The sequence below is a fragment of the Peptoniphilus catoniae genome (genome assembly GCF_901447155.2).
GTDB lineage: Bacteria > Bacillota > Clostridia > Tissierellales > Peptoniphilaceae > Peptoniphilus_E > Peptoniphilus_E catoniae.
The window spans coordinates 1-57671 of sequence record NZ_LR588416.1; the positions used below are offsets into that span (position 1 = coordinate 1).

The 57671-nt window shown below is 34.4% G+C and carries 55 protein-coding genes and 1 riboswitch (1 of these 56 running past the window's edge); of the genes, 18 read left to right on the plus strand and 37 right to left on the minus strand.

The features are described from left to right. The first annotated feature begins 290 nt into the window (after positions 1–290). Positions 291–743, plus strand: coding sequence for a VOC family protein (locus tag PEPCATONIAE_RS06205; RefSeq protein WP_138160265.1), 453 nt, complete (start codon positions 291–293; stop codon positions 741–743). Between the two features lie 23 nt (positions 744–766). After that, the gene (locus tag PEPCATONIAE_RS06210) at positions 767–970 is read left to right on the plus strand and encodes a DUF4177 domain-containing protein (protein WP_138160267.1); all 204 of its coding nucleotides are present in this window, start codon (positions 767–769) and stop codon (positions 968–970) included. A 2-nt stretch (positions 971–972) separates the two neighbouring features. Here the strand turns inward: PEPCATONIAE_RS06210 and PEPCATONIAE_RS06215 are convergent, their stop codons facing one another. Beyond that, positions 973–1494 (minus strand): hypothetical protein, encoded by a 522-nt coding sequence (locus tag PEPCATONIAE_RS06215; RefSeq protein ID WP_138160268.1) that lies wholly within the window; start codon positions 1492–1494, stop codon positions 973–975. A gap of 67 nt (positions 1495–1561) precedes the next feature. Further along, the gene (gene trmB / locus PEPCATONIAE_RS06220; protein WP_138160269.1) at positions 1562–2188 is read right to left on the minus strand and encodes a tRNA (guanosine(46)-N7)-methyltransferase TrmB; all 627 of its coding nucleotides are present in this window, start codon (positions 2186–2188) and stop codon (positions 1562–1564) included. Positions 2189–2607: 419 nt separating this feature from the next. Here trmB and PEPCATONIAE_RS06225 point away from each other — a divergent pair, with 419 nt between their 5' ends. After that, positions 2608–3315, plus strand: coding sequence for a hypothetical protein (locus tag PEPCATONIAE_RS06225; protein ID WP_138160270.1), 708 nt, complete (start codon positions 2608–2610; stop codon positions 3313–3315). A gap of 117 nt (positions 3316–3432) precedes the next feature. Here the strand turns inward: PEPCATONIAE_RS06225 and PEPCATONIAE_RS06230 are convergent, their stop codons facing one another. Together PEPCATONIAE_RS06230 and PEPCATONIAE_RS06235 are read right to left on the minus strand one after the other, a co-directional pair. Beyond that, positions 3433–4173 carry a nitroreductase family protein gene (locus tag PEPCATONIAE_RS06230; RefSeq protein WP_138160271.1) on the minus strand — a complete coding sequence of 247 codons (741 nt, stop codon included), beginning with the start codon at positions 4171–4173 and terminating at the stop codon, positions 3433–3435. A gap of 11 nt (positions 4174–4184) precedes the next feature. Then, on the minus strand, positions 4185–5078 hold the full coding sequence (locus PEPCATONIAE_RS06235) for a diacylglycerol/lipid kinase family protein (protein ID WP_138160272.1): 894 nt from the start codon (positions 5076–5078) through the stop codon (positions 4185–4187). A gap of 131 nt (positions 5079–5209) precedes the next feature. Between PEPCATONIAE_RS06235 and hisC the strand changes: the two genes are divergently transcribed. Continuing rightward, positions 5210–6301 (plus strand): histidinol-phosphate transaminase, encoded by a 1092-nt coding sequence (gene hisC / locus PEPCATONIAE_RS06240; protein ID WP_138160273.1) that lies wholly within the window; start codon positions 5210–5212, stop codon positions 6299–6301. Between the two features lie 161 nt (positions 6302–6462). On the opposite strand, the gene hisS is transcribed toward hisC, so the two are convergent. From hisS to murI, 3 genes are all read right to left on the minus strand, one after another. Then, positions 6463–7773: a histidine--tRNA ligase gene (gene hisS, locus PEPCATONIAE_RS06245; protein ID WP_138160274.1), complete on the minus strand. Its 1311-nt coding sequence runs from the start codon at positions 7771–7773 to the stop codon at positions 6463–6465. 69 nt (positions 7774–7842) lie between these two features. Beyond that, complete coding sequence (locus tag PEPCATONIAE_RS06250) at positions 7843–9156, minus strand: Na+/H+ antiporter NhaC family protein (RefSeq protein WP_138160275.1); 1314 nt, start codon at positions 9154–9156, stop codon at positions 7843–7845. 20 nt (positions 9157–9176) lie between these two features. Continuing rightward, positions 9177–10001: a glutamate racemase gene (murI, locus tag PEPCATONIAE_RS06255; protein ID WP_138160276.1), complete on the minus strand. Its 825-nt coding sequence runs from the start codon at positions 9999–10001 to the stop codon at positions 9177–9179. Positions 10002–10150: 149 nt separating this feature from the next. Between murI and PEPCATONIAE_RS06260 the strand changes: the two genes are divergently transcribed. After that, entirely contained in the window at positions 10151–10699 is a 549-nt protein-coding gene (locus PEPCATONIAE_RS06260) for a guanylate kinase (protein WP_138160277.1), read from the plus strand. 10 nt (positions 10700–10709) lie between these two features. On the opposite strand, the gene PEPCATONIAE_RS06265 is transcribed toward PEPCATONIAE_RS06260, so the two are convergent. Genes PEPCATONIAE_RS06265 through PEPCATONIAE_RS06290 form a run of 6 tightly spaced genes read right to left on the minus strand, consistent with a single transcriptional unit; the run spans position 10710 to position 17512 of the window. After that, a complete protein-coding gene (locus PEPCATONIAE_RS06265; RefSeq protein WP_138160278.1) occupies positions 10710–11486 on the minus strand; it encodes an alpha/beta hydrolase family protein in 777 nt (258 codons plus the stop codon). Positions 11487–11495: 9 nt separating this feature from the next. Beyond that, entirely contained in the window at positions 11496–12161 is a 666-nt protein-coding gene (locus tag PEPCATONIAE_RS06270) for a uracil-DNA glycosylase (protein WP_138160279.1), read from the minus strand. Between the two features lie 7 nt (positions 12162–12168). Beyond that, positions 12169–13539, minus strand: a complete 1371-nt coding sequence (gene trkA / locus PEPCATONIAE_RS06275) for a Trk system potassium transporter TrkA (RefSeq protein ID WP_138160280.1) — start codon at positions 13537–13539, stop codon at positions 12169–12171. 7 nt (positions 13540–13546) lie between these two features. Beyond that, complete coding sequence (locus tag PEPCATONIAE_RS06280; protein WP_138160281.1) at positions 13547–14995, minus strand: TrkH family potassium uptake protein; 1449 nt, start codon at positions 14993–14995, stop codon at positions 13547–13549. After that, positions 14973–16358 (minus strand): Trk system potassium transporter TrkA, encoded by a 1386-nt coding sequence (trkA, locus tag PEPCATONIAE_RS06285; RefSeq protein WP_138160282.1) that lies wholly within the window; start codon positions 16356–16358, stop codon positions 14973–14975. Before trkA (PEPCATONIAE_RS06285) ends, PEPCATONIAE_RS06280 begins: the two co-directional genes overlap by 23 nt. An 8-nt stretch (positions 16359–16366) precedes the next feature. Further along, entirely contained in the window at positions 16367–17512 is a 1146-nt protein-coding gene (locus PEPCATONIAE_RS06290) for a cation diffusion facilitator family transporter (protein ID WP_138160283.1), read from the minus strand. 118 nt (positions 17513–17630) lie between these two features. Here PEPCATONIAE_RS06290 and PEPCATONIAE_RS06295 point away from each other — a divergent pair, with 118 nt between their 5' ends. From PEPCATONIAE_RS06295 to PEPCATONIAE_RS06305, 3 genes are all read left to right on the plus strand, one after another. After that, positions 17631–18146 (plus strand): LURP-one-related/scramblase family protein, encoded by a 516-nt coding sequence (locus PEPCATONIAE_RS06295; RefSeq protein ID WP_138160284.1) that lies wholly within the window; start codon positions 17631–17633, stop codon positions 18144–18146. A 94-nt stretch (positions 18147–18240) separates the two neighbouring features. Then, positions 18241–18741 (plus strand): DUF4825 domain-containing protein, encoded by a 501-nt coding sequence (locus PEPCATONIAE_RS06300; RefSeq protein ID WP_138160285.1) that lies wholly within the window; start codon positions 18241–18243, stop codon positions 18739–18741. A 20-nt stretch (positions 18742–18761) separates the two neighbouring features. Next, positions 18762–19922, plus strand: a complete 1161-nt coding sequence (locus tag PEPCATONIAE_RS06305) for an AI-2E family transporter (protein ID WP_138160286.1) — start codon at positions 18762–18764, stop codon at positions 19920–19922. A 13-nt stretch (positions 19923–19935) separates the two neighbouring features. On the opposite strand, the gene PEPCATONIAE_RS06310 is transcribed toward PEPCATONIAE_RS06305, so the two are convergent. Continuing rightward, on the minus strand, positions 19936–20865 hold the full coding sequence (locus PEPCATONIAE_RS06310) for a hypothetical protein (RefSeq protein ID WP_138160287.1): 930 nt from the start codon (positions 20863–20865) through the stop codon (positions 19936–19938). 168 nt (positions 20866–21033) lie between these two features. Between PEPCATONIAE_RS06310 and PEPCATONIAE_RS06315 the strand changes: the two genes are divergently transcribed. Next, a complete protein-coding gene (locus PEPCATONIAE_RS06315) occupies positions 21034–22431 on the plus strand; it encodes a phospholipase D-like domain-containing protein (RefSeq protein ID WP_246060448.1) in 1398 nt (465 codons plus the stop codon). A gap of 79 nt (positions 22432–22510) precedes the next feature. Here PEPCATONIAE_RS06315 and PEPCATONIAE_RS06320 read toward each other — a convergent pair whose 3' ends face one another. The 8 genes from PEPCATONIAE_RS06320 to PEPCATONIAE_RS06355 form a co-directional block, all read right to left on the minus strand. Next, positions 22511–23413: a histidine racemase CntK family protein gene (locus PEPCATONIAE_RS06320; protein WP_138160289.1), complete on the minus strand. Its 903-nt coding sequence runs from the start codon at positions 23411–23413 to the stop codon at positions 22511–22513. A gap of 1 nt (position 23414) precedes the next feature. Beyond that, complete coding sequence (glmL, locus tag PEPCATONIAE_RS06325) at positions 23415–24791, minus strand: methylaspartate mutase accessory protein GlmL (RefSeq protein WP_138160290.1); 1377 nt, start codon at positions 24789–24791, stop codon at positions 23415–23417. Positions 24792–24849: 58 nt separating this feature from the next. Continuing rightward, complete coding sequence (locus PEPCATONIAE_RS06330; RefSeq protein WP_138160291.1) at positions 24850–25476, minus strand: cyclodeaminase/cyclohydrolase family protein; 627 nt, start codon at positions 25474–25476, stop codon at positions 24850–24852. 9 nt (positions 25477–25485) lie between these two features. Further along, positions 25486–27165: a formate--tetrahydrofolate ligase gene (locus PEPCATONIAE_RS06335; RefSeq protein WP_138160292.1), complete on the minus strand. Its 1680-nt coding sequence runs from the start codon at positions 27163–27165 to the stop codon at positions 25486–25488. Positions 27166–27223: 58 nt separating this feature from the next. Further along, a complete protein-coding gene (gene ftcD, locus PEPCATONIAE_RS06340; RefSeq protein ID WP_138160293.1) occupies positions 27224–28117 on the minus strand; it encodes a glutamate formimidoyltransferase in 894 nt (297 codons plus the stop codon). Between the two features lie 226 nt (positions 28118–28343). Next, entirely contained in the window at positions 28344–28871 is a 528-nt protein-coding gene (locus tag PEPCATONIAE_RS06345) for a hypothetical protein (RefSeq protein WP_138160294.1), read from the minus strand. A gap of 109 nt (positions 28872–28980) precedes the next feature. Beyond that, on the minus strand, positions 28981–30312 hold the full coding sequence (locus tag PEPCATONIAE_RS06350; protein ID WP_138160295.1) for a D-alanyl-D-alanine carboxypeptidase family protein: 1332 nt from the start codon (positions 30310–30312) through the stop codon (positions 28981–28983). 50 nt (positions 30313–30362) lie between these two features. Then, the gene (locus PEPCATONIAE_RS06355) at positions 30363–31181 is read right to left on the minus strand and encodes a tRNA 2-thiocytidine biosynthesis TtcA family protein (RefSeq protein WP_138160296.1); all 819 of its coding nucleotides are present in this window, start codon (positions 31179–31181) and stop codon (positions 30363–30365) included. A 123-nt stretch (positions 31182–31304) separates the two neighbouring features. Between PEPCATONIAE_RS06355 and PEPCATONIAE_RS06360 the strand changes: the two genes are divergently transcribed. Continuing rightward, positions 31305–31874, plus strand: a complete 570-nt coding sequence (locus tag PEPCATONIAE_RS06360; protein ID WP_180339363.1) for a zinc ribbon domain-containing protein — start codon at positions 31305–31307, stop codon at positions 31872–31874. A gap of 35 nt (positions 31875–31909) precedes the next feature. Here PEPCATONIAE_RS06360 and PEPCATONIAE_RS06365 read toward each other — a convergent pair whose 3' ends face one another. The 6 genes from PEPCATONIAE_RS06365 to PEPCATONIAE_RS06390 all read right to left on the minus strand — a co-directional run bounded on the left by PEPCATONIAE_RS06365 (position 31910) and on the right by PEPCATONIAE_RS06390 (position 38693). Next, positions 31910–32656 carry an SDR family NAD(P)-dependent oxidoreductase gene (locus PEPCATONIAE_RS06365; protein WP_138160298.1) on the minus strand — a complete coding sequence of 249 codons (747 nt, stop codon included), beginning with the start codon at positions 32654–32656 and terminating at the stop codon, positions 31910–31912. A 162-nt stretch (positions 32657–32818) separates the two neighbouring features. Then, complete coding sequence (locus PEPCATONIAE_RS06370; RefSeq protein WP_138160299.1) at positions 32819–33928, minus strand: site-2 protease family protein; 1110 nt, start codon at positions 33926–33928, stop codon at positions 32819–32821. A 184-nt stretch (positions 33929–34112) separates the two neighbouring features. Further along, positions 34113–35414: a type IV secretory system conjugative DNA transfer family protein gene (locus tag PEPCATONIAE_RS06375; RefSeq protein ID WP_138160300.1), complete on the minus strand. Its 1302-nt coding sequence runs from the start codon at positions 35412–35414 to the stop codon at positions 34113–34115. A gap of 20 nt (positions 35415–35434) precedes the next feature. Further along, a complete protein-coding gene (locus PEPCATONIAE_RS06380) occupies positions 35435–36439 on the minus strand; it encodes a hypothetical protein (RefSeq protein WP_138160301.1) in 1005 nt (334 codons plus the stop codon). Continuing rightward, positions 36424–37584 (minus strand): hypothetical protein, encoded by a 1161-nt coding sequence (locus PEPCATONIAE_RS06385; RefSeq protein WP_138160302.1) that lies wholly within the window; start codon positions 37582–37584, stop codon positions 36424–36426. The genes PEPCATONIAE_RS06380 and PEPCATONIAE_RS06385 overlap by 16 nt, the downstream gene beginning before the upstream one ends. 17 nt (positions 37585–37601) lie before the next feature. Next, positions 37602–38693 carry a zinc-ribbon domain-containing protein gene (locus tag PEPCATONIAE_RS06390; protein WP_138160303.1) on the minus strand — a complete coding sequence of 364 codons (1092 nt, stop codon included), beginning with the start codon at positions 38691–38693 and terminating at the stop codon, positions 37602–37604. A gap of 132 nt (positions 38694–38825) precedes the next feature. Continuing rightward, a riboswitch (FMN riboswitch) is annotated at positions 38826–38937 on the plus strand. Positions 38938–39023: 86 nt separating this feature from the next. Between PEPCATONIAE_RS06390 and ribD the strand changes: the two genes are divergently transcribed. Genes ribD through PEPCATONIAE_RS06415 form a run of 5 tightly spaced genes read left to right on the plus strand, consistent with a single transcriptional unit; the run spans position 39024 to position 43103 of the window. Next, positions 39024–40109 (plus strand): bifunctional diaminohydroxyphosphoribosylaminopyrimidine deaminase/5-amino-6-(5-phosphoribosylamino)uracil reductase RibD, encoded by a 1086-nt coding sequence (ribD, locus tag PEPCATONIAE_RS06395; RefSeq protein WP_138160304.1) that lies wholly within the window; start codon positions 39024–39026, stop codon positions 40107–40109. After that, positions 40109–40756, plus strand: coding sequence for a riboflavin synthase (gene ribE, locus PEPCATONIAE_RS06400; RefSeq protein WP_138160305.1), 648 nt, complete (start codon positions 40109–40111; stop codon positions 40754–40756). Before ribD ends, ribE begins: the two co-directional genes overlap by 1 nt. Positions 40757–40767: 11 nt before the next feature. After that, positions 40768–41967, plus strand: a complete 1200-nt coding sequence (locus PEPCATONIAE_RS06405; protein ID WP_138160306.1) for a bifunctional 3,4-dihydroxy-2-butanone-4-phosphate synthase/GTP cyclohydrolase II — start codon at positions 40768–40770, stop codon at positions 41965–41967. 16 nt (positions 41968–41983) lie between these two features. Continuing rightward, positions 41984–42454: a 6,7-dimethyl-8-ribityllumazine synthase gene (ribH, locus tag PEPCATONIAE_RS06410; protein ID WP_138160375.1), complete on the plus strand. Its 471-nt coding sequence runs from the start codon at positions 41984–41986 to the stop codon at positions 42452–42454. After that, positions 42447–43103 carry an HAD family hydrolase gene (locus tag PEPCATONIAE_RS06415; RefSeq protein WP_138160307.1) on the plus strand — a complete coding sequence of 219 codons (657 nt, stop codon included), beginning with the start codon at positions 42447–42449 and terminating at the stop codon, positions 43101–43103. Before ribH ends, PEPCATONIAE_RS06415 begins: the two co-directional genes overlap by 8 nt. A 42-nt stretch (positions 43104–43145) precedes the next feature. Here the strand turns inward: PEPCATONIAE_RS06415 and PEPCATONIAE_RS06420 are convergent, their stop codons facing one another. The 5 genes from PEPCATONIAE_RS06420 to PEPCATONIAE_RS06440 form a co-directional block, all read right to left on the minus strand. Further along, entirely contained in the window at positions 43146–44585 is a 1440-nt protein-coding gene (locus PEPCATONIAE_RS06420; RefSeq protein ID WP_218975527.1) for an alanine/glycine:cation symporter family protein, read from the minus strand. A gap of 14 nt (positions 44586–44599) precedes the next feature. Beyond that, entirely contained in the window at positions 44600–45862 is a 1263-nt protein-coding gene (locus PEPCATONIAE_RS06425; RefSeq protein WP_138160308.1) for a serine hydroxymethyltransferase, read from the minus strand. 73 nt (positions 45863–45935) lie between these two features. Continuing rightward, entirely contained in the window at positions 45936–46616 is a 681-nt protein-coding gene (locus PEPCATONIAE_RS06430) for an AraC family transcriptional regulator (RefSeq protein WP_138160309.1), read from the minus strand. Further along, positions 46597–47982: a cupin domain-containing protein gene (locus PEPCATONIAE_RS06435; RefSeq protein WP_138160310.1), complete on the minus strand. Its 1386-nt coding sequence runs from the start codon at positions 47980–47982 to the stop codon at positions 46597–46599. Before PEPCATONIAE_RS06435 ends, PEPCATONIAE_RS06430 begins: the two co-directional genes overlap by 20 nt. Before the next feature lie 102 nt (positions 47983–48084). Next, complete coding sequence (locus tag PEPCATONIAE_RS06440; protein WP_138160311.1) at positions 48085–49314, minus strand: S1C family serine protease; 1230 nt, start codon at positions 49312–49314, stop codon at positions 48085–48087. Between the two features lie 131 nt (positions 49315–49445). Between PEPCATONIAE_RS06440 and PEPCATONIAE_RS06445 the strand changes: the two genes are divergently transcribed. Beyond that, entirely contained in the window at positions 49446–50111 is a 666-nt protein-coding gene (locus tag PEPCATONIAE_RS06445; protein ID WP_138160312.1) for an MBL fold metallo-hydrolase, read from the plus strand. Between the two features lie 69 nt (positions 50112–50180). Here the strand turns inward: PEPCATONIAE_RS06445 and PEPCATONIAE_RS06450 are convergent, their stop codons facing one another. Then, on the minus strand, positions 50181–51611 hold the full coding sequence (locus tag PEPCATONIAE_RS06450; protein ID WP_138160313.1) for an aminoacyl-histidine dipeptidase: 1431 nt from the start codon (positions 51609–51611) through the stop codon (positions 50181–50183). Positions 51612–51726: 115 nt separating this feature from the next. On the opposite strand from PEPCATONIAE_RS06450, the gene PEPCATONIAE_RS06455 reads away from it, so the two are divergent. Continuing rightward, positions 51727–52086, plus strand: a complete 360-nt coding sequence (locus PEPCATONIAE_RS06455; RefSeq protein ID WP_138160314.1) for a hypothetical protein — start codon at positions 51727–51729, stop codon at positions 52084–52086. A gap of 49 nt (positions 52087–52135) precedes the next feature. Then, positions 52136–53497: a magnesium transporter gene (gene mgtE, locus PEPCATONIAE_RS06460; protein ID WP_138160315.1), complete on the plus strand. Its 1362-nt coding sequence runs from the start codon at positions 52136–52138 to the stop codon at positions 53495–53497. 83 nt (positions 53498–53580) lie between these two features. Here mgtE and PEPCATONIAE_RS06465 read toward each other — a convergent pair whose 3' ends face one another. The 3 genes in view from PEPCATONIAE_RS06465 to uvrB are tightly spaced (at most 13 nt apart) and all read right to left on the minus strand, a layout consistent with a single transcriptional unit that may run on beyond the window. After that, positions 53581–54333: a L,D-transpeptidase gene (locus tag PEPCATONIAE_RS06465; protein ID WP_138160316.1), complete on the minus strand. Its 753-nt coding sequence runs from the start codon at positions 54331–54333 to the stop codon at positions 53581–53583. Between the two features lie 13 nt (positions 54334–54346). Beyond that, complete coding sequence (uvrA, locus tag PEPCATONIAE_RS06470) at positions 54347–57169, minus strand: excinuclease ABC subunit UvrA (RefSeq protein ID WP_138160317.1); 2823 nt, start codon at positions 57167–57169, stop codon at positions 54347–54349. A gap of 8 nt (positions 57170–57177) precedes the next feature. Beyond that, positions 57178–57671 carry the end of an excinuclease ABC subunit UvrB gene (uvrB, locus tag PEPCATONIAE_RS06475; protein ID WP_138160318.1) on the minus strand. 1489 nt of this gene lie beyond the right edge of the window, so 494 of the gene's 1983 nt are visible here — the last part of the coding sequence; its start codon lies off the right edge, out of view — the gene reads right to left on this strand; the stop codon is at positions 57178–57180.

The window sequence follows — 57671 nt, forward strand, 5'->3', positions numbered from 1 at the left end:
GAGCCAGGATCAAACTCTCGATTGTAATTTGTCCTTAGCTTCAGTTCTTTTTACTGACTTTTTCCGCTAAGCTTCTTTGCTTATGATTTCTTACACTATTTAATTATCTTGGTTCTTGCTGCCTTTTGTAAGACAGCTTATTCAGTATATATCCTATGTGGATATTTTGTCAAGTCTTTTTTAAAAAATTTTTACATTTATTGACTTGACTTTTAAATAATAGCAAAGTTAAACTCTTAAATCAAGTTTTTGCTTAATAAATTTGGGTATTTACTTTACTAGGTGATTTAATGATAAAAAATGTAATTCATATTGGAATAACAGTATGTGATTTAGAAAAAGCTAAAGATTTTTACGGTAGGGTTTTAGGACTTAAACCTGTTGGAAATTTGATAATGGAGGGACCTGAAACCGATCTTTTATTCGGTAAGCAAAACACCATTGCTAAAATTGCTTATTTTAACGGTTCTGATAATTTGTACTCTCCTCCTATTGAACTTATTGAATTTAATCATCCTATAAGTAAAGAAAAGGGTAATTTTTTTAAAAGCTCTGTTTCTGAAATTTGTTTTTCTTGTAATAATTTAGATGAGGTTTATGGAGATTTGCGTAAAAAGGGTGTAAAATTTATATCTAAGCCTCAATATTTTGAATACGAGGATTCAAATCAAGAAAGCTTTAAGGCAGTTTATTTTTATGATATGGATGAAAACATAATGGAACTTGTTGAGTATATTAAATAAATTTTTGGAGGATATGAAGATATATGGTTGAATATAAATTTGTAGAAGTAAATCTTAGGGGTGCTATTAATAAAAGATATGAGAGCGAAGATGGGCAATCTCCTCAAGAAATTATAGAAGAATATGCAAAAAGATCTTATAGGTTTATAAATATACTTCCTAAGTCTTATGTAGGCTATGGAACTTTAAAAACTTATGATTTAGTTTTTGAAAAAATAAAGGACTGAAATTAATCAGTCCTTTTATTGTTCTTGTTTATTTTTAAGTTTGCATTTTCTAAAAATTTTTGCAAGTCTTTTAAATTTATGTAGTCTATTTTTCTTTTGCCGTCTTCTTTTTTCACTCTTATATCTGTTTTTATTTTCTCATTTGTTCCTGAAATATAGACAGTTAAGTTTGTCCTATATTTGCCCTTTGATAATTTTTTTATATCATCAATTTCATATGAAAAGTCATCAAGTTTATATAGGTTAAGTTCTGGAATATTTCTCTTTTTTGTAAGCTGGTCTAAGCAGTTCTTGGTCAAGTATTCTGCAAAATTTTTTTCTTCTATGTAGTCTTCTATACTCTCTGGCAAATTATATAAAATCTCGTCTACTTGGTCCTCTTTTAAATCTTTTTGACTAAAGTATAAATCATAAAAAGAATTTATCAATTTCTTATCAAAACTAAGGCTATAAGCAAGATATGCAGCTATTATTACTACAATACAAAGAAATAAGACAAGTATATTTTTATAAAATTTTTCCAAAAAATCACCTGTAGTTTCAAAATAAGTTACAAACAAGCTTTGTTTTACTTTAAATCTATTAATAAATTTAAAATTTAAACTTTGCAAATTTTATGGGTATATTTCTTTCTCTCCACTTACTTTCATATTCAGTTACTATATAATCTTCTCCCTCAATTTTTTTATCATAGTCTACTTCTAATTTCTCAAAGCCTGAATCTTCAAAATACTTTAAGCTGTCATTAAAAAAATCTAAATCATCTGTTTTTAATTGAATTATTGAATCTTTTTTTAAGATTTTTTTATATATTTCTAAAAATCTCGGATGGGTAAGTCTTCTTTTGTGCTGTCTGTTTTTTGGCCAAGGATTACAAAAATTTATATATATTTTTGATATTTCATTATCAAATATTTCTGAAAGCTTTTCTGCATTTATGGGAAGGAGCCTTGCGTTTTCTACTTCCAAGTCTTTTAATTTTCTTCCGGCATATACTAGGGCATTTGTTTCAAAATCTATTCCGACAAAATTAATGTCTTTATTATTTTCAGCCATTTGAGATATAAATCCACCCTTGCCTGATCCTATTTCTAAGTATATGTCACTTTTATTGTTAAATATTTCTTGCCAATGTCCCTTATTTTCCTTTGCTTCAAAGTCTACTTTGGGATTTTCTTTAAGCTCTGGGATGGCAAAATGTTTTTTTCTAAGTCTCATAAGTCCTCCAATTAATGAATAGCCTTATTTTACCATACTTAACTATTAAAAGCTTAGATTTTTACACACAAAAACCAACCCTAAAAGGTTGGTTTGTGAATTCATATATTAATTTGTAAATAAATCATAGTTATAAAATAAACATAAGTGTTTAAACCTTTAGCATTTAGCTACAATACAAAATATACTATGATTTGTACTTAGCCCCTTTTCTTATGAAAAGGGAAAAAATCTCACTTTTCATCGGAATCACCTCTCCAAAGTATCGACCTTCATCTTTTCATTATCTAGATACCCAGACTTTTTACTTTTAAACTTATTTTTTAAATTTTTTTATTTCCATGCTAAATAAAAGTTTAAAACTTATTTATTTCTATTATTTATGTTAAAATAGTATGACTATGTAAATGGAGGTTTCTATGGAAAAGAAAAAATTTAAAATGGGGCTTTTAATTTTTGCCGCTTTTCTACCTATAGTGGTACAGGCCTTGTTTAATTTAAAACCTGTGGTTGAGAAAAATTCTTTTTATCTTATGTTTTGGATGCTGGCAAATTATCTTTTTATTGGAGCACTTATAGATATGCTTGTGGGCTATTTAGCTATATTAAGTTTAAGGGGACTTAAAATTAACAGAAGTATATATTATTTGAACCTTTTTATTTATACAGTGTTTTTGATTTTCGTAAATACTTATTTTATACAATTTATCTATGTAAGGGATAATGCCATAATTAACTCTATAGCTTCAGTGCCTACTGCTCTTATTATTTTAACCTGCTTTGTTGTTAATTTATTAAGTGCAGCCTTTCCTACTAAAAAAGACTTGGATTCATCTATAGTTTATAAGATTTCCAAGTCCAATCCTATTAAGTTCGGCAAGGACAAATTTTCCACTGCTATAGGAAGCTTCGATGAGGGTATGGTTTTTGGAAATATTATAGTTTTTTATAAGGACCTTAAAAGCATTTATACTGATAAGGATAAGGAACTGGTTATAAAGGGAAAGGGATTTTCTAAAAACTATCTTATATCAATTGATACTCCTAAAAGTAGAGCAAAGGCTATAGAAATAATAAAAATGGCAAGAGACTTAGGAAAAATTGAAAAGAAAAAGGTAAACCTATAAGACTCGGCTTTCGAGTCTTTTTTTATAATAGCTTAATAGTATGCTGTGCCTTAAACTTAATTTATTTAAAAAAACAAAAGGGGCAAGATTTTAAACCTGCCCCATATAAATATAATTTTAAATTTTATAGCCCTGCCTTTTAAGAATGTCTACAGCCTTACTATCAACCTTTGTAAGTAAATCATAAAGCTTTGTAGCATGTCCGGTAAAGGATTCAGACCTTCTTCCCTTATCCCTTGTGTCATAATAGTTTAACATCTGAGCATCATAGTCCTTAAGTAATTTTCCGTAGTTGTCAAATATTTCATATCGGTTTTCAAAGCATCTTTTTTCTATATCCATTCTCGGTTTAAGCTGAGGGTCATCATCAGGATATCCTATGCCCATTCCTACTACAGGTAATGTATACTTAGGCAGCTTTAAAAGATCTATAAGCTTGTCTGTCCCCTTTAAAATAGATCCCAGATAGACAACACCAAGACCCATACTTTCAGCAGCAATATTTACACTTTGAGCCCCTATTATGGAATCGGTAAGGCCCTGAATTAACATTTCAATTGTGGGAGGGTCTTCATGGCATCCATTTTCCATAGCTATTCTATAATTTCTATAATTGTCTGCAACAAATACCATTAGCTCCGGTACCCTTGCTATATAATCCTGCTCTCCTATAGCCGCAAGAGCATCTTTAAGCTTTTGATCCCTTATGCGAATAATTGTGCTTTCTTGCAATCCCATAGAGTTGGGAGATCGTCTAAAGGCCTCCATAAGTGCTTCAAGCTTTTCCTTCTCAACCTTTCTTTCCTTAAAAAACCTTATTGTTCTGTGGTTGTCAAATAACTTTAAAGTTTCATTCAATTTTTTTCACCTCATTTTTTTACAGGTAGATAGACCTCAAGCCTTTTTTGTAAAATTTCTATCTCTACAGGCAAGTCCGGTCCCTTATCTCCGTCAATATCGGTTTCAACAGAGCCGTTTAATGACTCAATTTTAATTTTTTTAGAAACAAAATGTTCTACATTTTCATTTTTTTCTATTTCTCCTACAATAAGGTCTTTAGCTCCTGAAATAACATTAAGTAGATCCTTTTCTTTTAAAATTAGTACATTTGCCTTGCCGGTTGACATACCTTTATTTTCATCAGTGAATTTAATGTAGCCTATTCTGTTTGAAAGCGCTACTAAAAGATGATCTACAGGTCCTTGGTAGGTTCCTTCATCTGTTGTTATTTTTAAATTGAATTTTTCATTTTCCACAAGTTTTTCAATGGACTTTTTAAAGTAAGTGAGCATACCGAATTTGGACTTTTCCTCCGGTGACACTTCATGAATGGCTTCAGGTATTGAGCCTATACTTACAAAAAGGCTGAAACATTTCCCGTTGCATACTCCAAGGTCTATTTTTTCAGTCTTTTTAAAATCAAATTCCTCTATAGCCCCCTTCATATCCTGAGATATTTCTAAATGTTTAGATAATAAATTACCTGTGCCTCCCGGAATTATAGCAAGCTTAGGGATGTAATCCTTGTTATAGAGTCCTTGAAGTATTTCGTTAACTGTCCCGTCTCCCCCTACTGAGCATATAGCTTCATACTTTTTCATCGAAGCTTCTTCAGCAAAGTTTTTTGCATCCTCAGGTCCCTTAGTGACTCTTAAATCAACTTCATCAAAATAAGCTTCAAGCTTTTCTTTAATTGTGTCCTTAAAATTCTCAGGAGTTCCCTTGCCTGAGTTAGGATTTACTATTAACATTATTTTTTTCATAAATATCCCTTTCTACAAATAAGATCTTGTATTATTATATACCCAAGAAGACTTTATCCGATATAAAAAACAATTTTATTGCAGATTTTTAACAAGTTATTATTAAATTATTATAAAAAGGAGGATGTTTTATGCTTAAACCACGTGATGAAATTTTAAAGGTGGCAGCCTATGTGCCGGGAAAGCCTATTGAATATGTAAAAAGGGAGTTTAACCTTGACTATGTTGTTAAGCTTGCTTCTAATGAGAATCCCCTTGGAACAAGCCCAAAGGTTATAAAGGCTCTTACGGATTATATTAAAAACGGAGTTAATTTTTATCCTGACGGAAGCTCTTTAAATATCAGAACTAAGCTTGCAGAAAAATATAAAATTGGCGTAGAAAATATTTTAATTACCAACGGAGCAGATGATGCTTTAGGAATAATCGCTCAAGCCTATCTAAACGAAGGCGATGAAGTTTTAGTTTCAGAATATTCTTTTCAAAGGTACACGGACAACTCTTCAATTATGGGCGCCAAGGTTAAACTTGTACCTATGGATAATTTCCACTTTGACCTTGATAAAATGTTTGAAGGTGTAAATGAAAAAACTAAAATAATTTGGCTTTGCAATCCTAACAATCCTACAGGAACCATGTTGGAGGAGGACAAGGTAATAGAATTTATAGAGAAGGTGCCTAAGGATACCTTAATAGTTTATGACGAGGCTTACAGAGAATACGTATCCTCAGATAAATATCCTAAAGACACTGTTCACTTCTTCCAAAAATATGAAAATGTTCTTACAGTAAAAACTTTTTCAAAAATATATGGTCTTGCCGGCCTAAGGATAGGCTATGTTATTGGAAACAAGGATATAATTTCAGCTCTCGATAAAACAAGACAGCCCTTTAATGCCAACGCCCTTGCTCAGGTGGCAGCTATTGCAGCCCTGGATGATGAGGACTTTATAAAAAAGGTTTATGAAACAAATCTTGAGGGCAAGGAATATCTCTACAAGGTTTTTGAAAAATTGAACCTACCCTATATTAAAAGTGAAGCCAACCATATTTTCTTTGAAAGCCCAGGCATAGATTCCAAAGTTTTATTTGAAGCCTTGGAAAAAGAAGGAGTTATAGTAAGACCTCAAAAGGGTTCTTACACAAGATTAACTGTGGGTACCATGGAGGAAAACAAATTCTTTGCTGAAAAATTGGAAAAAGTCTTAAAAGAATTAAAATAAAAAATTTCTAAAGGACTAGTGCTATAAAACTTATTAATTAAAAAGGAGGTCCATTTATTTGAACTCCCTTTTTATAAAACTTTTAAAATTTTTATAAGTAATTAAATATACCCTCTTTATCGATTAAATGATAAGGAGGGTATATTTTTAAATCTTAATTTTTATCTATTAACTTTATTAATTATTTCCTCAAGGGTAAATAAATCCTGTTCTCCACTTGCCATGTTTTTAAGAGTGTACTTTTCTGTTTTAACCTCTTCTTCTCCAATTACTATGGTATAAGGAATATCAAGGGCATTTGAATATTTGAATTTTTTGCCGAGTTTAGCTTTCTCGGTATAAATCATACATTTTACTCCGCCTTCTCTTAGCTTTGAAACAAGCTTTACGCCATAATCAATATACTCATCCATAGGTATAACAATAAGGTCTATAAGGCTTTGTTTTTTAGCTTCAATAATCTTCGCTTCGTTAAGCTGATAGAAAAGTCTTGAAAGTCCTATGGATAAACCTACTCCCGGAAGTTTTTTGTCTGTATAGTAGCTAGCAAGATTATCGTATCTTCCTCCCGAACAAACTGAGCCGACTTGAGGGTAATTGTCTAAAATTGTCTCATATACTGTGCCTGTGTAATAGTCAAGTCCCCTTGCAATTTTTAAATCTACTGAATAATTTTCTTCAGGCACATTAAAGTCCGCTACATATTTAATTACGGTTTTAAGCTCATCTAAGCCTTCTTTGAAGGTTTCATTTTCAATGTTAAGGTCTTCAAGTTGTTTAAATATTTCTTCGTTGTTTCCGCTAATTGATATAAAGTCCAAGATCTTATAGGTTGTTTCTTTGGAAATTCCGTTTTCCATAAGCTCTTCAATTACATTTTCTTTTCCGATTTTATCAAGTTTGTCTACAGTTCTTAAAACATTAGCTGAGTCTTCTATATTAAGAGAGGAGAAAAATCCTGTAAGTAAACGTCTGTTATTTATTTTAATAGTAAATTCGTTAAAGCCCAAATCCTTAAAGGTGTGATAAATAACTACAGGAAATTCCGCATCATTTAAAATATCAAGCTTCTCATTTCCTATAGTGTCAATATCGCATTGATAGAACTCTCTGAATCTTCCTTTTTGAGCCTTTTCTCCTCTATATACCTTTCCTATGTGATATCTTCTGAAAGGGAAGGACAAGTCGTTAAAATGCTCTACTGTATATCTGGCAAGAGGAACTGTCAGGTCAAATCTAAGTGACATATCTGTATCGCCTTTTGTAAATCTGTAAATTTGTTTTTCCGTTTCGCCGCCGCCTTTTGCAAGGAGCACTTCACTTTTTTCAATTACAGGTGTATCAATTGGCAAAAACCCATGATTCTCAAAGTTCTTCCTTATAGTGTCCATCATCTCGTTAAATAGAATTTGATCTTTAGGCAACAACTCCATAAAGCCCGGAAGTGTTGACGGCTTAACAATGTTACTCATTTTTACCTCCTGTTTTGTAAATCTTACATTATTGCTATTTTTTATATAATTGCTATTTTATGTACTTTATCACTTTATCTTATACTTGTCCATACCCGGTCTAAGTATTTGCATCAACAAGGTATAAACCGGCAGTATATAGGCATAGCAAATATAGGGCAGGACTCTATGGTCCAGGCTTAGGGTGCTTAATGGTACTGCCAGGGCTATAGACCAGGGAACTAAAGATGCCATAACTATAGTTGTATTTTCAATGTGGATGGCAAGGGTCTGATCGTCATCTATTCCCTTACATAGCTGATAGGTAAGTATCGTTGCAAGGGATTGATTGCAGGCTATAAGATTGGTGATTATCCCAACTACAAAGGTTGCAAAGAAGGATCCGGTTCTGTCGGCAAGATTCTTAATTTTGTCCTTAATTTTAATTAAAAGTCCCGTGCCTTCAAATATGCCTGAATAGGTTGCCGATATAATAATTATTATACTTACATTAATCATGGAGACTATTCCTCCACCATGAAAAAGCTTATCTATTTGGTAATTATCAGACCTGTATCCTAAAAGTCCATAGGTTAAAATATCCGCCACACTTTCTCCTTGATAGATATAGGCCAAAAGACCTGCGGTTATTATAGATATAAGCATGGTTTTTTTAACATTTACTCTAAATAAGGACAAGGCTATTATAATAGCTGCAGGCATTATTAAAAGAGGGTTAAGGTTAAAATTTCCCCTTATTGCATTTATTATTTCAAAATCAACATCTCCTGAAAGGTTACCCCTACCCAGCAAATAGTATATAAGGCAGGTGATAATAGTTGGCACCATACCTGTTCTAAACATATATTTTATATTGTTAAATATATTTGTACCTGTTATCTCGCTTACTAAAAGGGCGGAGGTTGACATGGGAGAGCACCTGTCTCCGTAAAATATGCCGCTTATTATAGCTCCTCCTGTTATAAGCTCATTTATCCCCATAGCCCTCGCCATAGAAATACATATTACTCCCATAGTAGCCGCTGTTCCGAAGGATGTGCCTATAAGTATGGAAAGCAAAGAGCACAAAATAAAGGTAACCAGAATAAAAAGATCCGGCGTTATAAAATTAGATCCCTTACTTATTATGTAGGCTATAGTTCCTGAAGCCTTCCAAAGGGCTGTAATCATTCCTATAAGCATAAAAACAAGAAGAATATTTTTCATTTGCTTTATACCGGTAATGCACATTTTTAAAAGGCTTTTGAAGCTATGTCCCTTTATTCTTCCGTAGGCTAAAAACAAAACAAATCCGAAAACCAGGGCATTAATAATTGCAAAATCCTTTATCACACAAAAAACCAAGGACAGGGCAAATAATAAGAGTATTAAAATTTCAAACATAAAAATCTCCTAAAGCTTAACTAATCTTCAAAATCCATTTTAAATATATGGAGATCCTTATAATCCTCTCCCATAAGCTTCATACTAACAGTTTTAAAGTCGTCTACATCTCCTGTAACGTAACAGCTTATTTTTTGTCCCTTTTTGTCTGATAGAATTTTAAGTCCACTTAGCATTCTGTTTAAGTCTCCTGATATTGACTTTGCAGGATTAACAATTTTAGCATTTTTATCCTGGTCTTTTAAAATTTTTTGGATATTATTTTGTGCAAAAAGGAAATAGGTGCATCCTAAAAGCAAAATATCATAGTCAAAATCACTATACTTGTCCATTTCACCTTTAGCTGCTAAATAGCCCTGTCTTTCTTCTCCAAGTCCATCCTTAACTGCGCTGATTAAATCGGGACAACCGGTAACTCTTGTATCTACTCTTGAATCTATTTTTGCCATAGCTTTTTGAAAAATATCGGTTCTTGCAGTTGCATCTCCTGCCAGTATAAGAACCTTTCTATTATTAGTAATCATAGCTGAGTCCACAATGCCTGATCCCATTACTGCCAAGGTTGGAAAATTAAATTCTTTTTTTATTTCATCAATACAATAGGGTACTGAAATATTACAAGCCATAATAGCCAGCTTTACATCCATGGTCTCAAGCTTTTTAAAGCATTCCATGGTATATTTGGAAATGTCCTGACTTCCCTCTGCCCCATAGGCAGCTCTACCTGTATCTGCAATATATATAAAATCCTCATTAGGAAAGTCTTCCTTTAATTCCTTAAGTATACTTAATCCGCCAATACCACTATCAAAAATTCCAATAGGTCTGTCGTTTAAAAAGTTCATTTTTCACCTCTTCTATTTCAGGTAAACATCTTTCTTATATAATTGTATCAAAGTGTAAAATAAAAAAACAGTCTTGAAAATTTAAGACTTGTTTATAGATTTTAATTTCACATATAGTGTATACTGTTATAAAGTCAGGAGGGCTCATTATGATATACCTTATAGCCGGATGTTCAGGCAGCGGAAAAACTACCCAGGGAAATATTTTAAAGAAAAAGAAAAATTTTCATAGGATAATTACCTACACTACAAGGCCTAAAAGAGAGGGAGAGGTTGACGGTATAGATTACCATTTTATAACGAGAGAAGACTTTAGGTCTAAATCAGGCAAAAAATTTTTTATTGCTGAAACATCCTATGCCGGAAACCTTTACGGCATATCTAAAAAAGAACTTGAAAAATATAACGAGAGCAGGAAAAATATAATTTTAATTTTAGAGCTTAAAGGGGTTGCGGAAATAAAAAAGACTTTTAAAAATTCTATTTGTATCTACCTTAGACTTAGTGAGGAGGAAATGATAAGAAGAATGAAAAAAAGAGGAGACAGCCCTGAAAAGGTAGCAAACAGGCTCAAGAGCAAGCAAGATTTCCTGCCCTATGCTGATTATGTAATTGACGCCTCCAAATCCATTGATGAAGTGGCTAAAAATATTGAAGCTATAGTAGAAGAGCAAAATAAAAATAATCCCACCTTTTAGGTGGGACCTTTTATTTAAAGCCTAATTCATTTCTCATAAACATTAAAGAGTCAAAAATCATAAAGGTTGTCATTTGATGTGATGTCGCTTCATATCTCTTGTAGCGAATCAAATCCTTATTCTTATAATCTTTAACTATATCATTGTAAAAGTCCTTCATGGAATCGGGATCCACCAGGTGATCTTCATCTCCGTTGCAAAGTATTATAGGTCTGTCGACTATGTCCTCCTTGTGTTTAGACGGACTCATTTGAAGTAAAAATTCAAAGGCTCTTTGTCTTTCGTAAGGAATCTCATCGTCACCTTCGCTTAACTCATCTACAAGCCAGCTCCAATCCATAATACCGTTGTAAAGAAGTCCCACTGCAAGACTCTTTTTAAAGGTGAAAAGTCCACCTGCTGTAAAAGCGCCCATGGAGTGGCCTCCGACTCCTATGTTTTCTTCAGCTATACCAAGTTCATTTACAACATAATCGTGAATCATAGGAAACTCTTCAATATGCTTCATAATTACTCTAGGCATATATTCCTTAAGGACTTCATTGCTGTCATAGTCCAGTCTGCCCCTTCTTCCGTGATAGAGCCCTTCAGGAAGAATTACCTGATAGCCGTAGGCTGCAAATATATTTGCTCTTAAAATTTGATTAAAGGCATTACTTGCCCAACCGTGATAAAAAATAATAGCCTTTTGATTTTCTTTCTTATCTCTGGGAGTGACAACATAAAGAGGGTTTTCTCCAACCTTTACATCTTTTATTGTCGCATATTCAGACATTAAATAATCCACAGTTACCTCCTATAATTTCCAACTTGGCGGTTCAATATTGTTCTCTTTTAAAAATTCATTAGCTCTTGAAAAAGGTCTTGAACCGAAAAAACCTCTGTGAGCTGACAAGGGTGATGGATGAGGCCCCTTAATAATTAAGTGCCTGTCATTTGTTATAAACTTTTCCTTTGACTGGGCGTGTCTTCCCCACAGTATAAATACCATAGGATCAGGCTTTTCATTCAGCAATTTTATAACCTCATCTGTAAAAATTTCCCAACCTATTTTAGAGTGACTCATGGGAAAGTGGGCTCTTACTGTAAGAGTTGTATTAAGAAGCATAATGCCCTGTCCCGTCCACTTAACTAAAGATCCGCTTTGAGGAATTTCTATTTTAAGATCGTCATGAAGTTCCTTGTAAATATTCATAAGGGAGGGAGGGATCTTTACTCCATCTCTAACGGAAAAAGACAAGCCCTGGGCCTGAGAATAATTGTGGTAGGGATCTTGTCCCAGGATTAACACCTTTACATCCTTATAGGGCGTATATTTAAAGGCGTTAAATATATCTTCAGCCGGAGGAAATATTTTAAAGTTTTTATACTCATTAATTAAAAGCTCTCTTAAATTCAAATAATAGGGTTTTTTAAATTCATCCTTTAAAAGATCGTCCCAATCATTATTAAACCTATACATAACTACCTCATCTAATTAAATTTAAAAAGAAATTGTCTCCCTTTTCCTTAATAAAATATTCAAGATCCTTTTTGTTTTCCTTTTTGCAAAAGACAACTATAGAGTCCCCCTTCTTAAATTCAGAATTTCCTCTAGGCACAATTACAGTGCCGTCTTCTCTTACTATGCCTCCTATAAGAACACCCGGTGGTATCTTGGCGTCTTTAAGCTTGTGACCTATTAAGCTTGTGTCATCGGGTAATTTTAATTCCAAAACCTCCGCTAAACCGTCAAAGGTCATATAGGTTGATATACCCTTATCCTTACTTATAGTTTTTATAATTGCATTTGATGCTATATTTATAGGATTTAGGACTCCTGTAAACTCAAGTTCATCTAAAATTTTAAGATAGTTCCTTGATAATATTTGCAAAAATATATCCTCTATATTTAATTTTTTAGCCATAAGAGATAGGGCAAGATTAAGCTCCTCATTGTCAGTTAAGGCTATAAATACATCGCTTTTATCTATATTGTTTAAATCGAAAAACTCCGCTCCTTTAAGATTTGAATTAATAACAAAGGCATTGGGATAGTTCTTTCTGAAAGATCTACATTTATCCGGATCACTATCCACTACAGTTAAGTCTTCATCCTTAAATATTATTGCAAGTTGATTGCTGATTTCGTTAATACCTGCTATGGCAATTTTCTTTCTCATTTGCTTTTCGGCAATTCTAAAATACTTCATTTTAAAATTCATAATATCTTTAGAAAGTCCCATAAGGTAAAGGTAATCCTTATCCCTTAATACAAAGTCGCCATTAGGTATAATAAGCTCTCCGTCTCTAATTACTCCTATAACCAGTATAACTGAAAGAGCACCTATATCTTTTATTTTTTTACCTTCCAGGTCCTTATCCATTTTTATACCGTGACCTATTACTTCAATTTTACCCTTCCCGAACTTATCTGACTGGTATCTTATGTTGCTGCTAACTATATCTCCCACAGACAAAGCTGTTTCAAGATTAGGATTTACGATTTTATCTATCCCCAAATAATTTCTTAAATAATAAATTTGTTCCATGGATTCAGCTTGATTAACTCTACAAATAGTATATTTGGCTCCCATATTCTTTGCTAAAACGCTGGATAGTATGTTGGTTTTATCAGAGTTAGTTGCAGAAATAACAAAATCATAAGTTTCGACTTTGAATTTTTTAAATAATTCAGGAGTTAAATTATCATTGAGAATGCTTTCAACATTATCAGATTCGCGAATTTCTGACAAAGCTTTTCTGCTCCTGTCCACTATTGTAATTTCATTTTTTCCTACTGCAACGGTGGATAAAATATTTTGTCCTACCTTACCTGCACCTATTATAAGTAATTTCATGCTACACCTACACAATCTTCTTTTTTCTAACTGTTGGTATCAGTGCCAAAAGGGTAAAAAATTCAAGTCTGCCCAATAACATTAAAAAGCAAAATAAAAGTTTAAAGAAAGGATTGTAAAAGGCGAAGTTTCTCGTTGGTCCTACTGCACCAAAGCCCGGTCCAACATTTGAAAGCATAGTTACAGTAGTGGAAAGGGAACTTAGAAAATCAACTCCGCTAAGACTTATAATAGTTGATGACAGAAGAGTTATTAAGAGATAAACTCCCATAAATCCGTGGATACCGGCTATAACTTCATCATTTAAAATTCTTCCGTTAACCTTAACGGGAATTATAGCATGGGGATGAAGAACCTTTATTACCTCTCTTTTTATAAGCTTTCCAAGTACAACTACTCTTATAACCTTCATACCTCCGGCAGTTGAACCAGCACTTGCGCCCATAAACATAAGCATAATTAATATATACTTTGAAAATGTAGGCCAAAGATCATAGTCAGCATTACTGAAACCTGTAGTTGATGAAATGGAGGAAGCTTGAAAAAATGAGTCTAAGAGAGATTTACCGAAGCTTGCGTAATTATTTATAAAAAGATCTATTGCTATTAGAGTTACAGCAAAAAATATTAGTAAATAATAAGTCCTGAATTCTTCATCTTCTAAGATATTTTTAATCTTCCCTTTATAAAGGTAGTTATACATGGAAAAGTTAGTTCCGCAAAAAAGCATGAAAAATGATAATACAATAGGAATGTAAGCTCCTTGAAAATAGCCTACTGAGTTTGCCTTTGAAGAAAATCCTCCGGTTCCTACAACTCCAAGAGTATGAACTATAGCATCAAAAGGTGTCATACCTCCTAAAAGCAAAAGTAGAAAAAGAACTACTGTTATTATCATATAAATAATATATAGTTTTTTGGCAGTATCTGCCATTTTAGGTGCAATTTTTCCTGCAACTGGCCCCGGGCTCTCAGCCTTAAAAATTTGATAGGCCCCTATACCGAGTTTAGGTAGAAGTATAAGAGTAAAGACCAGTATACCCATTCCACCTATCCAGTGAGTCATGCTCCTCCAAAGAATAACAGACTTTGCAACTACCTCCGGATTTTCCATAACACTTGCCCCTGTAGTTGTAAAGCCTGAAACTATTTCAAAAAAGCTGTCTATATATCCCGGCAAGGATCCTGAAATGTAAAGGGGTAAGGCCCCGAAGGCTGAGGCAAAAATCCAAGATACTGACACTATAAGTAAACCGTCCTTGGGGGTTATTCTAAGACTTTTTGCAGAAAAGATTCTCGTTATTACTGAAGCCGCAAAAAGTAGGGCTATAGTTACTAAAAATGCTTTAGTGGCACCGTCTTCTATTGCAAAGCTTAAAAGTAGAGGTGGAATCATAAATAGGGCTTCAATTGTAAAAATTATTCCCAATATTCTAAATATGATCGCGTAGTTCACTAAAGAATCCTCCTCTTTTATTATCTGAATAAAAATATTTCTTTAAAACAGATATGCCTCCGTGGCGACAAAAAACTATTATTCTGTCCCCTGCCTTTAGCTCGGTACTTCCATTAGGTATAATAACCCTGTTATTTCTTACAATTGATGTTATTAAAACCTCTTTAGGCAGGCCCAAATCCTTAACGGGTTTTCCCAGTATATCAAGATTATTCGTTAGAAGAATTTCAGTAAATTCAGTTTCTCCATCAAGCATAAGGTTAACATTTAATGAGCCTTGTCCTCTTACAAACTTAAGTATAGTTGATGCTGTAATTATTGATGTGTTAAAGGCCGCATCAAGTCCAAGTTTGTCAACTATCATATCATAATTTGACCTTGAAAGCTTAGCAACTGACTTATATACACCAAGTTGTTTTGCAGTAAGAGCCATAAGAAGGTTCGCCTCGTCTATGCCTGTAGCTGCAACAAGGGCATCATAGGACTCAATCATTTCTTCATTTAAAATGTTAAAATCCGTTCCGTCTCCGTTTATTATCATGGCATTGGGCAACCTTTCCATAAGTTGATTGCACCTTTCAGTATTTATTTCTATAATTGTAGTTTCAATTCCGTCCATATCAAGTAAAAGTCCTAGATAAAGGCCTAATTTTCCTCCACCTAAAATAATTACTCTTTTAACGGATTTATGCTTATTTATACCGGAATGATTTTTGTCAAAGTCTTCTATATCATCTCTTGCCCCTACAATAAGTATAGAGTCATTTTCTCTTAGTATTGTTGATCCATTGGGGATTATAGTTTTTCCTTCTCTTGATATTGAAGTAATAAGCATACCGTTAAAGCCCACAAGATCCATAACTTTTTTATTTATAAAATCAGGGTCCGACCCTATGTGGAAATCTACAAGCTTTACCCTGCCATTGGCAAATTCGTCACTTACAAGTAAATATTTTTTAAGCAGATACTTTTCTATTGATAGAGCCGTTGCATGATCCGGGTTGATTATCTCATCTATTCCAAGCTCATTCATAATAAATCTTATTTGGTTATGATATTCAGGATTTCTTACTCTGGCTATTACTCTATCGACACCAAGTCTTTTAGATAGAGTTGAGATTAGTACATTTGCCTCATCTGATGTTGTCGTTGCAAGTAAAAGATTATAGCTTCCAAGATCCAGCTCCTCTAATATCTCAAAATCCAAGGCATTTGCATTAACTGTTAAAACATCAAGAGAGTTGTTTACATTTTCTATAATCTTTTCATCATTGTCCAATATTGTAACATCACAATTTTCAGCAACTAAAGCCTTTGCCAATCTAAAGCCTAGCTTACCTGCACCTGCTATTAAAACTTTCATAAATTCTCCTATTTAAAATACCTATCTACAGTTATTTCACTTTTCTTTCCAAGCTCTTTTTCTATAGTATCTTCTACATAGTTTTTAAAATCTTGAACACTTTCCGCCTTTTCTATCTTTTGTGCATCAACTACAACATCTATATGAACTAAGTCATCTTCAAGGTAAATATCATGAAAGGAAATAAGCTTGTCGCTTTCTCTTACGACTTTTTTCATAAGATTCACAACTTCTCTTTCTTCCTTATTATAAGACCCTACAGGATCTACGTGAATTGAAACATTTAAGTCGTGCTCAGTTTCTATATCTTTCTCTATTTTATCAACAAGGTTGTGAGCTTCTACTAAACTCATATTATAAGGCACCTCAACATCCATGTTAATATAAGCCTTATCAGGTCCGAAATTCACTGCTATAATATCATGTACTCCAAGTATATTATCATAATTTAAAACTTTTTTCTCAATATCTCCTATTAACTCATCAGGAACCTTTCCAATCAGCTCAGCAAAGGTATCTCTAATAAGTTCATAGCCTGAATGAATAACAACAAGACTCACTAAAAAACCTACATATCCGTCAATGTGAACATTAAACATATTATAGACAATCATTGAAGCAACTACCACAGAGGTAATAACGACGTCTGAAAGAGAGTCCTTAGACTGAGCGTCAATAGGCATTGAGTTGATTTTTTTTGATACCCTGGAGTAGAAAAAGGTCATATAAAGTTTTGCTAAAATTGAAACTGTCATTATAATTATTGATACTAAATCAAACTCTATTGGTACCGGATTTCTGATTCTGTCAAAGGATACCTTCATAAATTGAAGGCCTATAAACAAAACCGATACAGAAACAAAAAGTGCTGATATATATTCTATTCTTCCGTGCCCATAAGGGTGTTCCTTATCCGGTGGCATGTGAGAAAGCTTAGCTCCCACAAAGGTAACAACTGATGACAGGCAATCTGTAATGTTGTTAATGGCATCTCCCAAAATAGAAACTGAGTTAGTGATAATAGATAATACCACCTTAAAGGCTGCCAACAAAATATTAAACATTAAGCCGTAAATTGCACTTAACATGGTTATTTTCGTTCTGTTCTCGTCTTTAGTGTTATACTTTCCTGCTTTTAATATTAGTTTTTCCATAAAATCCCCTTTTTTCCTTTAATGCTTGAACAATTATTATATCACTAGCAAAGTTAATAATAAACTTGTTTGTTGAAAAATTCACACCGGTGCTGTAAAATTAAGATAGGTGATATAGTTGAATAAACTGTTAATACAGTGTGATTACACAATACTTGACAATTATAAATATAAAATTTTAAAAGATAATCAGCCTTATTTAAATGCGGAAGTGGATTTTTATTCACCTGTAGTAAGCTTCTTAAAGGGCAACAAGATTTACTATTCCAAAATTTCAGTTAAAGACCTTGAAGAAAAAGAAGTTGTAGAAATCTACAAGCATCACCAAGGTCCTATTAGGGATACGCTTTTTTCTATTATTTTAGATAATATCACCTATAACGTAAGAGAGGGACGTAATTTTAAAATCCCGGATCTTTACATAAGAACGAATTTAGGTAAGCTTGTGATATGGGGAAAGATTAATTCTCAAGAATTTGAAATTTTTTTAAATGGTGAGCCTGTAGCTTCTATTAAAGGAAGTGTCAAATCAACTAAAACATACATACTTAACTATCTTGAGGACTACTCTTCTCTTGAAAAGCTTTTTCTTTCAATAGCTCTTATCTTAGATAATCTTTACCACGACTATTAATTGATAATAAAGCCTTGCTTAAATTTTTATAGCAAGGCTGTTTTGTAAACTCTATTTAAGTTAAAGAGATTTTTAGTGAAATTCGGAGGTTATTATGTTTAAAATAAGAAAATTTTCTATTCTTCTTCTTTTAACTATTATTCTTACATCTTGCACAAAAACGGCTGATAAATCCCTCTATGAATATAAGCACGAATATATGGCTGACGTTTCAAAAACAAGTGCTATTATTAATAAATTAGACTTTGGCAAATTCCTTAAATGGGACCACATGGCCTTTGAATATCCTGAAGATAAAAATATGCTGGTCCTTTATTATACAAGTAATGAGGATAAAATAGCCCAGGGTCAAGCTCAAAACATATTTAACAACTGCGTCAAGCTCTTCGCTCTTATCCATAACCTTGACGAAATTAAGGTTATCATTAACGATAAGGAAGCTTTCTACACAAATAAGCTTTCCATTGAAGAAGAAAAAATATTTTCCAAAAAATTTGAAGATTATTATACAAGTGAAGAATATTTTTATGAACTGGAAAATCAAATTAAAGATTTGGATAAGACCATGTTTGTATATGAAAATTTTGATATTTAACACATCTATAGGGGAAAAGAATGAAGGAAATAATGGAAAAAGAAGAAAACTCGAACTTTTATAAAAAATTACTCAAAATCAGTCTAATATCAATCGCTTTTTATTTTGCTCTTTACTATATAGATGGAGTAAGTAAAGCCTTGTCTAAACTTTTAGCTATTATGTCTCCATTTATTGTAGGCGGAGCAATTGCTTTTATACTTAAAATCCCTATGAACTTTTTTGAAAATAAAGTTTTCTCTTCAATTAAGTCACCTAAGTTTAAAAAGTTTAAAAGACCTTTGGCGGTACTTCTATCTCTTATAATTCTGCTGCTTATTATAAGCTTTTTAAGTGCTTTGGTTATACCTCAACTAATTAAGTCAATAATAACATTAAAGGAAAAGCTTCCTGTTTTTGTAAAGGAACTGGCAAATCTTATGAGAAGGGTTCCCTTTTTAGTTAAGTATGCAGACGCTATTGAAAACCTATATAGCAATCTATCTGTAGATGCCTTCCTTAAAAGTTTTGAAGATTTTATTTTTTCAAAAAATTCCAAACTTTTGTCAAAGGGTTTCAACTTTACAGCCTACTTGGCAAATTGGATTACAAATTCTCTCTTATCCCTAGTCTTTGCCCTTTATATTCTCTTTGATAAGGAGAAGCTTGCAAGGCAATCGAAAAAATTGCTTTATGCTCTTCTGTCAAAGGAAAAAGCAAACTATGCCCTACGCGCTTTTAGTCTTGCTCACGATTACTTTAACGCCTTTGTATCGGGACAAATTTTGGATGGACTTGTAATAGGTCTTATGACCTTTATTGGTATGATAGTAATGTCTATGCCTAATGCTGCTATGATTTCAGTAGTAGTTGCTTTCTCTGATCTAATTCCTATTATCGGGCCTATTATAGGCGCAGCTATAGGGGTCCTTTTTATTCTAATAGAGTCTCCTGCTAAATCTCTGATGTTTTTGATAATGATGCTGATTTTTCAACAGATTCAGGGAAATATTATCTATCCTAAAATTATGGGAGATAAGCTTAATCTTCCATCAATGTGGACCCTCTTTAGCGTAATAGTAGGGGGCTCCCTTATGGGTATTGTAGGTATGTGGATTTTTATACCAGCCTTTGCGGTAATTTACACTCTTTTATCCGAATACATCAATAAGCGATTAAATCAAAAAAAATATCAAATATAAAACAGGGTGGACTTTAATCACCCTGTTTTTCTTCTCTCATCATGTTAACTAAATTAATAAATTTGTCACTTACTTTTGAAACTTCGTTATTGTAATTATAAATAGTTTCGGAAATGTCTTGTGTCTTCTCTCCCTTAAGGGCTCTAGTTGCTTCAACTACCTTGTCAAACTCTTCATTTTGTATCTTAAAACTTTCTACAAAATCATCAAAATTTCTTTTTATTCGTATGTCGCTTTTTATAAATCTTGAGTCTGAGAGCTTTAGGTAGTAATCATAGTGGCTGTTTAGAGAGTTTTGTAGGGAGGTTAAATCTGAACTGTTAGATCCCTTTTCCATAAGGTCTGATATTACTTTCATCTGTACCTCATAAAGATCAAAGAAAGATTTGGTAAAGATTTCCATAAATTCTTCTGAACTTTCTATATCCTTATAATCAGGAGCTCTAAGATAATCATTTCCACTGGACCTATATTCAACAGCTGTATTTATAAGCAGGACTTGAGTAAATCTGTTTTCGCTAATTGAAAAGTCAAATATAGATGCCAAATCTCTTAACCTGTAATAATTATATCCTCCAATATTTATTCCCGGTATTACCAACTCTCTATTCTCTATGTAAATTTTCGACTTGGCGGGATAGCCTGTGGCAAATCTGTTGTATATGGAGCTTTCTTGTCCTGTATAATTTTTTCTTCTTATTATTCTTATTAAATCATTTTCTTCTTCATATATAATATCGAATCTTTTTGAAGTGTTTTTCAAAGCCTTGGCAAGGTCTCTTAGCCTATAGTAATTATATCCATCAACATTATAGGAATAAAAAGGTCTGGACTCCTCATTTACCTTTAGCTTATATGGACTTATGACTAAACCTTCCTCCATAGCATAGGATTTTTTTGCAAATATAATTACAAATAACAAGACCAGGTATATCTTTTTCATATCATACTCCTAAACTTTAGATCCTATTGAAATCAGCATTTTTATAATATCATAAATAGTCAATAAATAAAACATAGACCTATGGAGCTTTATTAACTTAAAGGTTATAATATTGATGGTGATAATGTGAATAAAAATAAGAAAAATAAAAAAAAGAGGCGAGCTAAATTGTTACTATTACTTATATTTTTAATTCCTCTTATATACAGTTTGTTTACTAAAAATCCTAAGGGAACAAATTTAGCCGGTGATTTTACAAATCCAATTGAGGTTAAATATATAGAAGATTTAAGCTACAGTAAAGATAATAAAACTGTCCATGAGCTTAATATATTTAAGGAAGAAATGGATTTAATAGAAAAGGCTGAGGACTTTTTAATTATAGATTTATTTCTATATAATGACGACTATACAAAATCATCTATTCAATATCCAACTTCCGTATCTGATATGACAGATGCCATTATAGCTAAAAAAAATAGAAATCCTTCCATGCCCATAGTCTTTATAACAGATCCCATTAACAACTTCTATGGTGCCTATGAGCAGACCCATCTTAAAAGATTAAAGGATGCCGGAATAAATGTAGTCGTTACAGATCATAACAAAATGAGAGACAGCAATCCTATTTTTTCGGGCTACTACAGATTCTTTATTAAATGGTTTGGCATAGGAGAAAAGGGATTTATAAGAAACTTCTTTGATGCTAATGGTCCTAAGGTTACTATAAGATCAATTTTAAAGCTTGCAAACTTTAAAGGCAATCACAGAAAAGTTTTTATAAGTGAAAATGAAGCCATGATTGCATCGGCAAACCCTCACGATCCAAGCTCCTTCCACTCAAATGTAGCCCTAAGATTTAAGGGAGAGGCTATTAAAGATCTTATAGAATCTGAAAAGTCTGTTGTTGAATTTTCAGGAGGAGACTTCCCGGATATAAAGGTGTCTGATAATTTTAAGGGCAAAGACGAAAATATAAAATTGAGAATTTTAACTGAATCTGAAATTTTAAAGGCCCTTCTTGAAAACATTAATAGGGCTGAATCTGAAGATGAAATTTATATAGGTATCTTCTACCTATCCGACTTTAAGGTCCTTAAATCTCTTGCTAGTGCTTCTGATAGAGGTGTTAAAATAAAAATAGTTGCCGATCCTAATAAGGACGCCTTCGGTATAGAAAAAAACGGCAATCCCAACAGGTCAGCTCTTTGTACTTTGGCAGAGAAAAACGAAAACATAGACCTTAGGTGGTATGACACAAGGGGTGAACAGTACCATACTAAAATGGCATTTTTTAAATATAATAAATCCAAGCTTGCCCATGTAATTTTAGGATCTGCAAACTTTACCAAAAGAAACCTTGAAAATTATAATCTTGAAACAGATGTTGAACTGGTAACTGACCTGTCAGGTGAAATTCCCCTTCAAATTTCAAATTACTTTAAAAGAGTTTGGAACAATGAGGACGGCAACTACACCCTTCCTATGGAGACCTACTATGAAGATTCTCCTTTAATGAATATTTTATGGAGATTTCAAGAATTTACCGGTTTATGCACCTGGTAGGATGTAAAATTTTAAAAATTTTATATAAACCAAAAAGAGTCTTAAGCATATAGCTTAGGACTCTTTCTTAGATTATTATTTACTCTTCTTCATCATCTTTAACTTCTTCATGCTTGGAAGCTTCTTCTTCAAGTTTTTTCTTGGCAAGGTATTCTGCCTTAACCTTTTCTTCTACTTCTTTTGATATATCTATTTTAACCTTTTTGGTTTCTGAAATTTCTACAGGGCCTCCTATAGTAAATACAAGCTTGCCTTCTTCATTTATTCTGCAAGTCAATTCAAGCTCGCCATTGGGTTGGTGGATAGTTGCCTTAAAATTTTCGTCCCTTTTATCATTATTAAGATAATAGCCAAGGGCCACTGTTCCTGATGCACAAGATGATTCTCTAACAAGAGTGTCTGCTTCTACTACCTCTACATAAGGTACCATTGATGAGTCTTCCTTGTTATAAAACAAAACTCCATAGGCCTTTGATTCAATTTTATTCTTAGCCGCATCAATTACTTTTTTTACAAAATCCTTGTCTTCTTTCCTATCATCTATAATAACGTGAGTTATTCCTGAAAGTTCAACTATTTTATAAGACTTGCCTTCCACTTCAAGCTCTCCGACTGAAATAGCTTCAGGAAGTTCTATATAGGCGGTGTTGTTTATAGTGTTTGCCAAAACATATATAGGGTGGTCTATACCGCTTACATATACTTCCATGTTATATTCGCCCTTTTCTTCTAAAAAGGTTGCTGAATATAAACCGTAGGCTCTCGTTGCATTGCCGCAAAATTCTCCTCCCGCCATGTCAAGTCTTAGTGGAGGTCCATCATAGCTTGGACTTATAAAGCCCACCTGCTCAACGGAGCTGTCTATCTGTTCCATAATAGCCTTGGTATAGGCAGGTCTAAAACCCGGATATACCGGCCAAACTACAAAACCTGTAATATTTCCTGCAGGGTTTGCTACAAAAAAATCAAAACTTTGTATCATATTAATTCACTTCCCTTAAATCTTTTTTCATAATCCTTATAGCAACATCGGGATATTCCATGCTTAAAAGGCCCATGGCACTTAATATATAATCCTTATCTATAAAGTATTCAGGATCCTTAGGGTTTAAGGTTTCAGGATCGTTATTTATTAAAGAGCTTAAAATTTTAACAGGCTTTTTGGCGTGGACCAAAACTCCTCCGGTACCTATCACATTTTTAAGATTAGTAAGGTCCTTACCTGTTTGATAGTAAACGTACCTGGTTTTTGTAAATCTCCTTGTAAGAACACCTACATGGCGGTTAACTGCGTGTTGAGTTGCAACACTTGCCATTGCTGCATCAAATTCAAAATCCCTTTGGGTCTTGGGAACAAATTTTATATCCCCGACTCTTTTCTTTATGCCTTCAAGTATATTTTGACGGCTTGGCAAAAATCTTGAAATTTCTTCATCTCCTGATGCTTCATAAAGACTTAGAGCGGAGTACCTCATTCCCAAATCTCCCTCTACAGTTCTTTTTGCAAGAGGCTCCAAAAGGCCTTCATATATAACTGTATTGTCCGTAGGGTGTCCGTAACCTATAGAGTGAACATCTGTAGTTGCTCCCCCTATATCAACAACCATAAGATCCCCTATTCCCTTTTCTTTTTCAGTGCCTAAAGATAGGGCCTGTGCAGCCTTAATAACTGCTTGTGGTGTCGGCATTAAAATCCCGTCAATTTCATCTTCCACATTATTCATACCCTTTGCCTTTACAATCCTATCCATAAATATTTTTCTTATGGTTTCTCTGGCACTTTCTGCATTTAAAATATTTACAGCAGGCATTACATTTTCAGTAACATAATAGTTCATGTTCGCCTCTTTAAATATTTTTTCAACTTCTTCCAGGGCATCTGAGTTAACTGCAACAACTACAGGTATCTTAAGTCCTATTGTCGCCAAACTCTTTGCATTGTTTATAACGTTAATTCTATTTCCGTGTTCAGTTCCTCCGGAAAAAAGAATTATATCACAGGGGGAATTTTTAATTTCTTCCAAATCTTTTTCAGGAAGCTCATAATAGTAGGTCTTTAAAATTCTTGCTCCGGCACCAAGAGCTGATCTTTTTGCAGCTTCAGCTGTAAGGTTTTTAGTAAGGCCTATGGCTATCATTTTAAGGCCTCCTGCAGCTGATGAACAGGCCAGTACTCTATCAGGCTTAGGATCTTCTCCCAAATCTTCTTTCATTTTTTTATAGGCTTCGTCATAGCCTATTCTAACATCTTTTTCAACTGTAGTTATAGCGGAACTTCTTGCTATTATTTCTTCCTTATCCATATCGACTAAGGTCAACTTTGTATATGTTGATCCGAAGTCTACTAATAATATTCTCATGCTATCACCTAATATAAAAGTCAATATAAAAACGGGACTTCAGAGGTCCCGTTTGTTTTTAGTTAATTTCAGCTTCAACCTTTTCAAGAATAGGTGCAATTCTCTTATCAAGATCTTCAAGAGATTTTGCCATTTTATCCTTTAAGTCCTTTACATAAGCTTCATCTTTAATTGAGCCAAGATTTATTTTTACGTTATAAAAAGCTCCTGTAACTGCTAATTTTATATTTAATACTCCAACGCCGACATCTGTTATTGCATTTTTGTTTCCAATTTCAAGAAGCTTTTCAGCATAAGGAATAAGTTCTATTGTCTTTAATCCAACTGTTAGAGGTATATTTGCCGCATTTTTATATTCTTCCTGAATCTTTGCACTTCTTGCAGCTTTTTCCTCTTCTGTTTCCTTAGGAAGTTTAAAGGCTTTCATAACTCCATTAAATGAATTTGCGTCTTTATCTATAAAATCTACAAATTCTTTTTCAAAAGCTTCCAACTCTCCAATAAGAGGTTTTACTTCTTCATGAACACTTTCATAATTCTTACTTTTTACAGTAAGATTAGCAACCATTGCTAAAAGTGCCGCAGCTTGTGCAGCTGCAAGAGCTGAAACTGATCCGCCACCTGGAGCCGGTGAATCTGAAGCTGTTTCGGCTACAAAGTCTTTAACTGATAAATCTTTTAACATTTTTCCTCCTTAGAATAATCCTGTCATTGTTCCGTCTGCTGATACATCCATTTTGTCAGCTGCAGGTACTTTTGGAAGTCCCGGCATAACCATAATGTTTCCTGTTTCGCAAACTATAAATCCTGCACCTGCAGAAACTCTTACTGTTTGAACGTTAATTTCAAATCCTTCAGGAGCTCCTACTGCCTTAGGATCATCTGTGAAGGAGTATTGAGTCTTTGCCATACAAATAGGCATTTTATCTAATCCGAGTTCTTCAAGAGTCTTAATTTCTTTTTTAGCTGCAGGGCTTAAAACAACTTTTCCGCCATGATAGATTTCTTTAACAATTTTATTAAGTTTTTCTTCAATTGTTAGGTTTACATCGTAAAGAGGCTTATAGTCTGCTTTTTCTTCGTCAGTTACCTTAACTACTATTTCAGCAAGTTCTTTAACGCCTTCGCCGCCTTTTGCCCAACCTTCGCAAAGTGCAACCTTTACTCCGTATTCTTCACATTTTTCCATTAAAGCTTGGATTTCAGCTTCTGTATCGTCTGCAAATCTGTTTACTGCTACTATTGCAGGTATACCGAATTTTCTAATGTTTTCAATGTGACGTCCAAGGTTAGCAAAACCGTCTTTAAGTGCTTGTACGTTTTCTTCTTTAAGTTGATCCTTTGCTACTCCACCATGCATTTTTAGAGCTCTTATTGTAGCAACTATTACTGCTGCTGATGGTTTTAATCCGCCGAATCTACATTTTATATCAAGGAATTTTTCTGCTCCAAGGTCAGCACCGAATCCTGCCTCTGTAACAAGATAATCTCCCATTTTTAAGCCAAGTTTTGTTGCTATTAATGAGTTACATCCGTGTGCAATGTTTGCAAATGGTCCACCGTGAATTAGTGCTGGTGTGTTTTCAAGAGTTTGAACAAGGTTAGGTTTAATTGCATCTTTTAGAAGCATTGCCATTGCACCTTGTGCATTTAGATCTCCTGCTGTTACCGGCTTTCCTTCAAGGTTATAAGCAACAATCATCTTAGATAGTCTTTCCTTTAGGTCGGGTAGGTCGCTTGCCAAGCAAAGTGCAGCCATAATTTCTGATGCTACAGTTATCATAAAGTGATCTTCTCTTGTAAATCCACAGGCTTTTCCGCCCAAACCTATTACTATGTTTCTAAGAGATCTGTCGTTCATATCAAGAACTCTCTTCCAAGTAATTCTTCTTGAGTCTATGCCAAGCTTGTTGCCTTGGTGGATATGATTGTCAATTAAAGCAGCTAAAAGGTTGTTTGCTGCAGTCATGGCATGTAGGTCCCCTGTAAAGTGAAGGTTAATATCTTCCATAGGTACTACTTGTGAATATCCGCCGCCTGCTGCTCCGCCCTTAATTCCGAAGACAGGTCCTAGAGATGGTTCTCTAAGTGCTACTATGGCATTTTTACCTATTTTGTTAAGTCCTTGAGCAAGTCCGATTGATACTGTTGATTTGCCTTCTCCTGCAGGTGTAGGAGTGATTGCTGTAACAAGAACAAGCTTTCCATCTTTATTTGATTTTAATCTTTCAATAGCATCAAAGGAAATCTTAGCCTTGTATTTACCGTAATTTTCAATTTCTTCTTCTTTAATTCCGCATTTTTTAGCTACTTCAACAATTGGAAGCATCTTAGCTTCATCAGCTATTTGTATATCTGTTTTAAATTCTGCCATAAAATCCTCCTTTATTTTTTATAAAATTATCTCAAAACTCCAGCTTATTATATTACAATTATTCTTCAATTAAAAGTGTTTCAAGTACTTGCTCAGGTTTAAAGTCTTCAATTTGCATGTAGTATGCTGCTGAATCAATTAGAGCTTGTAGAGGAATCAATCCTATAAGTTCTGTGTTTGCTACGGTTACTCCATAACGCTTAGCTTCAGACTTAATCATTTCAAGTGCTTGATATACTCTTGTCTTTTCAAAGTTTACAAGGTTCATTGATACTTGAACTTGTCCCTTTTCTTCAAGAGCAAGACCTATACCTTTAACATATCTAAGTCCTCCACCAATATGACGAACTTTTCTTGCTATAGCATCTGCTATTTCCAATTTATCAGTATTTAAGTTTACGTTAAAAGCAATTAAGTGGAACCTTGCAGCAACACCTGTTACACCGCTTTTAGCATTCATTTCTTGAGGTCCGAAATCAGGTTTCCATTCAGGTTGTTTAATTTTTTCAAAGAAAGCTTCATATTGTCCCTTACGAACTTTTGCCAAGTTTTGTCTTTCAGGAGTGGTAGCAGCGTCTTCATATAGATAAACAGGAATTCCCATTTCTCCTATTGCTTTACCGGTTCTTCTTGCATATTCTATACAGTCTTCAGTTGTTACTTCTGTTACAGGAACGAAAGGTACAACGTCAACTGCTCCCATTCTAGGATGACCGCCTGTATGTTTTGTCATATCTATAACTTCTATTGCAACTTTTACAGATTCAAGAACAGCTTTAATAACTGCTTCAGGCTCTCCTATGACCTCTACAACAAGTCTGTTGTGGTCCTTATCTGGTTGATAATCTATTAGCTTTACATTTTCCTTAGCTCTGAAACATTCAACTATTTTATCGATCTTTTCAGCGTCTCTTCCTTCTGAATAGTTGGGAATACACATTACTCTCTTCATTAATATACCTCCTAAATTAATATCTCATTAACTCTCTTGTTGAGAGTAACAGATCTCAATCTACAAATCGTCTAATAAATAACATAGTTTACAAAGCTTAGAGGATATTTTTACAACTCTTATAAGTGGCTTTATAGCCTTGTTTAAAAAGGTTTATTATAAGTGATTTATAGACTTTTTTCTTCATAAAAATAGAAGGAGCCTTGGCCCCTTCACTATTTTTTAATTATTTTTGATCCTTATATCCTTCTCTTATAACCTTGTATTCTCCTGTTTCGGTATTAAGATCATAAATGTTGAAGTTAGTCTTAATATCAAAGCCTTCATAATGAGTTGCAAGGTTAATTGAACGAGATCCGTCTTCACCGCTTCTTACTCTATGAAATACATTTACAGGCCAAACTAATACTGCTCCACCATCTACTACTCTCTTGCCGTTGTGCTCAATATATTCTGGAGTTACAACAAAGCTTTCAACCTTTCCATGTTCTACACTGTAAAGGTCAACGTGTCTTTCACCTGCGAGTACAAATAGGTTGTCATCTTGATGTGTATGCATATACCAAGGTCTTTCCACTCCTTCTACAGATCCCGGGGATATAGCGGCACCCTTATGAATAACTCTGTCTATGGCATCTACCTTCATTACATTTGATTTTCCTATTACATCAAATACAACACCTTCTGTTTTTCTAAATTCTTTTAATTTTAAAATTCGATATAATCCCTTTACTTCTTCTATAATATTGTCCATAAAAAACCTCCTAGTTCATTAAATATATTATTTTTATAATCGACACTACTAATATACCCTTTATTTTTAATTTATATCTTTTTGCTATATGTTTTTTATGGCAATAAATTTAGGCCGCTTCTCTTATATTTATAAAGATATTTTCATACATGTCCTTTATCTTAAAAAGTATTCCCTTTTGAGTAACCCTGTCCTTATTTATTAAGTCAAGTTTTAAAATTTCTTCCCCATTCATTGTGTATTTTACACTGCCAAGAGTTTCTCCAACATCTATAGGAGGTTTAAGGTCCTCCTTAAAAATAAATTCTCTTTTAATTTCACTTTTACCATCCCAAAGAATTGAACCTTGTGATTTCTCATAAAGATCAATTTTATCTTGAGCAGCATTTTCAATTTTTATGCTTGTTATGGCATTTTCAGGGTCTCCTATGTAGATATACTTGTACTTTTTAAAACCCTCTTCCATAAGTTTGTTTGCAGCAACATATCTTGCCCAGTCACTTGGAGAGCCTGTCGTTATACCTATGAGTCTTGTATCAAGGCTCTTTTTCTCTTCTCCTTTTTGTAGTCCTGTGCTTATTAGGCATCTTCCTGCAGCATTTGTATAGCCTGTTTTAAGTCCGTCAATCCCTTCAACTATTCCAAGAGAGGGATTTGTATTATATTCTACAAAGTTTCTGTCCGGCTCCTCTATTTTATCTTTTGATGTTATTTCCAAAACTTCAGGATGTTTCATAATAAGCTCCCTTGCTAAAAGAAACATCTCTCTTGTAGTCATTTTATTATAATCTTCAATTTCATAGTTTGTAAGGCCTGTGGGGTTAACCATAGAAGCATTTTTAAGCCCAAGCTCCTTGCACTTGTCATTCATCATTTCCACAAAGGCTTCCTGAGATCCGGCAATGTGTTTAGCAAGGGCTGTTATAGCGTCGTTTCCGGATACGATTAAAGAGGCCTCCAGTAATTCCTGTACTGTCCTTTGATCATTTTCCTTTAATTTATAGCTTGATCCTCCTAAAAGTGCAGCTTCCCTATCTATTAAAACTATATCATCCTTGGATATGCTTCCTCTTTCGAGCTCGTCCAGGACTACAAATACTGCAACGAGCTTAGATGTTGATGCCATTGCCCTTACTTCATCTATATTATAGGATTCTAAAATTTTTCCGCTTTTATAGTCCCCTAGAAGATAAGACTTAGTAAGCTCCGTAAGAGGTTTTGCTTTTAAGCTTTCAATTTTTAAAGCTTCTTCATAGGTCGCCCTTTGAACTCCATTTTTTGTGGGTACCCAAATATTTTGATTTCTTATTTCTTCAGTTTCTTTTGTTTCAACTTTTTTGGAAGCATTTCCGGTCTTACTTGTATCTGATATCTTTTGTCCAAGGACTCCTGAAGGAAATAGTACAACTATTGCCAACATCAGGCAAAGAAATTTTTTCATTTACTCACTCCTATATAATGTTAAAAGCTACAAGGAACTTATTTCTAAAATTAATAATTATCCAAAAAGCTTATTATTTCTCCATTATTTTTATAAGCTATTATAGCTCCAAGGTCAACATTTTCAGCAGACCTTAAAATATTAATATCAACATTTTTATTTGTCTTTTTAAGATCTTCTATAAGATCCTTTATAAAGAACCTCATGTTTCCTTCTTTTTTCTCCGTTACGGTGCAGGCACAGTCAAGAGCCTTAAGCCCCGTAAAATTCATAAAGCTTTTAATGGATTCTTCCTTTATATAATACATGGGTCTTATAAGCTCCAGGCCTTCAAAATTTTTAGAATGTAGTTTAGGCATCATGGTCTTGTAATTGCCGGCAAAAAGTACATTTAATAAAATTGTTTCAACTACATCATTAAAATGATGTCCCAAGGCCAGCTTGTTGCAGCCAAGCTCCTGAGCCTTAGAATATAGATTTCCCCTTCTCATTCTGGCGCACATATAACAGGGATTATCCCCGTCCAGTCTGTTTGCCACTTCAAATATATCAGACTCGTGAACCTTAACCGGTATGTGAAGCATTTTACAATTATATTCTAAAAGCTCACGATTTTCCTTTCTATATCCCGGATCCATAGCAATAAATTCAAGCTCAAATTTTCTCTTACTATGCTTTTGAAGCTCCTGAAAAAGCTTTGCCAAGGTTAGAGAATCCTTGCCTCCTGATATGGCTACGGCAATTTTGTCTCCGTCATCTATCATTTCATAATCCTTAATGGCCTTTATGAAATTTGACCAAATATATTTTCTATAAGTCTTTATAAGAGATCTTTCTATATCACTAATAGTTTTTACTTTCTTATCCAAAACAGTCCCCTTCTATTTATTATCTATGACTTTCTTTGCTATACTATTATAAGTGCATAGCATTTTATTTTACAAGTGCCTTGAATTTATTTTTGGTGTAAAATGCTTACAGGAGAGATTGCTATGAAAAAGAAAAACTTTTTAAATTTCATTTTAGGCCTTGGAGTAATTCTTATAGGTCTTGCTTGGATTGTTGTATCATACATTAACACTTCAAGTGTAAGAGCACAAGGCAACTTTATAATAGGCTATATGTTTCCTGCCCTGGGACTTATTTTTATCCTTATGGGTGTCTTCCTTATAAGCTCCTATTTAAGAGACAGGGAGAAAGACAAAATCCCGGAAGATTTTAATGAGGAAGATGAATTTAACAATATTTATATTATGCCATCAAGGGAAAGAAAGCACATAGATGCTAAGGATAGATATCGTATAAATGAAAATTCAAAGAAAATGAAATCAAGGCTTGATTATCTTAAGGAAGATTTTTTAAGGGAAAAAGGAAACAGTAACACGCTTCCCAATGATATTTATTCTTCAACTGAAGAAATTACCGTTAATAACTCTCTAAGTAATAAAGACTTATCTCCTAAGGATAAAAGGTCTTATAAATACTGTCCCTACTGTGGAGAGTCTTTAGATGATAATTTTAACTACTGCCCCTATTGCGGCAAAAGTTTTGTAAAAAAATAAGAGTAGACTCTTTTGTCTACTCTTTTTCATTTATCTTATACTCTCATAAGTCCATCTACATGAAGAACTTGTCCTGAAATGTAAGAAGCTTTTTCACTTGCCAAAAATGCAAAGGCTTGAGCTATATCTTCAGGTTCTCCAAGTCTTTTTAGAGGAATTGCATTAATTAGCGGCTTAATCATTTCATCTGAAAGGGCACTTACCATATCAGTGTTGGTAATTCCGGGAGCCACAGCATTAACACGAATACCATAGGGAGCAAGCTCTCTTGCTAAAGCAAGGGTAAAGCCGTTAACTGCGAACTTGCTTGTAGGATAAGCTATTCCACTTGGTTGAGCATCTCTACTTACCATTGATGAAGTGTTAAGTATACAGCCTGATTTTTGTTCCACCATAGTATCATAAACTGCTCTTGAACAATTAAACACAGCTACAATATTAATATCTATTACCTTTTCAAACATTTCCTGTGTATAGGTTGAAAAAGGCTCTGATGCTGATACTCCGGCATTATTTACAAGTATATCAATACGACCGTACTTCTCTTTTATCTTGTCAAAGCATTCCTTTACACTGTTGTAATCCTTAAGGTTAGGATAGACTCCTTCAACCTTTGCATCAGGATTATCAGCCTTAATTTCTTTAAGAGCCTTGTTAACAGTTTCTTCTCTTGAACCTGCTAAAATTACCTTAGCTCCTTCTTTTAGAAACTCCTTTACAGTTGCCTTTCCTATACCTCTGGTTCCTCCTGTTATTATTGCTACCTTATCTTTTAGTAACATGACTTCCTCCTCTTTTAATATTACAAAAACCACTATATGTTTTAAAAGCACAAGCTAATTTAAGCTAAGTGTTAAATAACAATAACCTTTAGTATTATACCCAATCTTTAGTGCAAAACCTTTAATTTGCAAAAAATTATCAATAATAAATGAAATTAATGTCTACTTGTAATACAATTGGTCAACTGTTTCTATTTTATTCTTTGCATCTTTAATAGAACCTGTAAATATATATTTCTTTGAATATCGATAAAATTCTTTTTTTATATCTTCCGATTTTTTCTCATCAGACTCCATAAGAAGAGCTAGGGCATAGCGACTGTAAAATCCTATAATCATTTTAGATAGGTACTTGTCTAAAAATTCCTTGTAGTCTTCAGTGTAATAGCTATTAAAGTCCTCAGTTTTTCCATTAACAAGACTTATATATACAAGCTCGTTAACCACAGACATCTTTTGAAGCTCTCCTGTTAAGAATTCTTTATTTAGTGCCTTCTTATAATACTTTTCTGCAAGTTTCTCCTCTAAAAGCTCCCCATAATAGTCCCCTAACAAAACATAGCCTTCAGCAAATTCAAAATTTGTTTTTTTAAGATAATTTATTTCATCCTCATCAAAATCCGAAAGACCCTTGCCATTGGCAAGAAATTTACTTAGCTTTAAGCTATAAGAAGTAAATATTCTATATTCTTCATGCATATCCATGTATTTTGCATTCATTGCATCATTTGCTATAGCTGATGAAAATGCTATTCCATTAAAAGCTGCTGAAATCATTCCCATGGCAAAGAAGTAGAGTAGAAAAACTCTCAAAAAATATTCCTTGGCAAAGATAAAGAAAAAAACTGCTGAAAATGAAAAAATAAGATTGGAAATAACTCCTCCATACATATAGAGTTTGTAACTATAATTAGAATATGCCTTGGCCTTAGGTGCAAGAAGAGCCTGTCCTCCTGTTCCTGGTATGTTAAACCTGCCTAAGGTAAAACCCTCTTGTCTTTTTACGAGTGCTAAATTTCCAACTCTAAACATTATAAATTCATAACCCTTTGCCAACCCTGCAACTAAATGACCTAACTCATGTAAAACAACTTGACTTAAAATCGCAAGGGCAAGTAGAAATAGCTTTATAAAGTGAATAAAAAATCCGTAGCTTTCCTTTATCGCCTCATAATTTGCCGTACTGTCATCTATATAGCCTGAAAAATATCCTATGGCAAAGGAAAAAACCACAATATAAATAAAGATCAATAGTCTTTTTAACTTCTTCATAAAAAACCTCCGTTAAACAGTATATTATCTTTAAGCTAATTCTTCAATTAAATTCAAGGACTTAATTGTAAAAGGAGGTTAAGTAAAATTAAATCTCTCTGACTTTTAATTTTAATAATTAGTTTATAAAAAATAAAAACACCGTGATTGTAATCACAGTGCTTTATTTTATATATTTACTCACTTAGGGTTTAACCTGATTAAACCTATAAATAAAAGGATTGCCTACAGGAAAGTTTATAATTGCTTCCCCGACTCTAAGATTAGCCAAGTCCCAGTTCTCAACTACATAGGCATCTCGAATTTCTTCAACGATACCTCTGTTTTGTATAGAAGACATAAACACTTCCTTCTTTCTATTTTTTCCATGAAGGTCCTGAATATAGTTTTTAGAGCTTGCATCATTAACCTTAAAACAAATACTTGTTAAGAAGCCTGATAGCAAAGATTTCGAACGATTTTCCTTATATATTTCATAAATCTGTTCTATGTTTTGAATTCCTATTATAAATTTAATACCTAGACTTCTTCCAAAGTTAACCCCGTCATCTATATGACTTAGATTTGGAAGCAGACTGAACTCGTCAACTATAAAATATGTGTTTCCTTCTGTCTTCTTTCTTGACAGGGCTTCCTTTATTGCAAGATCAAAAAGCAGAGTATAAATAGGCGATAAAACCTTACCTACTGCCAAATCATACTCAATAAAGCATCGTCTGCCACCCTTTGCTCTTACCAGGTTTCTTATGGAAAGATCTCCCTCTTTTTTAAAGTTGCCGAGAAAAACCTCCCTTACTCCCTGTTGCAATTCTGAAATAACTCCCTGAGTCTGACCTGAACGATCATCTGATATATAAGATATCATGTTGGTAAAGTCCCTATGCTGACCAATCATTCTCCTTATTAAATCAGGACTTGATTCGTCGAGAAAATCCCTTAATAATTTGTTGTTTACTTCTATTTTGTCCCTGCTTCTATAAAAATGAGTCAAAATAGCTGAAAATATATCTCTTGCAGCCATGGGAAAAAATTGTTGAGATGTATTTTTTATCTTATCTTGAAAAATTGTAGATGCAATTTCCAAAATACTCTCCTCGGGACTTGAGGAATCTATTTCATTAAATATATTCCAATAGTTTTGTCCAAGGGGACCTGTGGCAGTTTCATCGTTGCTTATTACAATATCTCCCTTTCTGTAAAAACTCTCGCGAAATTCTCCCTTAGTATCAAAAATTATAAAAACATCCTTATCGGTAGCTTTTTCGCTAAGCTGATCTATAAGCTGAAAAAATACATTGGTCTTGCCTGTGCCTATACTTCCCATAATCAACATATGCTTGCTTAAAAGCTCCCTTGTTAAGGGCAGATTCATAAGATTTCCTTTGTAATCCCTGCCGTAAAAATAAATCGGATCGGTGCCCTTTTCTATAATTCCGGGATTAAGATCTAAGGAGTTACCTGTAAATACTTCAGTCTTTTTGAGCAATGTTTCATCCCCCTAAGCTTTTACCTGCTTATCTCATCTGTAGACATATATTCTTCCTCTGATTCCAAGCTTTCCTCATAGGCCTTTTTTTCTTCTTCTCTTTCCTTCAATTCCTCTTCGTAAGCTTCTCTTTTTTGTTGCCTTGCTTCAAGCTCTTCCTCGTAAGCTTCCCTTTGCTGTTGCCTTGCCTCAAGCTCTTCCTCGTAAGCTTCCCTTTGCTGCTCCTCTTCTGTTTCCATGTTAAACTTTTCGAGATCAAGGTTTATATCTTCTTCATTTACCTCTTCAAGGTTGTACTTCTCATTCTCTTCCTGAGTCTTTTCAAAATCCTCACCATAGTCAAGACCGCTACCTATTAAAAACAAGGCTTCCTTAGCAAGTCTTACCATGGCTAAACTTTTTAATAGAGATGCTTGAAAAATATTAGGATTTTCAGGAGCATAATCAAAAACAGGTTTAATTGAAGGACCGTTTTTTAAATCAAGAAGTTTTGAAAAATTTAAGCCTACAGTAAAGTTTCCGATTTTTGCCTTGGGCTTAAAGGCTAAATCAAAATCAAGGTTTTTAAAGTCCATTTTGGCACTTGTATCAAGTCCTATATTAAAGGTGTTGTCCTTTGTCTTAAAAAATATAGTTTCCACTCCGTGACTTGTTCCGGAGGGAGAAATCTCAGATGTAGTGCTTAGTCCATCTAAAATTTTGCCCTTGGACTTTAGGCTTAAAGCATCTAAGCCGGGTATTGCTCCCTCTGAAGGATTAAAAAGTTTTTCATAATCGAGCTTCAAATTTGAACCATTAATGAAATTAAATTCAGTTGCTCCCAGGGAGGATTTTTTTATACCGACCTCATTATTTATATAAAATTGATTGTTAAGGACATTTAAAAGCTCATTATAGGATTGACCCTTGTTTTGATTAAGATTATATTTTTCACTAAGTTCCTTAGAAACTGATTCTAAATTAGAGACTTTGGAGTTGCCGATATTGTACAAGGCTTTAAGGCTATCAGTTAGATATTCTTCCATTTATTTATACCGTAATCACCTTGAGTTTGAATATCAGAAATAATTGCTCCCACTTCTCTAAGAGCAAGGTCTGTCTCAGGTGTGGGAAGAACATAATCGAATCCTGAGTTTTCTGACTTATTATCTACAAAAAGTCCTAAAAATCTTCTTTTTCTTCTTTCAATGAAAATTACTGATGATTTCGCCCTTGTATCCATGTAGAAGGTTAAATTTGGAATTTGGCTGAAAACCCAAAGGCGAATAATATAGTATACAAAAAATATAATGTCTAAAATAATATAAATAAGGAACATAAATCCATCAGGAGTATCGTAGTATCCGTAATAGCCGTAGTTCGAAAATATAGGTAGATAGGATTCTATAACACCCGTCCCTAAGAGTAAGGTGACTCCGGTTAAAATAACAGTGGCGGCAAGTAAAGATAAAAAATTGTTTTTCTTTATAAGGATACTTGCAAGAATGCCTATGGCTATGAAAACAAAGCCTGAAAATTTTATTGCAGTGGGGCTATCATAAAACAGCCTTGCATTTATTCCCAATAGTATTGATGAAATAAATGAAGTTAAAATCAAACCTAAAATAAATTTACCTACATGGGGAATATAATTTTTAGAAGCACTCATACCTGCAATTTCATTTAAATTAAATTCATTTTGCAAATTAGTTGTTCCGTTTATATTTCTTCCCTTGGCTGAAAATAAAACTCTCTTATTTGTTACAAGAAGTTTACCTATTGATTTTGAATAAGTAAAGAAACCTAGAAATACATTTTTAAAAACAGTCAGATCATATTGTCTAACAGGTATTTCTCCTTCACTGCTGGCTATAATTTCAGGTACAATTATTCCGCCTGAATAGTTCATTTCATCATTCATCTTCTTGTAGTCGTTTACCTTTTCCTTAAAGGATTCTCCAACTTTTTCTTGAAATTTTCCCTGCCAGTAGTTGAAATCGTCTTTTAAATTCTTATCTTCAAAGGATTTATTATTGCCCCCTTGATAATTAAAGTTTTGTTGACCTGTATGATTTTGAAAGTTTTGACTTCCTTGTCCTTGGGCATTGTTATAGGTGTTTTGGTTTTTTGTGCAATCGCAAACTTCTCCTTCTTCTAAAGGTCTGCCGCACTTTGTACAAAATTTTGCCATAAATTACTCCTCTCTTTTTAATATTCTCCTGTTAAAAGCTTCGCTGAAATCCATCCATAATCCAATTCACACCAGATTCTCTCTCCATCATAATAAAGACTGTATACTAAAACCTCTTCTCCCTTGTAGACTTTGTCAACAACATTTGAATTAATGTCCGGTGCCTCTCTTACATTTCCTGTACTTGCTTGTACGTTAAAGTAAACCGGATCAGGATATTCATAGTAATCATAGTCTTCATAGTCTTCGTAATCATAATAATCTTCATAATCATCATATCCATAATAATTTGAATCGGATTCTTGCTTTTGCCTTTCAATTTCTTCTTCAAGCTGTACCTTGTCGTTATAGGCTATTTCATTTTGAGCCTTGCTTTTCATTTCCCAAATTTTGGCGCTTTCAGGAAAGACCTCAAGATAACTGTTAGCGTCTTCATTTACCCCTTCATAATCTGCTTCTTCAAACTTTCTTTGGAGTCCCGTTACCATTTTATCTTCCAAAGCTTTGATTTCATCTTGAGCTCTATAATAATCCTCAGAGTAGGAAGGTATAGACTCATATAAATCTACCGCTTCCTTATAATTGCCCTTTCCAACTTCACGGCTTGCATCTGCTAAGACGTCGGAATAGTCTTCCTCATAATCTAAATCTTCACCGTAATTGTTGTTGTCATTATCAGAGCTTTGTGAACTGTTGTAAGAATTTTCGCCTTTAAAGTAGTCCTCATTGTCCTTTTTTCTTTTAAGTATTAAGAATATTGAAACTAAAACCACCAGAGTAAGAAGACCCACTATTATTCCAATAATAATTTTTTTCTTTCTGCCATCATCAGTCTCCCTATAGTCCCAGTCATTCCTATAGTCCTGATTATTATAATTATAATTGCTTCTATAGTTTCCTTCATTTGTATAGCTTTGATTGTTATTGAAGTTATTATTATAGGTTTGCTCTTGATTATTGCTTTGACTATAGTTTAGATTACTATCAAGAATCTGAGTGTCTTCAAAGTCATCATTATCCATAGGCGGAATTCCTTCTAATTCGCTCCCGCAAGATCCGCAGAATTTCGCATCGTCTTCATTGTAAGCACCACAATTTTGACAAAACACCTTTATCCCTCCTTTGTTAAATAATATTCTCTTACATTCTAGTATATAAGCTTAACCTTTTCAATCAAATAGCTTTTAAAGTCCTTACCTTGACAAAGTTTTTAAAGTGTCCTATAATTTTTTTAGTTTAATAGATATCTTCAGGGCGGGGTGCAAGTCCCCACCGGCGGTAAAGCCCGCGAGCGTAAGCTGATTCGGTGAAAATCCGAAGCCGACAGTACAGTCTGGATGGAAGAAGATTAGGCAAGATTTCTTTGCTTCTTTTAATTGTGCTTTTATGTCCTGAAGATCAGGACTTTTTTTATTGTAATTAAACTGAGAAAGGTAAATATGAAAGACCAAGAATATATGAAACTTGCCCTCGACCTTGCAAAGGGCGGCATGGGTTATGTAAACCCCAACCCTATGGTTGGAGCGGTTATAGTAAAAAACGGAAAAATTATTGGACAAGGTTATCACCAAGTCTACGGCAAGGAGCACGCCGAAGTAAATGCAATAAACAGTGCCATAGAGGATCCTAAAGGCTCAACTATCTATGTTACTTTGGAGCCTTGCTCCCACTACGGTTCCCAGCCTCCCTGTAGCAAAAAACTAATAGAGGTCGGAATTAAAAAAGTAGTAATAGGCTCAAAAGACCCCAATCCTTTAGTTGCGGGAAGAGGTATTAAAGAGCTTAAAGACAATGGCATAGAGGTGGTGGAGGGAGTTTTAGAAGATGAATGTCTTAAACTTAATGAAATATTCTTTCACTATATAAAAAATAAAAAGCCCTTTGTCGCAATGAAATATGCCATGAGCCTTGACGGAAAAATCGCCACATCAACCGGTGATTCTAAATGGATAAGCTGTGAAAAATCAAGAGAGGATGTTCATAGGCTAAGGCTTAAATACTCCTCTATTCTTGTTGGCCTAGGTACAGTGCTTAAAGATGATCCCATGCTTAACTGTAGACTTCATGGCGTCAACAAAAATCCTATAAGAATAATTTGCGACACTAATCTTAGAACTCCTTTAGATTCTAAAATTGCTAAAAGTGCAAGGGAAATTAAAACCTTTATTGCAACCTCCGAGAAAAATAAAAATTCCTTTAAGCCTTATATAGATTTAGGCTTTGAAGGTATATTTTTAAATGAAAGTAAAATAGGCGTAGACTTAAAAGAACTCTTTGCCTATTTAGGAGAAATTAAAATAGATTCAGTCCTTGTTGAAGGTGGAGGAATAATTAACGACAGTCTTTTAAAATCAGGCTGCCTTAACAAGGTTTATGCTTATATAGCACCTATCTTAATTGGAGGAAAGGATGCCAAAACTCCCTTGGGAGGAGAAGGCTTTAAGTATCTGAAGGACAGCTTAAAGGTTAAAAATATAAGTATCAAACAAATAGACAGGGACTTTTTAATTGAAGGTGATCTTTAATGTTTACAGGTATAGTTGAAGAACTTGGAAAGGTTAAAACCATTAAAAATTCAAACTCCTCCTGCAGAATAGAAATATCAGCCGAAAAAATTTTATCCGACATACACTTAGGTGACAGTATAGCAGTAAACGGAATATGTTTAACTGTCACGGATTTTACAAAGGGTTCTTTTTCTGCAGATATTATGCATGAAAGCTTAAAAAGATCCGCCATATCAAAGGTTAAACAAGGAGACTTGTTAAATCTTGAAAGAGCCATGGCATTAAATGGCAGGTTTGGAGGTCATATAGTAAGCGGCCACATAGACGGAGTTGGCAAAATTATTGATATTTATAGGGATGATATTGCCATTTGGTTTGAAATAAAAGCAGGTTCCAATATTTTAAAGTATGTTGTTGAGAAAGGCTCCATTGCCATTGACGGCATAAGCCTTACAGTAGCAGAGCTTAAGAAAGAAAGCTTTAAGGTTTCATGTATTCCCCACACTATTAAGTCTACAGTTCTTTACACAAAGACCTTAGGGGATGAGGTTAATTTGGAAAATGACCTTTTAGGTAAGTATGTTGAAAGACTTTTAACCTATAAGGATGAAAATACAATTGAAAGCAAAATCGATGAAGATTTTCTTAAATTACACGGATTTTAGGGAGGATATAAATGTTTAAATTCAGCACTATTAAAGAAGCAGTTGAAGATTTAAAACAAGGCAAAATGATTTTAGTAACAGATGACGAGGATAGGGAAAACGAGGGAGACCTTATTTGTGCTGCAGAATTTGCCACTACTGAAAATGTCAACTTTATGGCAACCTACGGCAAGGGTTTAATATGTATGCCTATGACTAGAGACTATGTAGAGAAGCTTAGATTTCCTCAAATGGTTTCAAACAATACAGATAACCACGAAACAGCCTTTACAGTTTCCATAGACCATGTGGATACAACTACAGGCATATCAGCTGCAGAAAGATCCATAACCGCAATGAAGGTTGTTGATGAAAATTCAAAGCCTGAAGACTTTAGAAGACCGGGTCATATGTTTCCCCTACTTGCCAAGGAACATGGGGTCCTTGAGAGAAACGGACATACTGAAGCTACAGTAGACCTTATGAAAATAGCGGGACTTAAAACCTGTGGACTTTGCTGCGAGGTAATGAATGATGACGGTCACATGATGAGAACCAAGGACCTGATAAAACTTGCAGAGGAAAAAAATCTTAAATTTATAACTATTAAAGCCCTTCAAGACTATAGGAAAAAATATGACAAGCTTGTGGAAGAAGTAGCTGTTACAAAACTTCCGACAAAATACGGCAACTTTGTAGCTCACGGCTTTGTAAATAAACTTAACAATGAACATCATGTAGCCCTAGTTAAGGGGGATATAGGAGATGGAGAGGACCTTCTTGTAAGAGTTCACTCAGAATGTTTAACAGGTGACTGCTTCGGATCCTTAAAGTGCGATTGCGGAGATCAATTTGCAAGGGCCATGACTCAAATTGAAGAAGAAGGCAGAGGTGTGCTTCTTTATATGAGACAGGAAGGCAGAGGAATAGGACTTATTAACAAGCTTAAAGCCTACGAGCTTCAAGATAAGGGTATGGATACCCTTGAAGCAAATATAGCCTTGGGCTTTAAAGGGGACCTTAGAGAATACTATATAGGAGCACAAATTTTAAGAGATTTGGGAGTTAAAAGTATGAGACTTTTAACCAATAATCCCGACAAGGTTTACCAGCTTGAGGACTACGGCATGAAGATTTTAAAAAGAGTTCCTATTCAAATGCCTTTAAGAGATGAAGACAGACGTTACTTGAAAACTAAAAAAGAAAAAATGGGTCACATTTTAAATTACTAGGAGGAAGAGTATGAATATAAAAACATTTGAAGGTAAATTAGTATCAGAAAAAACCAAGGTTGCAATAGTAGTTTCAAGATTTAATGAATTTATTACCTCTAAGCTTTTAAGCGGAGCTATAGACGGACTTACTCGTCATAATGTGTCAGAAGATGACATAGATATCTTTTGGGTACCGGGAGCTTTTGAAATCCCACTAATAGCATCAAAGCTTGCAAAAAAAGGAAATTATGATGCAATTATAGCCCTAGGTGCAGTAATAAGAGGCAGCACTTCTCACTATGATTATGTGTGCAACGAAGTAACTAAAGGCATTGCTCAAGTGTCTTTAAAAACAGATGTGCCTGTAGCCTTCGGCATCCTTACTACGGAAAATATAGAACAGGCTATTGAAAGAGCAGGTACAAAGGTTGGCAACAAGGGATATGACTGTGCTCTTAATGTAATAGAAATGGTAAACCTTATTAGAGAAATAGAAAATGACTAATATTATCTTTGACTATGACGGTACCCTCCACGAAACAAGCTATATATACTATCCGGCCTTCCTGAGTGCCTATAAATATTTAGTTGAGTCCGGCTATAGACAAAATAGAAATTTTGAAGTTAAAGAGGTTACCAAGTGGTTAGGCTATAACAAATATGAAATGTGGGAGTCTTTCGGTCCGGATCTGCCTAAAGAGGTTAAGGATCATGCCAGCGACATAATAGGAGAAGAAATGATTCATCTTATAAAAAACGGCACAGCAAAACTCTATCCCGGTATTGAAGAAACTTTAACTAAGCTTGTTAAGGATGGATATAGGCTTATATTTCTAAGTAATTGCAAAAACATTTATATGGAAACACATAGAAAGAATTTTAATTTAGACAGGTTTTTTACAGACTACTTTTGTGCCGAGGACTATAACTTTAAACCGAAGTACGAAATTTTTAAAGACCTTAAAAGCAACTATCAAGGAGAATATATAGTTGTAGGAGACAGGTTTCACGACATAGAAATGGCTAAGAAGCATAATCTTTCATCTATAGGTGCGGGTTACGGTTACTCCCAAGATGGAGAGCTTAAATCGGCAGATTATATAATTACAAGCCCCGGGGATCTTTATCCTACAATAAAAAAATTAAAGCAATAAAAATAAGGGATCGGTGTAAATGCCGACCCCTTTATTTATTTTCTATTTGTTTTTCCAAACATTAGATACATCATTAAGTCCTAACTTTTCAGGATTAAACTCAGGCTTTTGACCCTTCTTTTCCTGTTCCTCATAGTCCTTAAAAATCTTAACTCCTTGATTACCTATAAGCAATAGGGTGATAATGTTGATCCATGCCATCATACCGTGAGCCATGTCTCCCATATCCCATACAGTACCTACAGGTGTAATGCTTCCTATGAATACTGAAATTATAAAAACAATTTTCAATATTTTTATAGGGCCTTTCTTTTCTCCTACAAGAAATACTAAATCACTTTCAGCATATAGGTAGTAGGCGAGAAGTGCCACTGATGAGAAGCATAGAACTGATATTGCTATAAATGCCGCTCCTATTCCCGGAACTGTTGTGTTAATTGCATTAATTACATAAGCATTTCCATATTCAACTCCAGGTAGGTTCTCAACTATCATTTTGCCTCCGGGGCCTTCAACGTTGTAAGAGTTAGTTACTATTATCATAATAGCTGATGTTGTACAAACGAAAAAGGTTCCCATAAATACTGATAAAGCTCCAATTAATCCTTGAGTTACAGGGTGCTTTACTTCAGCTGTTGCAGAGGTAATTGCTGATGATCCGATACCTACTTCGTTAGCGAATACCCCTCTTTTAATACCCCAGCTTACAGCTTGACCAAGTATTGCTCCAAAAATTGCATCTTTACCGAAAGCTGATTTAAATATTAGGGCAATTGCTCCTGGGAATTTGTCAAAGTTAAAAATTATTACTACAAGAGACATTATAAAGTAAGCTATAGCCATAAAAGGTGATACTCTTTGAGCAACGTTTCCTATTCTTTTCAATCCGCCTAAAATTACAAGGGCAAGTACTGCTGTAAATATTGCTCCTGCAACTACCATGTTTACTCCAAAGGCAAGGTTTATACCCTTGGCTATATTATAGGTTTGAACTCCGGGCATTAAAAGTGTAACTGCAAAAACTCCTACACCTGCATAAAACAAAGCGAAAGCTCTACCTATCTTTTTATTTTTAAAGCCCTTTTCCATATAGTAGGCAGGGCCGCCTCTATATTCTCCATGAACTTCAATTTTATAGGTTTGTGCCATTATACCTTCAATCATAGCTATAGGGGAACCGAAAATTGCAAGTATCCACAGCCAGAATATAGCTCCCGGACCTCCAAAGTGAATACCTGTAGCCATGCCGGCTATGTTACCTACACCTACAGTCCTTGCTGCTGTAAGGACAAATGATTGAAATTGATTTAAGCCTTTTTCACCTGATTCGCTTTTTTCAGAAGAAGCCTTAATTAAAGCTTTAATTCTTCTTATTTGAGGAAATCCCATTCTAACTGAAAAGTATAAACCTCCAAGTAGAACTAACAGTACCAGGCCCATGCTCCAAACCATTCCATTTAGTTTACTAATAAGCTCAGCCATAATTTCCTCCTATTTTATATAATCTCTTTTAAATCTTCATCTGAGTATAGAGGGAACTTACTTATTAATTCTTGTGCTTCCTTCTTAAGATCATTTAACTTGTCAGGGTTCTTTGTATTTTCAGCTACATCGTTCATAATTCTTGCTATGTGCTTGATTTCTTTTTCTCTAAGTCCTCTTTGTGTAACTGATGTAAGTCCTATTCTTACTCCGCTTGTTACCAATGGTCCTAATGGGTCAAAAGGTATTTGATTCTTATTTACTGTTATACCTATTGAATCTAAAGCTTCATCAAATTCTTTTCCTGTAATATTTTTATTTCTAACATCTACTAAAACTATATGAGTGTCAGTTCCGCCTGTTACAATTCTAAAACCGTAGCCTTCAAGTTCTTTTGCCAAGGTTTTTGCATTAACAGGTATTTGTTTCATAATATTGATGAATTTTTCGCTTTTTGCATATTCAAATAACCAGCATTTTGCAGCCATAGTTGTTAAGTGCATTGATCCTAAGAATCCCGGGAAGGTTCCATGATCCAACTTCTTTGCAAATTCTTCCTTGCACATTACAAATCCGGCTCTAGGTCCACCAAGGGTCTTTGTTGTTGATGATGTTACAAAGTCAGCATAAGGAACAGGTGATGGTATTACCTTTGCAGCTACAAGACCTGAAAGGTGTGCCATATCAACCATAAAGTAAGCTCCTACATCCTTAGCAATCTTTCCTATTCTTTCAAAGTCAATTAGTCTGGGATAAGCTGATCCTCCTGCTATAAGAAGCTTAGGCTTAAACTCATGAGCTTGTTTTTCAAGGCCTTCATAGTCGATTTGTTCAGTGTCCTTATCAATTGAGTAGTGCTCGAAGTTAAATACCTTACTCATAAAGTTTGCCTTTGATCCATGAGAAAGGTGTCCCCCTTGATCAAGCTTCATTGACATTACCTTGTCCCCGGGTTCAAGTATTGAAGCATAAACTGTATAGTTTGCAGTTGAACCGGAATAAGATTGAATATTAATATGGTCGCAACCGTATAGCTCTTTTCCTCTTTGGTTGGCAAGAATTTCAAGCTCATCTGCTAAATGAGATCCTGCTTGAAATCTTTTGCCCGGATAGCCTTCAAGAGTCTTGTTGGTAAATATAGAACCTGAAAGCTCCATAATTTCTACTGGAACAGTACTTTCGGAAGCAATCATCTCTATGTTTTTTTCCTGTCTCTCCAATTCTCTTTTAACTATATCGAATAACTTAGGGTCTGAGCCCTTTACTTTGTTTAACATAAAAAATACCTCCTTTTACTATCAGTCTATCTAATAAAGAGAGGTATTTTCTTTAATTTTTTATCAATTTATTTTAATTTCTTTTCATATGTAAGGACTTTTTATAGCTTGATGGGGTAAGACCGGTTTTGTTTCTAAAATTCCTATAGAGAGTAGCAGGTTCATTGCTGCATACTTTTTCTATAAGGCTTGAGATTTTTTCGTCACTAGTTCTTAAAAGCTCTGCAAAAATTTTTATCCTTACCTCCCAAATATAATCGTTAAAATTTACTCCCGTTTTATTTTTAAAAAGTCTTGAAAGATTTCCCGGCTCCATATAATACTTCTTTGCCATTTTACTAAGACTGATGTCCTCATTGTAGTTGTTGTTTATATAGTTCACTATTTCATCTATTACTTTGTTGCCTATTGGCTTGTAGCCTACAATTCTTTCAATAGACTTACTAAAACCTTCTATATCTACGGGTTTTAAAAGTATGTCTTTTGCACCAAGCCTTAAAGCTCTTTGGGCCTTATAAAAGTCCTCGTCCTCACTAAGAAGAATATAGGATGGTCCGGGATTTTTCTCTATAAGTTCAAAGCTGTCAAAGCCTTCTATATCCAGGGACAAGAAAATTATATCCCTACTATCTGCCTTAAAATCTTTAAAGCTTGAAGAAATAAGTGTTAGCTTATAGTCATAGCCTGTATATTTAAGCAAGGTGGAAATTATCTTCTCAATTAAAGGATCATCATCAACTAATATAATTTTCATTTATATCAACCCTCGCAACTGTTCTTGATCCCTTTACCTTGTAGGCAAAGGAAAAGTCCTTGTAGCTTTTCTTCAGCTTTCTATAAATTAAATTAAGTCCTCCCTCTCCTTCCCTTATGCTTTTATTAATTCTCAAAAGAGAATTTATATCGGGAACCCTACCGTTATTTATAATTTCTATGTATAATCCCTTGTCTTTTTTCTTAATATTTACGGCAAGTATCTTGTCCTTAAGCTTTGAATCAAATCCATGTACAAAGGCATTTTCAACAAGAGGCATGAAAAGATTTGATGGAAGTTTTAAATTTTTAAGTTCCTCGTCAAGGTCAAGTCTATAGCTGAAGCTTTTCATATACCTTTTTGAGTAAAAATTAATTAATGAATTTACAAACCCCATTTGATCCTTAATACTTTCCATTAATGCTCTGTCTGAATCTACATATCTTATTGTCTTTGACAGGTCCACAATCATATTGTAAAGATCTTTGTTGTCAACTGTTTCATAGGCAAGAACATTTAGGGCTGTTAAAATAAATCTTGCATTTAGTCCCGTATCTAAAAAGGCATCCTTAGCTTTTAAAAGTTCATCTTTTTTAAGATTAAGTTCTTCCTCCTGAACTCTGATCTTACCAGAAAGGTCTTTAAGCTTTTTGTTAAGACTGTTGAACTCCAGGAAGCTTTCTATTGATCTTGCAAGGTCCTCAACTATTTTACACATACTTTCTATAGAGCCTTTAAAAATTTGATCCGCCTCATGGTCCTTTGAGCTTTCATAATATCCGGCAAGGATTTTGCCGAAATATCGGTCTTTGTATATGGATTTGGATATTATTTTATGGTCCTTTATTTCTGTGATTTTTATATCTCTGTTATCAGTTAAAAGTTTTTTTAAAGCTCTAAAGTTTTTCTCTCCTATTTGAGCAAATCTTCCATTAAAGTATATGGCCTCATCCTTGTCGTTAAAAATAGCCAAAGGAAAGTTTAAAAAATCAAGGTCTCCCTCTTTAACAATAATTTCAATTGCCTCCCCAAAGCTTTGACCTGAAGGAGTTGTAAGGGATCCCGGTTTAAAGCTTATAGGCACACTTACACACAGGTCTATAAGCTCCTGATCTTTAAGATTGGTAGTGGAGTGAAGGGCATCTCTTGGAAAATATATACCTTCTCCTGCTCTATAAACTCTTTCTTCACCATTTACTCCATAAAGTCCTTCTCCCTGAAGAACGAAAATATATTGTTCGTTGCCATAGTGTGTATGTTCCTTTTGGTGTGCCCCGGGATAAATATGTGATATTCCTATATTTACCGAGCCGCTAAGCTCTATTACCCAATTTACATAACCCCAGCTGAAGCTTTGCACTTTCATAAATTATCTACCTACTTTTCTATGCTTTGATTATAACAATAAATTAGAAAAGCTACACTAAAAAACTCCCGGCCTTTTAAGTCGAGAGCTTTTTACCTCTATTTAATCTTCTAATTTATCTTGAACAGGTGCTTGATATTCTTCAAACTTAAGATCCAGCTCAAGCTTTTTCTTTCCTCTCATAACTTCAACCTTAACTGTATCTCCTGCTGAATATTTATAGAGAATGGATTTAACTTCATTGGTGTCGTTTACTTGGTTGTCTCCTATTTTAGTAATTATATCTCCCGCTTCTATACCTGCCTTAGCTGCCGGTGACTTTTCATATACCTTTATTACAAAAAGTCCCTTGTCTCCTTCTATGTCCTGACTTATATATTTTTTAGCCGCTTCTATGTCTGCTGATAGAACGCCTAAGGATACTGACTTGTAATCTCCGGTTTCTATAACTTGTTTTATAATAGGCTTAACTGAATTAATCGGTATTGCAAAACCTATTCCCTCTGCTGAAGAAACCTTAACTGTATTAATTCCTATTACTTGACCTTTTTCATTTAGCAAAGGTCCCCCTGAGTTGCCGGCATTAATTGAAGCATCTGTTTGGATAAGTCCCGTCATGTAGCCTCCACCGTCAACTTGACCTACATACCTGTCAAGACCTGATACAATACCTTGACTTACTGAACGTTGAAAGGCCATGTCTAAAGGATTTCCTATTGCTATGGCAGTTTGTCCAAGTTTAAGCTTACTTGAGTCTCCAAGTTCAGCCGGAACAAGTTTTTTGCCTTGAGGATTTACCTTTACTATAGCAACGTCAATACCTGAATCCACCCAAATAGGCCTTCCCTTTAATGTTGTTCCGTCATCTATTAAAACGCTGCATTCTTTAACAACCTCTCCATTTAGTTTAACTACATGGGCATTGGTTAAAATATAACCCTTGCTGTCAACTACAATCCCTGATCCTGAACCTCCGGCTTCAACAGTTCCGAAAAATCCGTAATTAATTTGACCCTTGGTTGTTATGCCTACTACTGATGAAAGTGCCTTATCAGCAACTGCAGTAGCAACATTTACCTCGTCCTTAGTGGAAATGGTATAGGTGTTGGGAGCATCTACCCCTTGACCTTGGGACATATTTTCCATATTTAGAACATTGGTTATAGCTGAACCTATAACGCCTCCTATTAGAGAAAATACAAGAGCCAAAATTACAACTCCCTTACCTGACTTTTTAGGTCTTCTGTCGTAGTCCCTTTCATAGGGTGTCCTTTGATAGTTTCTATTTTCTATTTCATTATTTCTATATTCTTCCGAATTATTATCAAACATATTTCTCCCTCCATGTCTTATATATATACTAAAGTTAATATAATTAATCATTGTGAATTATTTATGACGTAATTATGAAAATTTTATTTAATTTGTCCTTAATGAGGTATCTATAGTTAAGGAGGTACTATATGCGTATACAATTTATAAAACATTCATGCTATACAGTTGAAAGCGAAAACTATTATTTGGTTTTTGACTATATCGGTGGAAATCTTAATATCCCTGAAAACAAAAAACTTATATTTTTTGTAAGCCATAGACATTCAGACCACTTCAGTGAAAAAATATTTGATTTTAAAGCTGATGCCTATGTAATCTCAGATGATGTTGAAATTCCACTAAGGGAAAATATGATTTTTATAGGCCCCGATGAAGAAAAGGAAGTCCTTGGGCTTAAGGTTATAAGTCATGGCTCTACTGATGAAGGTGTAAGCTTTTACGTAGACCTTGAGGGTAAAGGAATTATCCATTCAGGAGATCTTAACTATTGGATGTGGGACCACTATACTGAAAAGGACATTGAGGAAATGGACAGGTGGTTTAAGTCCGAGGTGGATAAGTTTAAACCCTACAGTACCTATGTGGTAATGATGCCTGTAGATCCTAGATTAAATCAGTATTATGACCTGACTGCCGACTACTTTCTTAAAACTATAGAGGCAAGGCACTTTTTCCCTATGCACATGTGGGAGGACTTTAATATATCTAAAAGGCTAAAGGACAAGTATCAGTCCCTTTATCCTGAAAAGATAATTCATGAGGTTAAGGGCGATGGAGAAGTATTTGACCTTTAATTAAGTAATTCGTATCTTAAAGCTCATAGAAAAAAGACGCTGACTTTAAAAATCAACGTCTTTTTTTAATTATTTTAAATTTTCAAGAAGCTTTACTGTAAACTTCCACATATTTTGTGTTGATGATATACTTGCTCTTTCCTTAGGACTGTGAGCGTCAAAAATATCAGGTCCGAAGGATATCATTTCACAATCAGGAAGTGCCGCCTTAAGCATTCCGCATTCAAGGCCTGCATGAGTTGCATCAAAAATACCTTCCTTATTAAAGACTTCTTTATAGGTTTTTGCACTTATCCTTTGAAGGTCGCTATCCTTTTCAAATTCCCAGGATGGATAGGTGTTTGTTATTTCAAGGTCACCTTGACACCTTCTTGCTGCAGCTTTAAGAAGCGCTATTACATAATCATACTTACTGTCCTTAGATGAACGAAGGGATAGTTCATATAAAAATCTTCCGTCCCTTTTCATAATAACCGCATCATTAATAGAGGTTTCTACAAGGCCCTCAATATCTTTTGAATGAGACAGAACGCCATCAGGTATAATCATGCCGAAATCTATAAAATTATTTGTAGCATTAAGGCTCATAGCACTTTCAATATCGCAATCTGACAAGGTAATATTAAGACCTGGATCTTCCACTTGATACTCATCTACTAAGCTTTCTATAAATTTACCAAGATCTTCGTCTTCCTTTTCAAGTCCCTTTAGATAAATTTCGGCACTTGCAATGGAAGGTATGGCGTTTTGCTTGGATCCTCCCATAATACTTCCTATTAGAAGGTTGCCCTTTTCTCTAAGTCTGTCTAAAATTCTAAATAAAAGCTTATTGGCATTGGCTCTCTCTCTTGCGATTTCTTGACCTGAGTGTCCTCCCTCTAAGCCGTCTATGTCTATTCTTAAACCTTTTTTGCCTAAGTCCTGTCTTTCTTCCTCAAAGTAAACCTCTATTACTGCGCCACCGGCACTTGATAGGGTAAATCTTCCTTCCTCTTCAGAGTCTATATTTAAAAGTCTTTTACCCCTTAGCATACTTCCGTCTACATTTGCCGCTCCGTCCATAGTAGTTTCTTCAGATGTGGTTACCAATACTTCAAGGGCAGGGTGTTTAAGGTCATTGCTATCTAACACTGCAAGGGCCATGGCAACTCCAAGTCCGTCATCAGCTCCTAAGGTCGTTTTATTTGCCTTTAAAAAATCCCCGTCAACTACAAGCTCTATAGGATCTTTGGAAAAATCATGGTCACTGTCATCTTCCTTTACACAAACCATATCCATGTGTCCTTGAAGAATTACAGGCAGGGCATTTTCATAACCCGGTGTGGCATCTTTTTTTATAATTACATTTAAAGCTTCGTCTTGGATTACCTCTAAGTTTCTATCCTTGGCAAACTTCACCAAAAAATCGGAAATCCTCTTTTCATCTCCTGAGCATCTTGGCACCTTTGCTATCTCTTTAAATATATCAAATACTTTTTTCGGTTCTAAGTTTAAATTCATACTATCCTCCTCTTATTCTCTATAAGCCTATAGTAATTTTTAGGGATTTTATTGTCAAGTCCACTTTACCCCCCCCCAAGGAAATATGCTATAATTTTAGTTGGGAGTGATAACATTGAAAATTTTTAAAAGCTATTACAAGGGTAAAGCTTATCCTAAACACGTTAAGCTCTATGAACTTATTATTTTACTTTGTCTTTATTTTTACGGACTTTTAAGAATAATGCGTAAAATTGACCTGGCCTTGGTTTGTATAATTCCCATTCTTATTATTGGGATCATCGTTTGGTTAAACCAATACAAAACTAAGCTTGATGAGTATTTCTTTCTGAATTTTTTTATAGTCATGTACTTCGTAAGTCCCAACTTTTATTTTTATGAAAATAGAATTATTTACTTCTCCATTGCAGGTCCTGTACTTATACTGGCCTACTTCTTTTTACTAAGACCTCTTCTACCTGAAAAAAAGTCCTAGGCTTTTATTTCTCCTTGGGCTATACTGGATAGTGCGGAGGTGAAAACTGATGGATTATAACAAATATAAAGAGTATAGAGATTACTACGAAGATCTTATTGAAAAGAAAGACTTAAAGGAATTAAAAGACTCGGTTAGCGAGCTTAATGTTGTAGATATTGCGGAAATTATAGAGGACATGGACGACCAGAATATGCTTTTGGTCTTTAGAATGCTCCCTAAGGAAATAAGTGCGGAAGTTTTCTCCTATATGGAAATGTACAACCAGCTTAGAATTGTAAACTCCATAACTGAACCTGAGCTTAAGCTTATTTTGGACAAAATGAATTTTGATGACAGGATTGACATTATAGAAGAAATGCCTGCAAATGTAGTTACTAAAGTCCTTGCTCAGGCACCTTCCAATGAAAGGAAACTTATTAATGAATTTCTAAGGTATCCGGAAGACTCTGCAGGTTCCATTATGACCATAGAGTACATGGTGCTTAAACCTGACATGACAGTATCTCAAGCACTGGACCATATTAAAAAGACAGGTATGAATAAGGAAACTGTTTATACTTGTTATGTTGAGGATGCCTACAAAAAACTTATAGGTTTTGTATCCCTTAGAAAGCTTGTAATATCTCCTCCTGATATTCTTATAAAAAATATTATGGAGGATGAAGTTATAAGTGTAAATACTACTGATGACCAGGAGCTTGTAGCGGATAAATTTGTTAAGTACGGTTTTATAGCCCTACCTGTAGTTGATACTGAACACAAACTTTGCGGTATTATAACCTTTGATGACGTTTTAGACGTAGTTCGTGAAGAAGCGACGGAAGACTTTCATAAAATGGCTGCCATAAGCCCATCTGAAAATGAATACAAGGACGAGTCCGCTTGGCAGCTTGCCAAAAACAGGATCCCCTGGCTTTTAGTGCTTATGATTTCAGCAACTCTTACATCGGGAATAATAGATAATTATAATTATATAATAGCCAAGTATATTATCCTTACAACCTTTATTCCTATGATTACAGACACAGGAGGCAACTCTGGAAGTCAATCTTCTACAGTAATTATAAGAGCTTTAGCCACAGATGAAATTGGTTTGTCCGATGCTGCAGCAGTTCTTTTTAAGGAATTTCGTGTAGGATTAATTTGCGGTGGAGTTTTAAGCTTAGTTAATTTTTTAAGGCTCCTTTTAATTTCAAAGGCAAGTGTAACTATTTCACTTTTAGTGTCAATAACCTTATTTATTACAGTTACCTTAGCAAAGCTAATGGGTGCACTGCTCCCCATAGCGGCTAAAAAAATAAATTTAGACCCTGCTATTATGGCATCCGCCCTTATTACAACTATAATAGACTCTGTGGTGCTTATAATTTACTTCGGCCTTGCATCAAGAATCTTGCCTATGGTTTAATTTAAAAACTCTTATTTAACAAAACAATTTTAAAATTTTATAAAATAAAAAACCTCTACAGACTCAAGTAGAGGTTTTATTATTTAGAAAACTAAAAGCTCTTCAGTTTTATAATTTTCTTTTTCATTTTGTGGACTTTCAACGGCTTCTTCAACTACAATTTGTCTTACTCCCCAGGAGTTTAATTCACTGTCCGTTCCTATCCAAACAGGCATACCTGCTTTAGCTCTTGGAAAGATAAAGTTTTCTATATCGTAGTTAAACATCCTTATACATCCATTTGATGAATAGGTGCCTATTTGTCCCGGTTTAATTGTTCCGTGAATTCCATAACCTGACTGTCCCGGTATTCTAAGCCCCATCCATCTTTCTCCTAAGGGATTTTTAGGGTCATCTGCTGCTACGGGAGTATATTTTCCTCCCATACCTCCCCAGGCCGGGTTTGTGTGTTTGTTTATTATAGTGGCCTTAGCTGAAGGTGTAGGTGTTGCAGATGTTCCTAAGCAAACCGGAAATTTATACATAGGTAGAGATCCTTGATAATAGGTTAAGGTCTTTTTAGTTTTGTTTACGACTATCCACTCTCCTTGAGTAGGAGGGTTATCAATTTCATCTCTTACAACCATATTGGGTCCATAAAGAACCTTGTTGGTCATATCATTAAGTCCCCCTGTAACTGTTAGATTACATAGGGCTTGAAATTTTTTTATCTCCGCCGTCTTCTCTGAACCCCTTTTATCCATAAAGTTGTTAGGCCTTACATAGGAGGCTTTGGCATTTGTAGGTATAAGACAAAACAAAGCCAAAATTATTATAAATAAATTCTTTCTTCTCATTACTTACTCCCGTCTATTTTTTATTTTCTAAGATTTTTTTTAAATATTTTCCTGTATAAGATTTTTTCACTTGAGCTATTTCCTCAGGTCTACCTGTCGCAACTACTTCTCCTCCACGGTCTCCACCTTCAGGTCCCAGGTCTATTATATAATCTGCAACTTTTATTACATCAAGATTGTGCTCTATAACTACAACTGTATTTCCTCTATCTACAAGTTCATTTAAAACTAAAAGAAGCTTTCTTACATCTTCAGTGTGCAGTCCTGTAGTAGGCTCATCTAAAATGTAAAGGGTTTTTCCTGTAGCCCTTTTAGACAACTCCGTGGCAAGCTTTATTCTTTGTGCTTCTCCTCCTGAAAGTTGTGTAGAAGGTTGGCCTAATTTTATATAGGATAAGCCGACATTTTTTAAGGTTTCAAGCTTTCTTACAACCCTTTCGTGATTTTCAAAATAAACAAGAGCTTCCTCAACAGTCATATCTAAAACATCTGCAATATTTTTGCCCTTGTACTTTACATTTAAGGTCTCTCTGTTATATCTTTTACCCTTGCATACTTCACAAGGAACATAGACATCAGGTAGAAAATGCATTTCAACCTTTATTATTCCGTCTCCCTTACAGGCTTCGCATCTGCCTCCTTTAACGTTAAAGGAAAACCTGCCTTTTTTGTAACCGTGAATCTTAGCTTCGTTAGTCATGGCAAAAATATCCCTTATTATATCAAAGGTTCCGGTATAGGTAGCCGGATTTGATCTTGGTGTCCTTCCTATAGGAGACTGATCTATTTCAACTATTTTGTCTATATTTTCTCCTCCCATAATTTCCTTATGCTTACCCGGTTTTATCCTGGATCCGTTTATTTTTTGTGCCAGGGATTTATATAAAATCTCATTAATTAAAGATGATTTGCCGCCCCCTGATACTCCCGTTACCGCTACAAATTGTCCAAGGGGTATTTCTACATCTATATTTTTTAAATTATTTTCCTCCGCTCCTATTATTTTTATACTTTGTCCCGTATAAGGTCTGCGAGTCTCAGGTATTTCAATTTTTCTTCTACCTGCTAAATAGTCGCCCGTTATGGAATCCTTGCAATTTTTTATATCTTCCAAGCTTCCCTGGGCTACTATATGTCCTCCTCCTCTTCCTGCAAAAGGACCTATATCTACAATTTCATCAGCTGCAAGCATGGTCTCTTCGTCATGTTCTACAACTATAAGGGTATTGCCTATATCAGTCAAATTTCTTAGAGTCTTTAAAAGCATGGCATTGTCCCTTTGATGAAGTCCTATGCTGGGCTCATCAAGTACATATATAACTCCCACAAGCTGAGAGCCTATTTGGGTGGCAAGTCTTATTCTTTGAGATTCTCCTCCTGATAAACCCGCACTCATTCTTGACAGGGTCAAATAATCCAGACCCACATTTTTTAAAAAGCTGAGTCTTTCCTTAATTTCTTTTAAAATTTCCTTAGCTATTATATTTTCCTTTTCAGTAAACTTTAAATTTTCAAAAAATTTTATCGCCTTTTCTACAGATAGTTCCGTTAACTCAAATATATTAAGTCCTCCAACCCTAACTGAAAGAGCTGAATCTTTAAGCCTTGCACCATGACACTTGGGGCATGGTTCGTTATTCATAAACTCTTCCATCTTACCTATAACATAGGAAAAAGACGTATCCATATACCTTCTTTTAATATTGGAGATTATTCCTTCAAACCTTCCTCTAAAAGTTTTATTACCTGTAAAGTGGGACTCGAATTTAAAACTTATTTCCTTATCGGTGCCATATAAAAGTGCGTCCATAACCTTTTGCGGTGCTTCTTTTATAGGCTTTGATGGATCAAAACCGTACTCCTTTGCAACCTCTCTTACCATTTCAAAGTAGTAGGTTCCACCTGCCGTAGAGTAACAGGCTATTGCTCCGTCATTTATAGAAAGTTCCTTATTGGGGATTATTAAATCCACATCAGGCTCCTTGGAAAATCCCAAGCCGTTACAAGCTTCACAGGCTCCTATGGGAGCGTTAAAGGAAAAGGATCTGGGAGTTATTTCTTCAACTACTATGCCACAGGAAGGACAGGCAAGCTTTGAAGAAAAAGTCAGTTTTTCCCCTCCAATTACATCTATATTTACTATCCCTTCAGATTCCTTTAAAGCAAGCTCTAAAGAATCCGAAAGTCTTGACTCTATCCCTTCTCTTATTATAAGTCGGTCCACAACTATTTCTATATCGTGAACCTTGTTTTTATCAAGGTCTATATCCTCGTCAAGCTCTCTCATTTCTCCATCTACAAAAACCCTTATATATCCTTCTTTTTTTATTCTATCAAGAGTTCTTTTGTGGGTGCCCTTTCTTCTCCTAACAACAGGAGCAAGAACTTGAATTCTGCTTCTTTCTTCAAGCTCCATTATTTTATCAATCATCTGATCTACGCTGTAGGAGCTGATTTCTTTACCACAGGAAGGACAATAGGGGTGCCCTACTCTTGCATAAAGTAGTCTTAGGTAGTCATAGATTTCAGTTACAGTACCAACTGTTGATCTCGGATTTTGAGAAGTGGTTTTCTGATCTATTGATATAGAAGGGCTCATTCCCGATATATAACTTACATCAGGCTTATCCATTTGTCCTAAAAATTGTCTGGCATAAGAGGATAAGGACTCCACATATCTTCTTTGTCCCTCGGCATAAATCGTGTCGAAGGCTAAGGAGGATTTGCCTGAGCCTGAAAGTCCTGTAAATACTATAAATTTATCTCTTGGCAAAGTTATGTCCACGTTTTTTAAATTGTGTACCCTTGCTCCCTTTATAACTATTTTATCTGACAAGTAATCACCTAGTTATCTTTCATTTCCTTAATTTTTTCTTTTAATTCAACTATTTTATCTCTAATTTCCGCTGCTTTTTCAAAGTCAAGTTTCTCTGCACAGTTGTACATTTCAGACTTTAAGGAATCTATCATAGCCATAATTTCCTTATCGCTGAATTTTTCAACTACATCATAATCAAATTCTTTTTCTGCGGCAATTGTATTTTCTATTACGTCCCTAATTTCTTTTTTAATTGATTTAGGGCTTATATTGTGGTCTTTATTATACTTATCTTGAATCTGTCTACGTCTGTTTGTTTCATCAATGGTAACCTTCATGGAACCTGTAACAATATCTCCATACATAATTACCTTGCCGTCTACATTTCTTGCTGCACGGCCGGCAGTTTGTATAAGGGATGTTTCCGAACGTAGGAAGCCTTCCTTATCAGCATCAAGTATTACAACTAAAGATACCTCCGGAAGATCCAGTCCCTCTCTTAAAAGGTTTATACCGACTA

Coding starts and splice junctions, on each gene's coding strand:
- PEPCATONIAE_RS06370 (WP_138160299.1), bottom strand. CDS start 33,928: ATGAAGAAGTTAAAAAGACTATTGATCTTTATTTATATTGTGGTTTTT.
- ribD (WP_138160304.1), top strand. CDS start 39,024: ATGAAAGACCAAGAATATATGAAACTTGCCCTCGACCTTGCAAAGGGC.
- PEPCATONIAE_RS06345 (WP_138160294.1), bottom strand. CDS start 28,871: ATGGACAATATTATAGAAGAAGTAAAGGGATTATATCGAATTTTAAAA.
- PEPCATONIAE_RS06360 (WP_180339363.1), top strand. CDS start 31,305: ATGAAAAAGAAAAACTTTTTAAATTTCATTTTAGGCCTTGGAGTAATT.
- PEPCATONIAE_RS06335 (WP_138160292.1), bottom strand. CDS start 27,165: ATGGCAGAATTTAAAACAGATATACAAATAGCTGATGAAGCTAAGATG.
- PEPCATONIAE_RS06210 (WP_138160267.1), top strand. CDS start 767: ATGGTTGAATATAAATTTGTAGAAGTAAATCTTAGGGGTGCTATTAAT.
- PEPCATONIAE_RS06300 (WP_138160285.1), top strand. CDS start 18,241: ATGTTTAAAATAAGAAAATTTTCTATTCTTCTTCTTTTAACTATTATT.
- murI (WP_138160276.1), bottom strand. CDS start 10,001: ATGAACTTTTTAAACGACAGACCTATTGGAATTTTTGATAGTGGTATT.
- PEPCATONIAE_RS06365 (WP_138160298.1), bottom strand. CDS start 32,656: ATGTTACTAAAAGATAAGGTAGCAATAATAACAGGAGGAACCAGAGGT.
- PEPCATONIAE_RS06450 (WP_138160313.1), bottom strand. CDS start 51,611: ATGAATTTAAACTTAGAACCGAAAAAAGTATTTGATATATTTAAAGAG.
- PEPCATONIAE_RS06260 (WP_138160277.1), top strand. CDS start 10,151: ATGATATACCTTATAGCCGGATGTTCAGGCAGCGGAAAAACTACCCAG.
- PEPCATONIAE_RS06330 (WP_138160291.1), bottom strand. CDS start 25,476: ATGTTAAAAGATTTATCAGTTAAAGACTTTGTAGCCGAAACAGCTTCA.
- mgtE (WP_138160315.1), top strand. CDS start 52,136: ATGGATTATAACAAATATAAAGAGTATAGAGATTACTACGAAGATCTT.
- trmB (WP_138160269.1), bottom strand. CDS start 2,188: ATGAGACTTAGAAAAAAACATTTTGCCATCCCAGAGCTTAAAGAAAAT.
- PEPCATONIAE_RS06435 (WP_138160310.1), bottom strand. CDS start 47,982: ATGAAAGTGCAAAGCTTCAGCTGGGGTTATGTAAATTGGGTAATAGAG.
- PEPCATONIAE_RS06445 (WP_138160312.1), top strand. CDS start 49,446: ATGCGTATACAATTTATAAAACATTCATGCTATACAGTTGAAAGCGAA.
- PEPCATONIAE_RS06305 (WP_138160286.1), top strand. CDS start 18,762: ATGAAGGAAATAATGGAAAAAGAAGAAAACTCGAACTTTTATAAAAAA.
- PEPCATONIAE_RS06225 (WP_138160270.1), top strand. CDS start 2,608: ATGGAAAAGAAAAAATTTAAAATGGGGCTTTTAATTTTTGCCGCTTTT.
- PEPCATONIAE_RS06270 (WP_138160279.1), bottom strand. CDS start 12,161: ATGTATAGGTTTAATAATGATTGGGACGATCTTTTAAAGGATGAATTT.
- PEPCATONIAE_RS06425 (WP_138160308.1), bottom strand. CDS start 45,862: ATGTTAAACAAAGTAAAGGGCTCAGACCCTAAGTTATTCGATATAGTT.
- ribE (WP_138160305.1), top strand. CDS start 40,109: ATGTTTACAGGTATAGTTGAAGAACTTGGAAAGGTTAAAACCATTAAA.
- hisC (WP_138160273.1), top strand. CDS start 5,210: ATGCTTAAACCACGTGATGAAATTTTAAAGGTGGCAGCCTATGTGCCG.
- PEPCATONIAE_RS06420 (WP_218975527.1), bottom strand. CDS start 44,585: ATGGCTGAGCTTATTAGTAAACTAAATGGAATGGTTTGGAGCATGGGC.
- PEPCATONIAE_RS06310 (WP_138160287.1), bottom strand. CDS start 20,865: ATGAAAAAGATATACCTGGTCTTGTTATTTGTAATTATATTTGCAAAA.
- PEPCATONIAE_RS06385 (WP_138160302.1), bottom strand. CDS start 37,584: ATGGCAAAATTTTGTACAAAGTGCGGCAGACCTTTAGAAGAAGGAGAA.
- glmL (WP_138160290.1), bottom strand. CDS start 24,791: ATGAGAATATTATTAGTAGACTTCGGATCAACATATACAAAGTTGACC.
- PEPCATONIAE_RS06205 (WP_138160265.1), top strand. CDS start 291: ATGATAAAAAATGTAATTCATATTGGAATAACAGTATGTGATTTAGAA.
- hisS (WP_138160274.1), bottom strand. CDS start 7,773: ATGAGTAACATTGTTAAGCCGTCAACACTTCCGGGCTTTATGGAGTTG.
- PEPCATONIAE_RS06405 (WP_138160306.1), top strand. CDS start 40,768: ATGTTTAAATTCAGCACTATTAAAGAAGCAGTTGAAGATTTAAAACAA.
- PEPCATONIAE_RS06430 (WP_138160309.1), bottom strand. CDS start 46,616: ATGAAAATTATATTAGTTGATGATGATCCTTTAATTGAGAAGATAATT.
- trkA (WP_138160280.1), bottom strand. CDS start 13,539: ATGAAATTACTTATAATAGGTGCAGGTAAGGTAGGACAAAATATTTTA.
- PEPCATONIAE_RS06350 (WP_138160295.1), bottom strand. CDS start 30,312: ATGAAAAAATTTCTTTGCCTGATGTTGGCAATAGTTGTACTATTTCCT.
- PEPCATONIAE_RS06380 (WP_138160301.1), bottom strand. CDS start 36,439: ATGGAAGAATATCTAACTGATAGCCTTAAAGCCTTGTACAATATCGGC.
- PEPCATONIAE_RS06235 (WP_138160272.1), bottom strand. CDS start 5,078: ATGAAAAAAATAATGTTAATAGTAAATCCTAACTCAGGCAAGGGAACT.
- PEPCATONIAE_RS06440 (WP_138160311.1), bottom strand. CDS start 49,314: ATGTTTGATAATAATTCGGAAGAATATAGAAATAATGAAATAGAAAAT.
- PEPCATONIAE_RS06320 (WP_138160289.1), bottom strand. CDS start 23,413: ATGATACAAAGTTTTGATTTTTTTGTAGCAAACCCTGCAGGAAATATT.
- PEPCATONIAE_RS06465 (WP_138160316.1), bottom strand. CDS start 54,333: ATGAGAAGAAAGAATTTATTTATAATAATTTTGGCTTTGTTTTGTCTT.
- PEPCATONIAE_RS06415 (WP_138160307.1), top strand. CDS start 42,447: ATGACTAATATTATCTTTGACTATGACGGTACCCTCCACGAAACAAGC.
- PEPCATONIAE_RS06290 (WP_138160283.1), bottom strand. CDS start 17,512: ATGGAAAAACTAATATTAAAAGCAGGAAAGTATAACACTAAAGACGAG.
- trkA (WP_138160282.1), bottom strand. CDS start 16,358: ATGAAAGTTTTAATAGCAGGTGCAGGTAAGCTAGGCTTTAGATTGGCA.
- PEPCATONIAE_RS06250 (WP_138160275.1), bottom strand. CDS start 9,156: ATGTTTGAAATTTTAATACTCTTATTATTTGCCCTGTCCTTGGTTTTT.
- ftcD (WP_138160293.1), bottom strand. CDS start 28,117: ATGAAGAGAGTAATGTGTATTCCCAACTATTCAGAAGGAAGAGACGCT.